Here is a 57671-nt window from a genome sequence, read left to right on the forward strand (position 1 = left end):
ATGGCCCGGGCCAAGCTTGGCTTCCCGATGGCTGCACCTGATATTCGCGACGAAGTGTTGGCTAAGCTGGAGGCTGCACAATGAGTGCTCAAGATTTCCTGGTTGAATTGGGCACCGAAGAACTGCCACCCAAAGCCCTGACCACCCTGGCCGAGTCGTTCCTGGCCGGTATCGAAAAAGGCCTGCAGGCCGCCGGCCTGACCTACAGCGCCAAGCAGGTCTACGCCGCGCCGCGTCGTCTGGCCGTGCTGGTGACTGAACTCGCGACCCAACAGCCGGACCGCAGCGTCAATCTGGACGGCCCGCCACGCCAGGCCGCGTTCGATGCCGAAGGCAACCCGACCCAGGCCGCCCTGGGCTTTGCCAAGAAGTGCGGCGTCGACCTCTCCGAGATCGATCAGAGCGGCCCGAAGCTGCGCTACAGCCAGAGCATCGCCGGCAAGCCGACGGTCAGCCTGCTGCCGACCATCATCGAAGACTCGCTCAACGACCTGCCGATCCCCAAGCGCATGCGCTGGGGTGCGCGCAAGGAAGAGTTCGTGCGTCCGACCCAGTGGCTGGTGATGCTGTTCGGCGATCAGGTGATCGACTGCACCATCCTCGCTCAGCGCTCAGGCCGTGAATCCCGTGGCCACCGTTTCCATCACCCGGAAAACGTGCGTATCACCTCGCCAGCCAACTACGCCAGCGACCTGCGCGCAGCCTATGTGCTGGCAGACTTCAACGAGCGCCGTGCGCTGATCAGCAAGCGTGTCGACGAGCTGGCCACCCAGCACGAAGGCACCGCGATCGTGCCGCCTGCGCTGCTCGACGAAGTGACTGCACTGGTCGAATGGCCGGTGCCGCTGGTGTGCTCCTTCGAAGAACGTTTCCTGGAAGTGCCGCAGGAAGCCCTCATCACCACCATGCAGGACAACCAGAAGTATTTCTGCCTGCTGGATGCCGAAGGCAAGCTGCTGCCGCGCTTCATCACGGTGGCCAACGTCGAGAGCAAGGATCCGTCGCAGATCGTGCTGGGTAACGAGAAAGTCGTGCGCCCGCGCCTGACCGACGCCGAGTTCTTCTTCAAGCAGGACAAGAAGCAGAGCCTGGAGACATTCAACCAGCGCCTGCAGAACGTGGTGTTCCAGGCTCAACTGGGCACCGTGTTCGACAAGGCCGAGCGGGTTTCCAGGCTGGCCGCCTTCATCGCCCCACGCATTGGCGGCGACGCCCAGCGTGCAGGCCGCGCGGGCATCCTGTCCAAGTGCGACCTGGCGACCGAAATGGTCGGCGAATTCCCGGAAATGCAGGGCGTGGCGGGCTACTACTACGCGCTGGCCGATGGCGAGCCGGAAGACGTCGCACTGGCTCTGAACGAGCAGTACATGCCACGTGGCGCTGGCGCTGAACTGCCGAGCACCCTGACTGGCGCTGCGGTGGCCATCGCCGACAAGCTCGACACCCTGGTCGGCATCTTCGGCATCGGCATGCTGCCAACCGGTAGCAAGGACCCCTATGCACTGCGTCGCGCAGCGCTGGGCATCCTGCGCATCCTGATCGAGAAGAAGCTGGATCTGGACCTGATCAAGACCGTGCAGTTCGCCGTCACCCAGTTCGGTGCCAAGGTGAAATCCGCAGGCCTGGCCGAGCAGGTTCTGGAATTCATCTTCGACCGCCTGCGTGCGCGCTACGAAGACGAAGGCGTAGACGTGTCGGTGTACCTGTCGGTACGTGCCCTGCAGCCGGGTTCGGCGCTGGACTTCGACCAACGCGTGCAAGCCGTCCAGGCATTCCGCAAGTTGCCTGAAGCCGCAGCATTGGCCGCCGTGAACAAGCGCGTGTCGAACCTGTTGAGCAAGGCCGAGGGCAACATCGCCCAGACCGTCGAGCCCAAGTACTTCGACAATGCCAACGAGTTCTCGCTGTACTCGGCCATTCAGCAGGCAGACCAGGCCGTGGCGCCGATGTCGGCCAACCGTCAGTACAACGAAGCGCTGGCCCGTCTGGCAGCACTGCGCGAGCCTGTGGATGCCTTCTTCGAAGCCGTGATGGTCAACGCCGAAGACGCCAGCGTGCGTGCCAACCGTTATGCGTTGCTGGCGCGCCTGCGTAACCTGTTCCTGGGTGTCGCTGACATTTCCCTGTTGGGCTAACGCTGGAGCGCATGATTTGAAGCTGCTGATTCTCGATCGGGACGGAGTGATCAACGAAGACTCCGACGCTTACATCAAGTCGATGGCCGAGTGGATTCCGATCCCCGGCTCGATCGAGGCGATCGCGCAGTTGAGCAAGGCCGGCTGGACGGTGGCAGTGGCCACCAACCAGTCGGGCATTGCTCGCGGTTATTACGACCTGGCTACCCTCGACGCCATGCACGCGCGCCTGCGCGAGCTTGTGGCAGAGCAGGGCGGCGAGGTCGGTCTGATTGTTTACTGCCCCCATGGGCCGGATCAGGGGTGCGAATGCCGCAAACCCAGGCCCGGGATGTTGCAGACCATCGCCCGCCATTACGGCGTGGATCTGCGTGGCGTGTGGTTCGTCGGCGACAGCAAGGGTGACCTGGAGGCGGCGGTGGCCGTCGACTCTCAACCTGTTCTGGTCATGACGGGCAAAGGTCAGAAGACGCGGAGCAACCCGTTGCCTGCGCAAACCCTGGTTTTTGACGATCTGGCGGCGGTTGCCGCAGAACTTATTCACAACAGCGCCCCGTTGAACGGCTGACCGGTCGTCCAGCGGCACGCTCAATCCGGGCTCTGCCCGTAATGGTAAAAGCAGCTATGTCGATAGTGCAGGCCATCAGGATCTTCTTCTTTTACCTGCTGCTGGGCACCAGCGCTCTGCTGTGGTGCTCGCTGAGTTTCTTTGTCGCGCCTTTTCTGCCGTTCCGCCTTCGCTACCGGTTCATCAATGTGTACTGGTGCCGCTGCGCGCTGTGGCTGACAAGGGTATTCCTGAACATCAATGTCCGGGTCACGGGCCAGGAGAACGTCCCGCAGACGCCTTGCGTGATCGTCTCCAACCACCAGAGCACCTGGGAAACCTTCTTCCTGTCGGCGCATTTCCAGCCGCTGAGCCAGGTGCTCAAGCGTGAACTGCTGTACGTGCCGTTCTTTGGCTGGGCCATGGCGATGCTGCGTCCGATTGCCATCGACCGCGGCAACCCGAAAGCCGCGCTCAAGATCGTGGCGAAAAAGGGCGATGAGTTGCTCAAGGACGGTGTCTGGGTGCTGATCTTCCCGGAAGGGACTCGCGTGCCTTACGGCCAGATCGGAAAGTTCTCACGCAGTGGCTCGGCCATGGCAGTGAATGCCGAAATGCCTGTGCTGCCCATCGCCCACAACGCCGGCAAGTACTGGGCGAAAGAAGGCTGGGGCAAGACGCCAGGCACCATCGACGTGGTGATTGGTGAACCGATGTACGCCGAGGGCACCGGCCCACGTGCAGTGGCCGCACTCAATGACCGTGTAGCCGCCTGGAACGAAGCCACTCAAAAGGCGCTGGGCTCGCCCGCCACACCTGCGCCCGTGGCGGAAAAATCACCCGTATGAATTGTGGATAACCTGTGCACCAATTGTTGGAGAATTTCTGAAATCGAAGCTAAGTCATTAATTTAGCTACTTATTTCTGGACGCTACTATTCACCCCAAAACGTGCATAAGTTTTTTCTGACGGCGCTTTACCTTCTCTGAAAACATCGGTCTTGAGCCCTCCCGGGCCAGGACCGATCGTGCCTTTACACCCTCTTGGCAGTCCTGGATATCCACAGATTGCAAAGGGCTGCCATTCCCACCAGCACCAACCCGCCACAGCCCGCAGCGACGAATCCCATCGCAGGGGAGAGGTGGTCAATCGCAAGCCCTACAAGCGGCGTGGAAAGCGTCTGACCGAGCCTGTTGGCCGAATCATGCAACCCCATCACCTCGCCCCGCACGTTGGCAGGCGCGAGCTTGGCGACCGCCTCGGAACCTGCTGCCAGCGTCGGCGTGCACAACAGGTTGTTGGGCAGTAACGCCAGCATCAGCCACCACCAGACCCCATCGAAGAACACCACCGGCAACAGCAACAGGCTCATGGTCAGCGCCAGGCGCAGTTGCGACCAGGAACTGTGAACGGCGCCGTGCACGAAGCCCCCACAGATTGACGCCATGGCCATCGCCGCGATCACGTAGCCGGTGAATGCCACTTCACCGTTGGTGCGCAGTACCGCGATCAACGCAAGCTCGGTGCCGAACACCACGAACAGGGCACCGGCGCTCACCAGCAGCACGCCCAGCAACTGGGGTGTCATCCAGGTCCTGATACTTGGCCGGACCGGGTCCGGATCCTTGGTCATTTCATCCGCACTGCGTGTAGGCCAGTTCAGTGCGTAGAGCGCGATGTAGGACAGCGCCCGCCAGACACCAATACCCACAAGGATGGCCGACGCCGAATAGGTGGTTATCAACAGGATCGCCACCGCCGGGCTGATCACGAACGACAGCTCGGTCAGCATCATGTTCAGCGTGTAGGCGGGGCGGCGCTGATCCAGCGGGACCAGACTCGCCACGAACTGCCGCGCCAGTGAGCCGGTCGGCACCGTGGACACACCTGCCAGAAACGCGAACGTGACAAACAGCGGGTAGTTCACCACGGGCAGCAGGCACCAGGCGATTGTGGATAACACGCCACTGACGGCGATCACCGGGCGCAGGCCGTGGCGATCAATCATCCGCCCCAGCATGGGCGAACCCACGGCAAATCCCAGCGCGGTGGCCGTGCCGACCAACCCGGCATCAAAGTAGCTGCGGCCCATGTCGTTGAGCACGTGCAGGCTCAGCGTCAGGGTCATGACCGTCAGCGGAATGCCTGCCACGAACATGAACAGCGTGGCGGGCAGAACGCGAGGGATGGACAGCACTTTCTGGTATTTGCGAAACGACATCCGGGTACAGCTCCTTGGCCCGTGGTGTGGCGTGAATCAATCGCGCAGTTTATCCCTTTGGCTGCAACAGCAGGGCAACCAGCGCGCTCCAGCCGGTCTGGTGTGAAGCACCGAGGCCACGGCCATTCTCGCCATGGAAGTACTCGTGAAACAGCACCAGGTCGCGGCTCTGCGGGTCTATCTGTAACTGTGGATAACTCACCATGGACGGCCGGTTTCCTTCCTCGTCGCGTAGGAAAAGTCTGTTTATGCGAGCGCTGAGTCCGTCAGCCACTTCTTCGAGCGATGCCAGATACCCCGACCCACTGGGGTATTCCACCGAGAAATTCTCGTCGTAGTAGCGATGAAACTCACGCAGCGACTCGATCAGCATGTAGTTGAGCGGCATCCACACCGGACCGCGCCAATTGGAGTTGCCGCCAAACAACCGTGAATTCGACTCGGCAGGCTCATAGTCCGCAGACAGGGTGTTGCCGTTGATCTGCATGCTGAACGGCTGCTCGCCGTAAAACCGCGAGAGGGAGCGAACTCCGTAAGGGGAGAGGAACTCGCTCTCATCGAGCATGCGGGCGATGAGATCCTTGGTACGCTGGCCGCGTAACAGGGCCAGCAGCAGACGGTTGCCTTTGCCCGTCTCGGTCCAGCGCGAGATCAAAGCAGCCAGGTCCGGGCGATGGTGGAGAAAACCCAGGAGGCGTTCACGCAGCCCCTTGAGGCCTTCATGCTCGCGCTGTTCCAGCACGCGCACGGCGAACAACGGGATGAGCCCGACGAAGGATCGGAGCCGCACCGATTCACGCAGCCCGTCGGGGCGGTGCAGAACGTCATAGAAGAAACCGTCGTCATCGTTCCACAGCCCTTCCACGTCGTCCTTGTCGACCTCGTTGATCGCGCCGGCAATGTACAGGAAGTGTTCGAAAAACTTCACGGCGATGTCGACGTACACCTCGTTGTGCTGCGCCAGTTCCAGCGCAATGCGCATCAGGTCCAGCGCGTAACCGGCAACCCAGGCGGTGCCGTCGGCCTGGTCGAGCTGGTAGCCGGGGGCGAGGGCAGCAGAGCGGTCGAACAGGCCGATGTTATCCAGACCCAGAAAGCCTCCCTGGAAGATGTTGTGCCCTTCGGCATCCTTGCGGTTGACCCACCAGGAAAAATTCAGCAGCAGCTTGTGGAAAACTCGCTCGAGGAAATCGACATCGCCCTTGCCTGTCTGCGCCTTTTCCATCTGGTACACGCGCCAGGACGCCCAGGCATGTACCGGCGGATTGGCGTCGTCGAAGCGCCATTCGTATGCTGGAAGCTGGCCGTTGGGGTGCATGAAACGGTCTTTGACCAACAGCAGTAACTGGTCCTTGGCGAAGCCGATATCGATCAGTGCAAAGGCCACCGCCTGAAACGCCAGATCCCATGAGGCGTACCAGGGGTACTCCCATTTGTCCGGCATGGATACGATGTCGAAATTGCACAGGTGCCGCCACTGACTGTTGCGGATGTGCGAACGCTCCCTGGGTAATGGCGGCTGACCCGGGTCACCGTCGAGCCAGGCTTTCACATCGAAGTAATAGAGCTGCTTGGACCACAACAGGCCGGCCAATGCTTGCCTCTGAACGTTGCGGGCGTCGGCGTCCGATAGATTGTGCTGCAGGGCGGCATAGAATTCGTCCGCCTCACCTCGGCGCTGTTCGAACAGCGCCTTGGCATTCACCCGCGGGGAATCCGCCGGGGCGAATCGCAGATACACGCACTGCGACGCGCCGCCTTCGAGTTCCAGGAGAAAATGAGCAGCGACCTTGGTCCCGGAATCCCGGCGGATTGCCAGTTCATCGCCGGCTACCAGCCAGTCGTTGATCCCATCCTTGAAAGGTCCCTCGGCAGGCAAATTGAAAAGCTTGCGGGTGTTGGTGCGGTTGTCGCAAAACAACCACTGACAAGGTTGTTGCGCGTGTCCCCATGCGGTGACGTGCCTGGCACCTTCGACCGGATGCAGCGCCAGGACCTGATCGTCTTGCAGCGAGAGGGAAGGGCGCTTTTGTTCCGCGTTACTGCTCCAGATATCCCGCGCCCATAGCTGTGGCAACACATGCAGGCGAGCAGCCTGATCGGAGCGGTTGTGCACCGTCACCCGCATGATGATGTCATCGGGGGCGTGCTTGGCGTATTCGATGCTCACATCGAAGTAGTGGTTGTCGTTGAACACGCCCGTGTCGAGGACTTCATACTCGGGGTCGTTCAAGCCACGGCGGGCGTTTTCCTGAACCAGGTCGCCGTAGGGAAATGCCGCATGAGGGTACTTGTACAGCATGCGCATGTAGGCGTGGCTCGGTACGCCATCGACATGAAAATACAGCTCCTTCACATCTTCGCCGTGATTGCCTTCGGCGTTGTTCAGGCCAAAGAGCCGCTCCTTCATGATCGGGTCCCGCTCGTTCCATAGCGCAAGGCCCAGGCACCAGTGCTGCGACTTGTCCGAAAAACCGGCCAGCCCGTCCTCACCCCAGCGGTACGTTCGGCTGCGGGCGTGATCGTGGGGAAAGAAATCCCAGGCATCACCGCTGGCGCTGTAATCCTCCCGCACCGTGCCCCATTGCCGGTCGCTCAGATACGGTCCCCATTCCCGCCATTGTTCAGCGGCACTGTCCTTCAGCCGTTGGCCTTCCACAGTCTGTTGCAGTGTTGTGATACGCGTGTCGGCAGACATGGTGAGTTCCAGAATTTTCTTATTGATCGTTCCCCACGGAAAATCTATCGGGGAGCCGTTCTGGTCAATTTATTGGCAAGCAGCTTATTCAGGGGTCCATTGCCTATGGCAATTAGACGAATGATGAGCCGGGTGTATCGTTTCAACGTCGAAACACATTTCGTAACTCCTTCAGTATTGCGCATCGTTCGGCAGGAGAAGCGTCACGTTGTAGCCCTGATCGTGGGCGGAGGCGGTATGAATACATTGGGTGATCTGGCTAGCAGGCGAAACAACAACTTCAATCTGATCAGGATGCTCGCTGCCACCGCCGTGCTGATATCCCACAGTTATCCACTGGCACTGGGAAGCTCGGCGGTCGAGCCCTTGTCCTCATGGCTGGGCATCTCGCTGGGTGAACTGGCGGTCATCACCTTCTTTTGCGTCTCGGGCTTCTTCATCTCGCTGAGCCGTGACCGAGCCCCCACCGGGCTGGATTTTTTCGCGGCCCGCTTCCTGCGGATCTACCCCGGGTTAACCTTGGTACTCGTGCTCTGCGTCTTTGTGCTCGGCCCGATCTTTACGACACTCGGCACCGTGGAATATTTCCGCTCGGGCGCAATTTATAGCTACCTGAGCAATAACCTGATGCTGTTCAGCATGAAGTTCCAGTTGCCGGGTGTGTTCCAGGATAACCCTTGGCCTGGGATCAACGGGTCATTGTGGACGCTCTTCTACGAGGTCACGCTGTATGTGCTGGTCGGTGCACTGGGGGCGTTCGCCTTCTATGCTCGCGGTCCGCGCTTCGCCGGTTTCCTGCTGGTGTACGCAGTCGCTTATGTCGCCTTCAAATACCTGCTCGCCCACACAACCCTGGTGAGCGAGATGCACCGTGCCCAGTTCTTGTTCACCTGGAGCCTGCCTTTCGTGATCGGCATGGCGCTCTACCGATACAGGGCGCACGTCCAGCACCGCCTGCTCTGGCTGCTGCCACTGGCCGCCTTGGCTGCAGGGACATACGGCACGCCGTGGTTCTATGAGTGCTTCGTACTGGCCTGGAGCTGGCTGATTTTCTACCTCGGCTTCGCCACGAACTCTTTCGTGGATCGCTACAACCAACTGGGTGATTACTCCTACGGCGTCTATATCTACGCCTTCCCTGTGCAGGAAATCCTCGCCCATGAACTCAAGGGAGTCGGCCCCATCAGCATGATGCTGCTGGCCTTTCCCATCGTGCTGATCCTGGCGATGTTCTCCTGGCACTTCGTCGAGAAGCCGGCCATGGCCAGACGACATTCATTTGCCGCTTACCTCAACGGACGTTTGAATGGGCTCAAGGCGTACTGGGTTGGCCTGAGAAAGGGCGCTGTCTGAAAAACAAAAACCCCGGTCATTTGCATGGCCGGGGTTTTGTTTCAGCGGGTGAACCTTAAAAGTCCAGGTTCGACACCGCCAGTGCGTTGGCTTCGATGAAGTCGCGGCGAGGTTCTACAGCGTCGCCCATCAGGGTGTTGAAGATCTGATCGGCAGCGATCGCGTCTTCGATGGTGACTTTGAGCATGCGGCGCACGGTCGGGTCCATCGTGGTTTCCCACAGCTGATCCGGGTTCATCTCGCCCAGACCTTTGTATCGCTGGATGGTGTGACGCTTGGTACTTTCAGCCATCAGCCAGGCAAGCGCTTCCTTGAACTCGGTGACGGCTTTCTTGCGCTCGCCACGTTGTACATAGGCGCCTTCCTCCAGCAGGGTGCTGATCTGGGCACCGAGGGCGGTGACGGTCTTGTAGTCGTTGCTGCCAAAGAAGTCGCGGTTGAAGGTGACGTAGTTGGACAGGCCGTGGGAGATCAGCTCGACCTCTGGCAGCCAGACGTTACGTTCACGGTCTTCGCGCAGGCTGGCTTTGTAGACCAGGCCCGACTTCTCGCCGTTGCGCAGACGCTCGTCGAACTTGGCCAGCCACTCTTGCATGGCGGTGTGGTTCGACAACTGCTCCAGCGTAACCGGCGGCAGGTAGACGAAGTGCTCGGTCAGTTCCTGAGGGTACAGGCGCGACAGACGCTTGAGCGTCTTCATGACCATACGGAAATCGTTGACCAGCTTCTCCAGCGCCGCACCGGAAATACCAGGCGCGGATTCGTTCAGGTGCAGGCTTGCATCTTCCAGGGCCGACTGCGTCATGTACTCTTCCATGGCGTCGTCGTCTTTGATGTACTGCTCTTGCTTGCCTTTCTTGACCTTGTACAGCGGCGGCTGTGCGATGTAGATGTAGCCACGCTCGACCAGCTCCGGCAACTGACGGAAGAAGAAGGTCAGCAGCAGGGTGCGGATGTGCGAACCGTCAACGTCAGCATCGGTCATGATGATGATGTTGTGATAGCGCAGCTTGTCGATGTTGTACTCTTCGCGACCGATGCCGCAGCCCAGCGCGGTAATCAGCGTGCCGACTTCCTGCGAGGAAATCATCTTGTCGAAGCGCGCTTTCTCGACGTTGAGGATCTTGCCCTTCAACGGCAGGATGGCCTGGGTCTTGCGGTTACGACCCTGCTTGGCGGAACCGCCAGCGGAGTCACCCTCGACCAGGTACAGTTCGGAGAGGGCAGGGTCCTTCTCCTGGCAGTCAGCCAGTTTGCCTGGCAGGCCGGCGATATCCAGCGCGCCTTTGCGGCGAGTCATCTCACGCGCTTTACGCGCAGCCTCACGAGCGCGGGCAGCGTCGATCATCTTGCCGACAACGGCCTTGGCTTCGTTCGGATTCTCCAGCAGGAAGTCGGAGAAGTACTTGCCCATCTCCTGTTCGACAGCGGTCTTCACTTCGGAAGAAACCAGCTTGTCCTTGGTCTGCGAGCTGAACTTCGGATCCGGCACCTTGACCGAGATGATCGCAGTCAGGCCTTCACGCGCGTCGTCACCGGTGGTGGCAACCTTGTGCTTCTTGGCCAGACCTTCCTGTTCAATGTAGTTGTTCAGGTTGCGAGTCAGCGCAGAGCGGAAGCCCACCAGGTGAGTGCCGCCATCGCGCTGCGGAATGTTGTTGGTGAAGCACAGCAGGTTTTCGTTGAAGCTGTCGTTCCACTGCAGGGCGATTTCCACGCCCACGCCATCTTCACGCTGAACGCTGAAGTGGAACACCTGGTTAACCGGGGTCTTGTTGGTGTTCAGGTATTCGACGAACGCACGCAGACCACCTTCATATTTGAAGAGCTCTTCCTTGCCGCTGCGCTCGTCGCGAAGAACGATGCCCACACCGGAGTTCAGGAACGACAGTTCACGAATGCGCTTGGCCAGGATGTCCCAACTGAAGTGAATGTTCTTGAAGGTTTCAGCGGAGGGTTTGAAGTGGATCTCGGTACCGGTAGTGTCACTGTCGCCGACGATCTTCATGGGCTCCTGAGGAACGCCGTGAACATAGGTCTGTTCCCAGATCTTGCCACTGCGGCGCACTGTCAGGTTCAACTCTTCTGACAGTGCGTTAACCACGGAAACACCTACACCGTGCAGACCGCCGGATACTTTGTAGGAGTTGTCGTCGAACTTACCGCCGGCGTGCAGCACGGTCATGATGACCTCGGCTGCGGAAACGCCTTCTTCTTTATGCACATCGACCGGAATGCCGCGGCCGTTGTCGCGCACGGTGATGGATTCGTCCGGGTGGATGATGACTGTGATGTCGTCGCAATAACCGGCCAGTGCTTCGTCGATAGAGTTATCCACCACCTCAAACACCATGTGGTGAAGACCGCTGCCATCGTCCGTATCGCCGATGTACATACCGGGACGCTTGCGTACGGCATCAAGTCCTTTCAGCACCTTAATGCTGGACGAGTCGTACGTTTGATTTTCGCTCATGCATTCACTCCCGATGGTCGTGGGTCTGGGTGATACTGCCGTGTTCCACGTGGAACACCGCAACTGGCGTTTCCGTCTGCCAGCCTTCCCTCAACAATTCATGATCTACACAGGTGATAAAAACCTGGCAGCGTAATTCTTCCAGCAGGCGACACAGCGCGCTGCGGTGGTTCTCGTCGAGCTCCGATGGAAGGTCATCGACGAGGTAGATACATTGCCCGCGACGGGCCTGGCTGACCAAATGTCCTTGAGCAATACGCAGGGCACATACCACCAACTTCTGTTGGCCGCGTGACAAGATGTCCGCCGCGTTGTGCCCACCGAGTCTGAGTCGCAGATCCGCTCGTTGCGGTCCGGCTTGGGTGTGACCCATCTGCTGGTCACGATAGAGAGAAGAGGCGAGCACGCTGCTCAGGTCTTTTTCCTTGTCCCAGCCACGGTAGTAACTCAGGGTAAGCCCTTCGAGCTCTACCAGCTCACTCAACGTTTGCTCAAAAACAGGTTTCAGCGCTTTGATATAAGCGCGACGAAATTCATCGATTTCATCACTGGCCAGGCACAGCTCTCGATCCCAGGCCGCCTGCGAAGCGGCGTCAAGTGTACCATGCCGAAGCCACGAGTTTCGCTGCCTCAGCGCCTTCTGCAAACGCTGCCAAGTGGCCATGAATCGAGGTTCCACGTGGAACACTCCCCAATCCAGAAACTGCCTGCGGATTTTCGGGGCACCCTCCAGCAGCCGAAAGCTGTCGGGATTTATCAGTTGCAGCGGTAGCGTTTCGGCGAGCTGCGCAGCGCTCTTGGCATTCTGGCCATCGATACGAATCTGGAACTCACCTTGCCTGTCTCGTGAAATACCGAGATTGCTGTGTCCACCTTCGGCCAGTTCGACCTGGCCAAAGACTGTGCAAGCAGGCTGTTCGTACTGGATGACAGGTTGCAACCGAGTGCTACGGAAGGAGCGAGCCAAGCCAAGCAAGTGAATGGCTTCCAGGACACTGGTTTTACCACTGCCGTTGGCGCCATAAAGGATATTGATACGAGGAGAGGGGGAGAAGGTCACCGGGTGCAGATTGCGCACCCCGGTGACCGAGACGCGGCTAAGAGACATCTAGGTTCTGCTGATTACAGACGCATCGGCATGACAACATACGCCGAGTCGTCGTTGCCCGATTCCTGTACCAGCGCACTACTGTTGGAGTCGGACAGGAGCAGACGCACCTGCTCGGTGGTCATGACGCCCAGCACATCGAGCAGATAGCTCACGTTGAAGCCGATCTCCAGTGTGCTGCCGTTGTAATCAACGCCGATTTCTTCTTCCGCCTCTTCCTGCTCAGGGTTGTTGGCCTGGATCTTCAGTTGACCGTTGGCCAGCTGCAAGCGGATGCCGCGGTACTTCTCGTTGGAAAGAATCGCAGTGCGGCTGAACGCTTCGCGCAGCGCCTGACGATCACCCACCACCAGTTTGTCGCCGCCTTTTGGCAGAACACGCTCGTAGTCCGGGAATTTGCCGTCTACCAGTTTGGAGGTGAAGGTGAATTCGCCGGTGGTCGCACGGATGTGGTGTTGACCCAACACGATGCTGACCAGACCGTCCTGCTCGGTCAGAAGGCGAGCCAGCTCAAGGATACCCTTGCGCGGCACGATGACCTGATGACGATCAGCCTGTTCGATTTCAGCGGCCATCGAGCACATCGCCAGACGGTGACCGTCGGTGGCAACGGCGCGCAGCACGCCCGACTGAACTTCGATCAGCATGCCGTTGAGGTAGTAACGGACATCCTGCTGAGCCATGGCAAAGCTGGTGCGCTCGATCAAACGGCGCAGTTTGCTTTGAACCAGGCTGAACGTCAGCGAGCCAGGGCCTTCTTCCACAGTCGGGAAGTCGTTGGCTGGCAGCGTCGAAAGGGTGAAACGGCTGCGGCCGGCCTTGACCACCAGCTTCTGCTCGTCGACCTTGACGTCGATCAATGCATCGTTTGGCAGGCTTTTGCAGATGTCCATCAGCTTGCGCGCCGGCACGGTGATCTCGCCAGGCTCGGCAGGCTCTTCCAGCTGGACGCGCCCGACCAGCTCGACCTCAAGGTCGGTACCGGTCAGGGACAGCTGCTGGCCTTCGACAACCAGCAATACGTTAGACAGAACCGGCAAGGTCTGGCGGCGTTCTACAACGCCTGCGACCAGTTGCAGGGGTTTCAACAGGGCTTCGCGTTGAATGGTGAAATGCATGGTCTAGTCCCTTGCCTTGATAAGCTGCGTCGGCATCACGTAGTCAAAGTACGCAGCAGGTTCTTGTAGTCCTCGCGGATGTCCGCGTCGGATTCTTTAAGTTCGTTGATTTTGCGGCAAGCGTGCAGCACCGTGGTGTGATCTCGCCCGCCAAACACGTCGCCGATTTCAGGCAGACTGTGGTTGGTCAATTCTTTGGACAACGCCATCGCGACCTGACGCGGACGGGCAACCGATCTCGAACGACGTTTCGACAGAAGGTCGGAGATCTTGATCTTGTAGTACTCGGCAACAGTTCGCTGAATGTTATCCACACTGACCAGTTTGTCCTGCAGCGCCAACAGGTCTTTCAAGGATTCGCGGATCAGCTCGATGGTGATGTCGCGGCCCATGAAGTGAGAGTGCGCGATGACCCGCTTGAGGGCACCTTCGAGTTCACGAACGTTGGAGCGAATGCGCTGCGCGATGAAGAACGCCGCATCGTGCGGGAGCTCGACCTTCGCCTGGTCGGCTTTCTTCATGAGAATCGCGACCCGGGTTTCCAGTTCCGGTGGCTCGACCGCCACCGTCAGGCCCCAGCCGAAGCGCGACTTCAGACGTTCCTCGAGACCTTCGATCTCTTTCGGATAACGGTCACTGGTCAGGATGACCTGCTGCCCACCTTCCAGAAGCGCGTTGAAGGTGTGGAAAAACTCTTCCTGCGAACGCTCCTTGCGGGCGAAGAACTGGATGTCGTCGATCAGCAACGCATCGACCGAACGGTAGAAGCGCTTGAATTCGTTGATCGCGTTCAACTGCAGCGCCTTGACCATGTCTGCAACGAAGCGCTCCGAATGCAGGTACACAACCTTCGCATTCGGATTCTTCTTCAGAAGATGGTTACCCACAGCGTGCATCAAGTGGGTTTTACCCAGGCCCACACCGCCATAAAGGAACAGCGGGTTATAGCCATGCTTGGGGTTATCGGCCACTTGCCAGGCAGCGGCGCGCGCCAGCTGGTTGGACTTACCCTCGACGAAGTTCTCGAAGGTGAACGTGCGGTTCAGGTAACTGGTGTGCTTGAGGGCACCCTCGACCTGGACGCTGCGCTGCTCGGCACGGGCTGGAGCCTGTTGGCTGCTGGCGCCGGCCATAGGGTCGAAGCTCGCCCGCGAAGGCTCATCGTCCACATCCAGTGACTGCTGGACGACTGGCGCAGGTGCAGACACCGAGGCAGGTGCCGGGGCCGAGGCACCATTGCTGGCAGTCGCCGCACTCTGGGCAGCCTGTGTTGCAGCGGCCGCGGCAGCTGCTGCCAGGGGAGCATTGGGCGCAGCACGAGGGGCCGAGCTGCGTTTGCTGCCTATTAATAAGGAAAGGGCAGGCGCAGCACCCTGTCCATGCTCACCGAGCAGTTCGAGCAGGCGGCCAAGGTACTTTTCGTTTACCCAGTCGAGCACGAAGCGGTTAGGCGCATAGACACGCAATTCGTCGCCTTCGGCTTCGACCTGCAGCGGACGGATCCAGGTGTTGAATTGCTGGGCAGGCAGCTCATCGCGCAAAAGCTCCACGCACTGCTGCCAAAGTTCCACTGACACGGATATCCCCTACGTTTCAAAAGCCGGTGAGGCGAAAACAAGCGCCCATTGTAACCACCCACAACAGACTTATCCACATGTAGGTGTCGCCCACCCACCTGAAAATCAACATCTTATAGGGTTGAAAACCGACCAATGGCATCTGCATGAGGTCTGTGGATAACCGCCCATGACCCCTTTGTATAACCCAGGCCTGAAATTTGTGGATAACCAGCCTGTGGATAAAGAGACATTCCACGCACAGCTTTTCCGACAGCGCAGCACAGGTCCGACACCGCTTGCTGACAGAGTTGTGATTCTCTGTACACAGCGGTTTATAAGGCCTTGATAAGGTTATCCACAGAAGATGGCTTGCCTAGCTTCTATAAGCTTTACAGAAAAGCTTTAAATACTTTCCTTCTTTATTTTTATGTCTAGGTGATCGGTGTGCCCGTTCGGGCGGGGTGATGCCGTCCAATACCCATATAAGAAGTAAATGAGAGAAACGCTGGTTGGAAATTGACCTGCGGGCTTGCTTTCTCTAGAATCCCCGCTCTCTTAAAACGGGGTCATTCCGGCCCGTTGTGGACGAACCAGGTAACACACCATGAAACGTACTTTCCAACCGAGCACCATCAAGCGCGCCCGCACCCACGGTTTCCGTGCACGTATGGCTACCAAAAACGGCCGTGCAGTCCTGTCGCGTCGTCGCGCCAAAGGCCGTAAGCGTCTGGCAGTTTGATTAATCGGCACAGGTGGTGAGTCGAGACTTCAGTCGGGAAAAACGTCTGCTGACACCCCGACACTTCAAGGCAGTCTTTGACTCCCCAACCGGCAAGGTTCCGGGGAAGAATCTCCTGCTCCTTGTGCGCAACAACGATCTTGATCACGCCCGACTGGGGCTCGTGATCGGGAAGAAGAGCGTCAAGCTCTCCGTCGAGCGCAATCGTCTGAAACGCTTGATGCGCGAATCGTTTCGCAACAATCAGGATGATCTGATTGGTTGGGATATCGTCGTCGTCGCGCGTAAAGGCTTGGGTGATATTGAAAACCCCGAATTGATTCAGCATTTCGGCAAGCTCTGGAAACGTCTGGCGCGTAGCCGGCCCACTCCGGAAGTCAAATCCGAAACTGCGGGGGTAGACAGTCCTGATGCGTAAACTGGCGCTCGTTCCGATCCAGTTTTACCGCTATGCCATTAGTCCTCTGATGGCTAATCACTGTCGTTTCTACCCCAGTTGCTCCTGCTATGCGTACGAAGCCATTGAAAATCATGGCCTGGTACGCGGCGGCTGGCTGACCTTGCGTCGTTTAGGTCGCTGTCACCCGTGGAATCCCGGTGGTTTCGACCCGGTTCCACCAGCACCCACCTCCCGTTCCTCTTCGATGGCCGAGTAATCATGGATATCAAACGCACAATCCTGATCGTCGCCCTGGCAATCGTGACCTACGCCGGTGTCCTGAAATGGAACCAGGACTATGGTCAGGCTGCCTTGCCGACTCAGAATGTTGCTGCCAACACCAATACATCCGCTCTTCCTGACACCCCGCAAGGTACTGGCGCTGCAAACGCAGACGTACCAAGCGCGACAGGTGAAGTTGCAGCACCTGCCGAAACACCGGTGGTTGCCAGCAAAGACCTGATTCAGGTTAAAACAGACGTATTGAGCCTGGAAATCGACCCGGTAGGTGGTGATGTGGTGCAGCTTCGCCTGCCACTTTATCCACGTCGTCAGGACCATCCTGAAATTCCGTTCCAGTTGTTCGATAACGGCGGCGAGCGTACTTTCCTGGCACAAAGCGGCCTGACAGGCATCAACGGTCCGGACGCACGTGCCGCTGGCCGCCCTGTCTACGCTGCCACCCAGAAAAGTTATCAACTGGCAGAAGGTCAGAACGACCTGGTCGTTGACCTGAAATTCAGCGATGCCGGCGTCAACTACATCAAGCGTTTCACGTTCAAGCGCGGCCTGTACGACCTGACTGTCAGCTACCTGATCGACAACCAGAGCGCGCAGCCATGGAACGGTAACCTGTTCGCCCAGCTCAAGCGCGACGCCAGTGCCGACCCGTCTTCGACCACCGCCACCGGTACCGCCACCTATCTGGGTGCCGCGATGTGGACACCTTCGGAGCCTTACAAAAAGGTTTCGATGAAAGACATCGACAAAGGCTCGATCAAAGACACCGTTCAAGGTGGCTGGGTGGCCTGGCTGCAGCACTACTTCGTGACCGCATGGATTCCGAACAAGGCTGACAGCAACACCGTTACCACTCGTAAAGACAGCGCCGGCAACTACATCATCGGTTTCACCGGTCCTGCGGTGACGATCGCGCCGGGTGCCAAGGCTGAAACCACGACCACGCTGTACGCCGGTCCCAAGAGCCAGGCGGTCCTGAAAGAGTTGTCCCCTGGTCTGGAACTGACTGTCGACTACGGCATCCTGTGGTTCATTGCCCAGCCGATCTTCTGGCTGCTGCAACATATCCACAGCATCGTCGGCAACTGGGGCTGGTCGATCATCTTCCTGACCATGCTGATCAAGGGGCTCTTCTTCCCTCTGTCGGCTGCCAGCTACAAATCGATGGCGCGCATGCGTGCCGTGGCTCCGCGCCTTGCAGCACTCAAAGAGCAACATGGCGACGACCGTCAGAAGCTTTCCCAGGCGATGATGGAGCTGTACAAGAAAGAGAAGATCAACCCGCTGGGTGGATGCTTGCCGATTCTTGTGCAGATGCCGGTGTTCCTGTCGTTGTACTGGGTACTCCTGGAAAGCGTCGAGATGCGCCAGGCCCCATGGCTGCTGTGGATAACCGACCTGTCGATCAAGGATCCGTTCTTCATCCTGCCGATCATCATGGGCGCAACCATGTTCATCCAGCAGCGTCTGAACCCTACACCTCCGGATCCGATGCAGGCCAAGGTGATGAAGCTGATGCCAATCATCTTCACCTTCTTCTTCCTGTGGTTCCCGGCGGGTCTGGTGCTGTACTGGGTTGTGAACAACACCCTGTCCATCACCCAGCAGTGGTACATCACGCGCAGCATCGAGGCCAAGGCCAAGAAAGCCGCAGCCTGATCTACCCTGTGAGTAAGTCATACAGAACGCCCCCTAGTGGGGCGTTTTGCTATCTGTCAGTTTGTCGGGAGCCGGACCATGAATGTCCCTCGTGAAACCATTGCAGCCATCGCCACTGCCCAGGGTCGGGGAGGCGTCGGTATTGTGCGTATCTCGGGCCCGTTGGCCAGCGCCTGCGCCCAGGCCATCGTCGGCAAGCAGCTGCAGCCGCGTTATGCCCACTATGGCCCGTTCCACGATCACGATGGCCTGGTGATCGACGAAGGCATCGCGCTGTATTTCCCGGGACCGAATTCGTTCACAGGTGAAGACGTTCTGGAACTGCAGGGCCATGGCGGCCCCGTCGTGCTCGACATGCTCCTGCAACGCTGTGTACAACTGGGTAGCCGCCTTGCGCGCCCCGGGGAATTCAGTGAGCGGGCGTTTCTCAACGACAAGCTCGACCTGGCCCAGGCCGAAGCCATTGCCGACCTCATCGAAGCCAGTTCCGCGCAAGCGGCACGCAATGCGCTGCGCTCTCTGCAGGGCGCGTTCTCGCAACGTGTCCACAGTCTGACGGAAAAGCTGATCAGCCTGCGGATCTACGTCGAAGCGGCCATCGACTTTCCCGAGGAAGAAATCGATTTTCTCGCCGATGGCCACGTGCTGAGCATGCTGGATGCGGTTCGCGAGCAATTATCCACAGTCGTTCGCGAGGCGAATCAAGGTGCATTGCTGCGCGACGGCATGACGGTCGTGATTGCCGGCCGCCCGAATGCGGGCAAATCGAGTTTGCTCAACGCCCTGGCCGGCCGTGAGGCCGCAATCGTCACCGAGATTGCCGGCACCACCCGGGACGTGCTGCGCGAACATATCCACATCGACGGCATGCCGTTGCACGTTGTGGACACCGCGGGGCTGCGTGACACCGATGACCATGTGGAAAAGATCGGCGTGGAACGTGCGCTCAAGGCAATCAACGAGGCCGACCGCGTGCTGCTGGTGGTCGATGCGACGGCACCGGAGGCGGCCGATCCATTCGCGCTCTGGCCGGAGTTCCTGGATCAGCGGCCCGATCCTGCGCACGTCACGCTGATACGCAACAAGGCCGACCTGAGCGGCGATCAAGTGGGGCTGCAAATCAGCGCCGATGGCCACGTCACCATCAACCTGAGCGCCAAGGCTGGTGGCGAAGGCCTGGAACTGCTGCGTGAGCACCTCAAGGCCTGCATGGGTTATCAACAGACCGCCGAAAGCAGCTTCAGCGCTCGCCGACGCCACCTGGAAGCGCTGCAGCGAGCCAGCGCATCCCTCGAGCACGGCCGCTCACAACTGACGCTAGCGGGCGCCGGTGAACTGTTGGCTGAAGATCTGCGCCTGGCGCAGCAGTATCTGGGTGAAATCACCGGGGCATTCAGCTCCGATGATCTGTTGGGCCGGATCTTCTCCAGCTTCTGCATCGGCAAATAAGCCACTTTCTGCGTTTTCCACAGGCAGGTTCACCTCCCGAACCTGCCTGATTGCCTTCTCCCTACCTCTTTCACGCCACCTGCGAATTCATCGCGGGGTGCTTTCGTCTGCGCGTTGCCCCTCAATTCGCTACCCAGCCTCAAAATAAGCCCTGTGCATAACCGCGATTCAGCTCGGTTGATAAGTGGGCTTCGTGGCTGAGGATAATCCCCCCTGTGGACAACCGAGCACTTAATCCACAGGCTTAAAGCGCTTATCCAAGGGCCTCATGCACAGATGACCACAAGGTTTCAAAACTCTGTACACAGCGTAAAACGTGGGCTGTGTTAATCTATCCACAGATAGGTGCCTCTATATACATAAAAATAAAAACAAAGATTTTATAAATTTCTTTCTTTTTAATTTCTTTAACCGCCATTCATCCACAGCTGGTTAAATTTTGCGCAAAAGGTTCCTTTAAGGGGGGCGAAGTCCCTATACTTGCCGCCAATTTCCTATTCCCCCCAAAAAACAGGCACGAGGTGCGTGGTGGATTTCCCTTCCCGTTTTGAAGTGATCGTCATCGGCGGCGGTCATGCCGGTACCGAGGCAGCACTGGCGTCTGCTCGCATGGGTGCAAAAACCCTGCTGCTGACGCATAACGTGGAAACCCTCGGCCAGATGAGTTGCAACCCGGCCATCGGCGGCATCGGCAAAAGCCATCTGGTCAAAGAGATCGATGCGCTCGGCGGCGCCATGGCAACTGCAACTGACCTTGGTGGCATTCAATTTCGCGTACTCAATGGCCGCAAAGGCCCGGCAGTACGAGCGACACGCGCCCAGGCAGACCGCATTCTGTATAAGGCCGCGATTCGCGAGATCATCGAGAACCAGCCGAACCTGTGGATATTCCAGCAGGCCTGCGATGACCTGATCGTCGAGCAGGATCAGGTGCGCGGCGTAGTGACCCAGATGGGCCTGCGTTTCATGGCAGACTCAGTGGTACTTACCACGGGCACCTTTCTGGGTGGACTTATCCACATCGGTTTGCAGAATTACTCGGGTGGTCGTGCAGGCGATCCGCCTTCCATCGCACTGGCTCGCCGCCTTCGCGAACTGCCGCTGCGTGTCGGTCGCCTGAAAACCGGGACTCCGCCGCGAATCGACGGCCGCTCCGTGGATTTCTCGGTGATGACCGAGCAACCAGGCGATACCCCGATCCCGGTCATGTCGTTCATGGGTTCCAAGGAGCAGCACCCGCGTCAGGTCAGCTGCTGGATTACCCACACCAACGCGCGCACCCACGAAATCATCGCGGCGAACCTCGACCGTTCGCCGATGTACTCCGCCGCCGGCGAAATCGAAGGCATCGGCCCGCGTTACTGCCCGTCGATCGAAGACAAGATTCATCGCTTTGCGGACAAGGCCAGTCACCAGGTCTTCATCGAGCCGGAAGGCCTGACGACCCACGAGCTGTACCCGAACGGGATCTCCACCTCGCTGCCGTTCGACGTGCAACTGCAGATCGTGCGTTCGATTCACGGTATGGAAAATGCTCACATCGTGCGTCCTGGCTACGCCATCGAGTACGACTACTTCGATCCGCGCGACCTGAAGTACAGCCTGGAAACCAAAGTCATTGCGGGTCTGTTCTTCGCCGGGCAAATCAACGGCACCACCGGTTACGAAGAAGCCGGTGCGCAAGGTCTGCTCGCCGGTGCCAACGCTGCGCTGCGTGCCCAGGGCAAGGAAAGCTGGTGCCCGCGTCGCGATGAGGCCTACATCGGTGTGCTTGTGGATGACTTGATTACCCTCGGTACCCAAGAGCCGTACCGGATGTTCACATCCCGCGCCGAATATCGCCTGATCCTGCGCGAAGACAACGCCGACCTGCGCCTGACCGAAAAAGGTCGCGAGCTGGGCCTGGTCGATGACGCTCGCTGGGCTGCGTTCTGCGCCAAGCGCGAAGGCATCGAGCGTGAAGAACAGCGTTTGAAATCCACCTGGATTCGCCCAGGCACCGAGCAGGGCGATGCGGTCGCGGCGCATTTCGGCACGCCGCTGACCCACGAATACAACCTGCTGAATTTGCTGAGCCGTCCGGAAATCGACTATGCCGGGCTTGTCGCGCTGACAGGCCAGGGCGAAATCGATCCACAGGTTGCCGAGCAGGTCGAGATCAAGACCAAGTACGCTGGCTACATCGACCGTCAGCAGGATGAAATCGCCCGCCTGCGTGCCAGCGAAAACACCAGGCTGCCGGAAGACATCGACTACACCACCATTTCCGGTCTGTCGAAAGAAATCCAGGGCAAGCTTGGGGCTACGCGTCCTGAAACCCTGGGCCAGGCTTCGCGGATTCCGGGTGTGACTCCGGCCGCCATTTCCCTGTTGATGATTCACTTGAAAAAACGCGGCGCGGGCCGTCAGTTGGAGCAAAGCGCTTGAGTTCTATGGTCACCCCGCAGCACGCAGAAGAATTGACCCTTGGCGCCCGCGAATTGGGCGTGGCGTTGAGTGAGACCCAGCACAGCCAGTTGCTGGGTTACCTCGCATTGCTGATCAAATGGAACAAGGCCTACAACCTGACCGCCGTGCGCGATCCGGACGAAATGGTCTCGCGTCACCTGCTCGACAGCCTGAGCGTCGTGCCGTTCATCGACGGCGAACGGCAACTGGACGTCGGCAGCGGCGGCGGCATGCCTGGCATTCCGCTGGCGATCATGTTTCCGGACATGAAAGTCACGCTGCTGGACAGCAATGGCAAGAAAACCCGATTCCTGACCCAGGTCAAACTCGAGCTCAAGCTCGACAACCTGGAAGTTATCCACAGCCGTGCCGAAGCGTATCAACCTGCGCAGCCGTTCACCGGTATCATTTCCCGGGCATTCAGCAGCCTGGAAGACTTTACCCATTGGACACGCCACATGGGCGATACCAATACACGCTGGCTGGCAATGAAAGGTCTGCATCCTGCCGATGAACTGGTAGCATTGCCCGCAGATTTCAATCTGGAAAGCGCGCAAGCCTTGGCCGTACCCGGTTGCCAAGGTCAACGGCATCTGCTGATACTGCGCCGCACGGCATGACAGGGAACACACGCAAGAATGGCTAAGGTATTCGCGATAGCGAACCAAAAAGGTGGTGTGGGTAAAACCACCACTTGCATCAACCTCGCAGCGTCGCTGGTCGCAACCAAGCGTCGGGTGTTGTTGATCGATCTCGATCCACAGGGCAACGCCACCATGGGTAGCGGTGTGGATAAACATGGCCTGGAGCATTCCGTCTACGATCTGCTGATCGGCGAGTGCGACCTGAATCAGGCCATGCACTTCTCCGAGCACGGCGGTTATCAACTGCTGCCGGCCAACCGCGACCTGACTGCCGCCGAAGTCGTCCTGCTGGAAATGCAGATGAAAGAGGCGCGTCTGCGCACTGCCCTGGCACCGATTCGGGAAAACTACGACTACATCCTCATCGACTGCCCTCCGTCGCTGTCGATGCTGACCCTCAATGCGCTGGTTGCCGCAGATGGCGTGATCATTCCCATGCAGTGCGAGTACTACGCGCTGGAAGGTCTGAGCGACCTTGTGGATAACATCAAGCGCATCGGCGAGTTGCTCAACCCACAACTGAAGATCGAAGGCCTGCTGCGGACCATGTACGACCCGCGCCTGAGCCTGATCAACGATGTGTCGGCGCAGCTCAAGGAACACTTCGGTGATCAGCTGTACGACACGGTGATCCCGCGCAACATTCGTCTCGCTGAAGCCCCAAGCTTCGGCATGCCGGCGCTGGCCTATGACAAGTCATCGCGGGGGGCGCTTGCCTACCTGGCGCTGGCTGGTGAAATGGTCCGCCGCCAGCGTCGCGCCTCGCGCGCTGCTGCCCAGCCCACTTAAGGAACCCCCATGGCCGTCAAGAAACGAGGACTTGGACGTGGGCTGGACGCGCTGCTGAGCAGTCCCACCGTCGCTGCGCTGGAAGAACAGGCCGTTCAGGCCGACCAGCGTGAACTGCAATACATCCCGCTGGACCTGATTCAGCGCGGCAAGTACCAGCCGCGCCGGGACATGGACCCGCAGGCGCTGGAAGAGCTGGCCAATTCGATCAGGGCACAAGGCGTCATGCAGCCGATCGTGGTGCGCCCGATCGCTGACAACCGCTTCGAGATCATCGCCGGTGAACGCCGCTGGCGTGCCAGCCAGCAGGCAGGCACCGAGACCATCCCGGCGATGGTGCGTGACGTGCCGGATGAAGCCGCCATTGCCATGGCGCTGATCGAGAACATCCAGCGCGAAGACCTCAATCCGATTGAAGAGGCGATTGCCCTGCAGCGTCTGCAGCAGGAATTCCAGCTGACTCAACAGCAGGTCGCCGAGGCTGTGGGTAAGTCGCGCGTGAGCGTGGCCAACCTGCTGCGTCTGATTTCACTGCCGGACGTCATCAAGACCATGCTGTCCCATGGCGACCTGGAAATGGGCCATGCCCGTGCGTTGCTCGGATTGCCCGAAGAACAGCAGGTCGAAGGGGCGCGACATGTTGTCGCACGTGGCCTCACAGTGCGCCAGACCGAGGCACTCGTACGCCAATGGTTGAGTGGCAAACAGGAGCCAGCGGCACCTGTAAAAGCCGATCCGGATATCACCCGCCTCGAACAGCGTCTGGCCGAACGGCTGGGCTCTGCGGTGCAGATTCGCCACGGTCAGAAGGGTAAAGGCCAGTTGGTGATCCGTTATAACTCGCTGGACGAGTTGCAGGGTGTTCTCGCCCACATCCGCTGAAACAAATCATAAGTAGCGTGTGATCGGAAATCACTACCCGGCAGTTGAATAGGGGCTGAACCGCCCCTATACTCTGCGCGCATTTTGTCGGCACAAATTATGCCAAGTTATTGATTTTGGCGGCTGGCACTAGAGGAGCCCATGTGATGGAGACACGCACGCCAAACCGCTTGCCATTCCATCGCCTGGCTGTTTTCCCGGTATTGCTGGCGCAATTGATTGTGCTGCTGCTGGCGGCGGTGACGCTTTGGCAGTGGCATGGGGTCGTAGCTGGATATTCAGGACTTTGCGGAGGCCTGATAGCTTGGCTGCCCAATTTGTACTTTGCCCATAAGGCGTTCCGGTATTCCGGTGCCAGGGCCGCACAAGCCATCGTTCGGTCGTTCTACGCCGGCGAGGCAGGCAAACTGATTTTTACGGCAGTGCTTTTTGCACTGACCTTTGCAGGCGTAAAGCCGCTGGCTCCATTGGCGGTTTTCGGCGTGTTCATGCTGACCCAGTTGGTCAGCTGGTTCGCACCCCTGCTTATGAAAACAAGACTTTTGAGACCTTAGGGCGTTTGAGGGCACCATGGCAGAGCAAACAGCTTCGGGCTATATCCAGCACCACTTGCAGAACTTGACCTTCGGTCATTTGCCTGACGGCACTTGGGGCTTCGCGCATTCGGCAGCCGAAGCGAAGGAAATGGGCTTCTGGGCTTTCCACCTGGACACTCTGGGCTGGTCTGTTGCCCTGGGCCTGATCTTCGTCCTGATTTTCCGCATGGCGGCCAAGAAGGCGACCTCCGGTCAGCCGGGCGCCCTGCAGAACTTCGTTGAAGTCCTGATCGAATTCGTCGACGGCAGCGTGAAAGACAGCTTCCACGGTCGCAGCGCGGTCATCGCCCCACTGGCACTGACCATTTTCGTCTGGGTTTTCCTGATGAACGCCGTCGACCTGGTTCCGGTTGACTGGATTCCTCAGCTGGCCGTCATGATCTCGGGCGATCACCACATTCCGTTCCGCGCAGTGTCGACTACCGACCCTAACGCCACGATCGGCATGGCCCTGTCTGTATTCGCACTGATCATTTTCTACAGCATCAAGGTCAAGGGCATCGGCGGTTTCATCGGCGAACTGACCCTGCACCCGTTTGGCAGCAAGAACGTTCTTGTCCAGGCGCTGTTGATTCCTGTGAATTTCCTGCTTGAATTCGTGACTCTGATCGCCAAACCGGTTTCTCTGGCTCTGCGTCTTTTCGGCAACATGTACGCTGGCGAACTGGTGTTCATCCTGATCGCGGTCATGTTCGGCAGCGGCCTGCTGTGGCTCAGTGGCCTGGGCGTGGTTCTCCAATGGGCGTGGGCTGTGTTCCACATCCTGATCATCACCCTGCAAGCGTTCATCTTCATGATGCTGACCATCGTCTACCTGTCGATGGCTCACGAAGATAACCATTAAGACCCGCATCGCGAGTCTGATGATCCCCTCGCTGCGGTGAGGGGGCGCCCGCAAGGGCTTGATGTAAAAAACGATTTTGCTTTACCGCTTTAATCTAAGAAAACCTAACCAATACGACGTAAAAGTCGGGAGGAAAGATGGAAACTGTAGTTGGTCTAACTGCTATCGCTGTTGCACTGCTGATCGGCCTGGGCGCTCTGGGTACCGCAATCGGTTTCGGCCTGCTGGGCGGTAAGTTCCTGGAAGGCGCAGCGCGTCAGCCAGAAATGGTTCCAATGCTGCAAGTTAAAATGTTCATCGTGGCTGGTCTGCTCGACGCCGTAACCATGATCGGCGTTGGTATCGCTCTGTTCTTCACCTTTGCGAACCCCTTCGTTGGTCAACTCGCTGGCTAATCGCTCGAATTTTCGAGTTGATTGGTGTGATGGACAACGAACGAGCGAGGTGTTGGCGTGAACATTAATGCAACCCTGATTGGCCAGTCCGTTGCGTTCTTCATTTTTGTGCTGTTCTGCATGAAGTTCGTGTGGCCTCCGGTCATCGCGGCTTTGCACGAACGTCAGAAGAAGATCGCGGATGGACTGGACGCTGCCACCCGAGCAGCTCGCGACCTGGAGCTGGCCCAAGATAAAGCGGGTCAGCAACTGCGCGAAGCTAAGGCTCAGGCAGCTGAAATCATTGAGCAGGCCAAGAAACGCGGTAACCAGATTGTCGACGAAGCCCGTGAACAGGCTCGTGTCGATGCTGACCGCATCAAGGCTCAGGCTCAGGCCGAGATCGAGCAGGAACTGAACGGTGTCAAAGACGCGCTGCGCGCCCAACTGGGTAGCCTGGCAGTCAACGGTGCCGAGAAGATCCTGGGTGCCACAATCGATCAAAACGCGCACGCGGAGCTGGTTAACAAACTGGCTGCAGAAATTTAAGCGAGGGCGATCATGGCAGAACTGACCACGTTGGCCCGACCTTACGCTAAGGCAGCCTTCGAGCATGCACAGGCGCACCAGCAACTGGCCAATTGGTCAGCCATGCTCGGCCTGGCTGCTGCGGTGTCGCAAGACGACACCATGCAGCGCATGCTCAAGGCCCCGCGACTGACGAGCGCAGACAAGGCCGCCACTTTCATTGAAGTGTGCGGCGACAAGTTCGATGCCCAGGCACAGAATTTCATCCACGTCGTTGCCGAAAACGACCGTCTCCAGCTTCTGCCGGAGATTGCCGAACTGTTCGAGCTGTACAAGGCCGAGCAGGAAAAATCGGTAGATGTGGATGTCACCAGTGCTTTTGCATTGAACCAAGAACAGCAAGACAAACTCGCCAAGGTTCTCAGTGCACGGCTCGGCCGGGAAGTGCGCCTGCACGCTGCGGAGGATGCTGCCCTGATAGGTGGTGTCATCATCCGCGCCGGCGACCTGGTTATCGATGGCTCAGTTCGCGGCAAACTCGCGCAACTAGCCGAAGCATTGAAATCTTGAGTTTGAAGGGGCAGCAGAGCAATGCAGCAACTCAATCCTTCCGAAATAAGTGAAATCATCAAGGGCCGCATCGAGAAACTCGATGTAGCCTCCCAAGCCCGTAACGAAGGCACTGTCGTCAGCGTGTCTGACGGTATCGTGCGGATTCACGGTCTGGCCGACGCTATGTACGGCGAAATGATCGAGTTCCCGGGCGGCGTCTACGGTATGGCACTGAACCTGGAGCAAGACTCCGTAGGTGCGGTGGTACTGGGCGCTTACACATCGCTGGCTGAAGGCATGAGTGCCAAGTGCACCGGCCGCATCCTGGAAGTTCCGGTTGGTAAGGAACTGCTGGGTCGCGTAGTCGACGCACTGGGTAACCCTGTCGACGGCAAAGGCCCGCTGAACAACACCGAGACCGACGCGGTCGAGAAAGTTGCTCCGGGCGTGATCTGGCGTAAGTCGGTAGACCAGCCTGTACAGACTGGCTACAAGGCTGTCGATGCCATGATCCCTGTCGGCCGTGGCCAGCGCGAGCTGATCATCGGTGACCGTCAGATCGGTAAGACCGCTCTGGCGATCGACGCGATCATCAACCAGAAAGACAGCGGCATCTTCTGCGTCTACGTAGCTGTTGGTCAGAAGCAATCGACCATCGCCAACGTGGTTCGCAAGCTGGAAGAAAACGGCGCCCTGGCCAACACGATCATCGTGGCTGCCAGTGCTTCGGAATCCCCTGCGCTGCAATTCCTGGCTCCTTATGCCGGTTGCACCATGGGCGAATTCTTCCGCGACCGCGGTGAAGACGCACTGATCGTCTACGACGATCTGTCCAAGCAGGCTGTGGCTTACCGCCAGATCTCCCTGCTGCTGCGTCGTCCACCAGGACGTGAGGCATACCCAGGTGACGTGTTCTATCTCCACTCCCGTCTGCTGGAGCGCGCATCCCGCGTTTCGGAAGAGTACGTAGAGAAGTTCACCAACGGCGCAGTGACCGGCAAAACCGGTTCCCTGACCGCACTGCCGATCATCGAAACCCAGGCTGGCGACGTTTCCGCGTTCGTTCCGACCAACGTGATTTCCATCACCGACGGTCAGATCTTCCTGGAATCGGCCATGTTCAACTCGGGCATCCGCCCTGCAGTGAACGCCGGTGTTTCGGTATCCCGTGTGGGCGGTGCCGCTCAGACCAAGATCATCAAGAAGCTGTCCGGTGGTATCCGTACCGCTCTGGCTCAGTACCGTGAACTGGCGGCATTCGCCCAGTTCGCTTCTGACCTGGACGAAGCGACCCGCAAGCAACTTGAGCATGGTCAGCGCGTAACCGAGCTGATGAAGCAGAAGCAATACGCGCCAATGTCGATCGCTGACATGTCGCTGTCGCTGTATGCCGCTGAGCGTGGGTTCCTGACCGACGTTGAAATCGCCAAGGTCGGCAGCTTCGAACAAGCGCTGATTGCTTACTTCAACCGCGATCACGCCGATTTGATGGCAAAGATCAACGTGAAGGGTGACTTCAATGACGAAATCGATTCTGGCCTCAAAGCCGGTATCGAGAAGTTCAAGGCCACCCAAACCTGGTAAGCCGCAGCGGGAGTCGCGAGGCTCCCGCTTGCTAACCTGATAGGTGTTACATGGCAGGCGCAAAAGAGATTCGCAGCAAGATTGCGAGCATCAAAAGCACGCAAAAGATCACCAGCGCCATGGAAAAAGTGGCGGTCAGCAAAATGCGCAAGGCTCAAATGCGCATGGCTGCTAGCCGTCCTTACGCGGAGCGCATCCGCCAGGTGATTGGTCATCTTGCCAACGCTAACCCGGAATACCGCCACCCGTTCATGATCGATCGCGAAGTAAAGCGCGTCGGTTATATCGTGGTAAGCAGTGATCGTGGTCTGTGCGGTGGCTTGAATACCAACCTGTTCAAGGCTTTGGTCAAGGACATGGCGAAGAACCGTGAAAACGGCGTAGAGATCGATCTGTGCGTGGTCGGCAGCAAAGGTGCGGCGTTTTTCCGCAACTTCGGCGGTAACGTCGTCGCTGCGATCAGCCACTTGGGCGAAGAGCCTTCGATCAACGATTTGATCGGCAGCGTCAAGGTGATGCTGGATGCCTACCTGGAGGGCCGTATTGACCGCCTGTCCGTGGTATCCAACAAGTTCATCAACACCATGACTCAGCAGCCAACGGTCGAGCAGTTGATTCCGTTGGTCGCCACCCAGGATCAAGAACTCAAGCACCACTGGGATTACCTGTACGAACCCGACGCCAAGGAGCTGCTGGACGGCTTGATGGTCCGTTACGTGGAGTCGCAGGTCTACCAGGCGGTGGTCGAGAACAACGCAGCTGAACAAGCCGCGCGGATGATCGCGATGAAGAACGCAACCGACAACGCCGGTGACCTGATCAGCGATTTGCAGCTGATCTACAACAAGGCGCGTCAGGCAGCGATCACCCAAGAGATCTCGGAAATCGTCGGCGGCGCTGCCGCGGTTTAACGGTTCAAATATTCAGAGGATCCAGCTAATGAGTAGCGGACGTATCGTTCAAATCATCGGCGCCGTGATCGACGTGGAATTTCCACGCGACAGCGTACCGAGCATCTACAACGCGCTGAAAGTACAAGGCGCGGAAACTACCCTGGAAGTCCAGCAGCAGCTGGGCGACGGCGTAGTTCGTACCATTGCGATGGGTTCCACCGAAGGCTTGAAGCGCGGTCTGGACGTCATCGACAGCGGTGCAGCCATCTCCGTACCGGTTGGTAAAGGTACCCTGGGCCGTATCATGGACGTCCTGGGCAACCCGATCGACGAAGCTGGCCCGATCGAAGCTGACGAGCGTTGGGGCATTCACCGTCCAGCGCCTTCGTTCGCTGACCAGGCAGGCGGCAACGACCTGCTGGAAACCGGCATCAAGGTTATCGACCTGGTCTGCCCGTTTGCCAAGGGCGGTAAAGTCGGTCTGTTCGGTGGTGCCGGTGTCGGCAAGACCGTAAACATGATGGAACTGATCCGTAACATCGCCATCGAGCACAGCGGTTATTCCGTGTTCGCAGGTGTGGGTGAGCGTACTCGTGAGGGTAACGACTTCTACCACGAGATGAAGGATTCCAACGTTCTGGACAAAGTGGCACTGGTATACGGCCAGATGAACGAGCCGCCGGGAAACCGTCTGCGCGTTGCTCTGACCGGCCTGACCATGGCCGAGAAGTTCCGTGACGAAGGTAACGACGTTCTGCTGTTCGTCGACAACATCTACCGTTACACACTGGCCGGTACTGAAGTATCCGCACTGCTGGGCCGTATGCCTTCCGCAGTAGGTTACCAGCCGACCCTGGCTGAAGAGATGGGCGTGCTGCAAGAGCGCATCACTTCGACCAAAGAAGGTTCGATCACCTCGATCCAGGCCGTTTACGTACCTGCGGACGACTTGACCGACCCGTCGCCAGCGACCACCTTCGCCCACTTGGACGCCACCGTCGTTCTGTCCCGTGACATCGCTTCCCTGGGTATCTACCCGGCGGTTGACCCACTGGACTCGACTTCGCGCCAGCTGGACCCGAACGTTATCGGCCAGGACCACTACGACACCGCTCGCGGCGTCCAGTACGTTCTGCAGCGTTACAAAGAGCTGAAAGATATCATCGCGATCCTGGGTATGGACGAGCTGTCGGAAACCGACAAGCAGTTGGTATCCCGCGCTCGTAAGATTCAGCGCTTCCTGTCGCAGCCGTTCTTCGTGGCTGAAGTCTTCACCGGTGCTTCGGGTAAATACGTTTCCCTGAAAGACACCATTGCTGGCTTCAAAGGCATCCTCGCCGGTGAGTACGACCATTTGCCAGAACAAGCGTTCTACATGGTCGGCGGCATCGAAGAAGCGATCGAGAAAGCCAAGAAACTGTAATCCAGGCGCCCGGCAACGGGCGCTAATCAGGTTGAGGCAAGCAAATGGCTATGACAGTCCATTGCGATATCGTCAGCGCGGAAGGAGAGATTTTCTCCGGTCTGGTCGAGATGGTGATTGCACACGGTAACCTGGGTGATATCGGTATTGCTCCAGGTCACGCGCCGCTGATCACTGATCTGAAGCCGGGTCCTATCCGTCTGATCAAGCAGGGTGGAGAAGCCGAGGTGTTCTACATCTCCGGTGGTTTCCTTGAGGTTCAACCGAACATGGTCAAAGTGCTTGCCGATACCGTGCAACGCGCTGCCGACCTGGACGAAGCCTCTGCTCAGGAAGCCGTCAAGGCTGCCGAGAAAGCACTGCATGAACGCGGCGCGGAGTTCGATTACGGATCTGCTGCTGCACGTCTGGCGGAGGCCGCAGCCCAGCTGCGCACCGTTCAGCAAATTCGCAAGAAGTTCGGCGGCTAAGGCCAACGATGCTTATGCGCGATTGAGTAAAAGGGTAGCCTCGGCTACCCTTTTTCTTTTTCAAGCCTTTGTACATCGGCCCTTCTTTTGAATCATCTGCACAGCTGTGGCTGCGCTCGTCTGGAATCTCTTCATGTCTCTCGATATCGTCATTCTTGCCGCCGGCCAAGGCACACGCATGCGCTCGGCCTTGCCCAAGGTGCTGCACCCTGTCGCCGGCAACTCCATGCTGGGCCACGTTATCCACAGCGCTCGCCAGCTGTCTCCGCAAAGCATTCAAGTGGTGATCGGCCACGGCGCCGATCAGGTACGTGAGCGCCTGTCGGCCGATGATCTGAATTTCGTTCTGCAAGACAAGCAACTGGGTACCGGCCATGCGGTCGCCCAGGCCGTGCCTGCACTCAACGCCGATACCGTGCTGATCCTTTACGGTGACGTGCCCCTGATCGAAGTCGAAACGCTCAACCGCCTGTTGACCCTGGTAAACGACCAGCAGTTGGGCCTGCTGACGGTCAATCTGAACGATCCGACCGGCTACGGCCGCATCGTGCGGGACGCGCAGAATCGCGTCAGCGCGATCGTCGAGCACAAGGACGCTAGCGAGGCGGAAAAAGCCATCAAGGAAGGCAACACCGGCATTCTGGCGGTGCCCGGCAAGCGTCTGGCGGACTGGCTGGGTCGCCTGTCGAACAACAACGCCCAGGGCGAGTACTACCTGACCGACGTCATCGCCATGGCCGTCAGCGACGGTCTGACTGTCGCCACCGCGCAACCGCTGGACGCCATGGAAGTGCAGGGCGCCAACGATCGCAAGCAGCTCGCCGAGCTTGAGCGGCATTATCAGTTGCGTGCAGCGCACCGCCTGATGGCCCAGGGCGTCACCCTGCGTGATCCTTCGCGTTTCGACGTGCGGGGCGAGGTCACTGTTGGCCGTGATGTGCTCATCGACATCAACGTCATCCTGGAAGGCACGGTCGTCATCGAGGACGACGTTTCCATCGGCCCGAACTGCGTCATCAAGGACAGCACCCTGCGCAAGGGCGCGATCATCAAGGCCAACAGCCATCTGGAAGGCGCCATCGTCGGTGAGGCTGCCGATGCCGGTCCGTTCGCCCGCCTGCGCCCTGGCAGCGTACTGGAGGCTCGCGCCCATGTGGGTAACTTCGTCGAGCTGAAGAATGCACACCTGGGCGAGGGCGCCAAGGCGGGTCACCTGACCTACCTGGGAGACGCGGTCATCGGTGCGCGCAGCAACATTGGCGCCGGCACCATCACCTGCAACTACGACGGTGCCAACAAGCACAAGACCGTGCTGGGTGAAGACGTGTTCATCGGTTCCAACAACTCGCTGGTCGCCCCTGTGGATATCTCCACCGGTGCCACCACCGCAGCCGGTTCGACCATTACTCAGGACGTTGCCGCCGAGCAACTGGGCGTCGCCCGGGCACGCCAGCGCAACATCGACGGCTGGAAGCGCCCGGTCAAGCTCAAGAAGTAAGTTATCCACAACGGGTCCCGGATCGCCCCTTGGGCGGTTTCGGGCCGTGCGTGATGAAATTTGCGCATCCTGCTTGACGAAAATCTTTCGATAGGTTTCTATTCGCATCGTTATCTTTCGAAACGAAACTTAAGCGCGAAATGTCGAAACGAAATACTCCCCAACGTCGCCACAACATCCTCGCCTTGCTCAACGAGCAGGGCGAAGTGAGTGTGGAAGCCTTGGCCCGGCGTTTCGAAACTTCCGAAGTTACGGTTCGTAAGGATCTTGCGGCACTGGAAAGCAACGGCCTGCTGCTGCGTCGCTACGGTGGCGCGGTGCCCATGCCGCAGGAACTGATCGGCGAGCCCGGCCAGCCGGTGTCCAGGTACAAGCAGGCCATCGCTCGCGCTGCAGTGGCGCGAATCCGCGAACACGCCAGGATCATCATCGACAGCGGCAGCACCACCGCCGCGATGATTCCTCAACTGGGCCTGCAACCGGGCCTGGTCGTCATGACCAACTCCCTGAGCGTTGCCAACGCACTCGGTGAACTGGAGCACGAACCGGTGCTGCTGATGACAGGCGGCACCTGGGACCCTCATTCCGAGTCGTTTCAGGGGCAGGTCGCCGAACAGGTCCTGCGTTCCTACGACTTCGATCAGTTGTTCATCGGGGCCGACGGCATCGATCTGACGCGTGGCACCACGACCTTCAACGAGCTGCTGGGCCTGAGCCGTGTCATGGCTGAAGTGGCCCGCGAAGTGATCGTGATGGTGGAAGCCGACAAGGTCGGCCGCAAGATCCCCAATCTGGAACTGCCCTGGAGCAGCGTCCATACCCTCATTACCGATGATCGCCTGCCTCAGGAGGCACGCGAACAAATTCAGGCCCGCGGCGTTACTTTGATCTGCGCCGCTGTTTCCTAGGAGAAGACCATGTGTGGAATTGTCGGCGCCGTCGCTGAACGTAATGTCACTGCCATCCTGCTCGAAGGCCTCAAGCGCCTCGAGTACCGCGGCTACGATAGCGCCGGTGTGGCGCTTTTCAGCAACGCCGGTGTGCTTGAGCGCCGCCGCCGCGTTGGCAAGGTCAACGAGCTGGAGCAATCGCTGGCCGGCGAGCCACTGGCTGGCCGTCTGGGCATCGCCCACACCCGCTGGGCGACCCACGGTGCGCCGGTCGAGCACAACGCTCACCCGCATTTCTCCAGCGGCGAGCTGGCAGTTGTCCACAACGGCATCATCGAAAACCACGAGCCGCTGCGCGAGCGTCTGAAGGGCCTGGGCTACCTGTTCACCTCGGATACCGACACCGAAGTCATCGTCCATCTGCTGCATCACAAAATGCAGGACACGCCGGACCTGACCGCCGCCCTGAAAGCCACTGTGAAGGAACTGCACGGCGCCTACGGCCTGGCGGTCATCAGTGCACGTCAGCCAGACCGCCTGGTTGCCGCCCGCAGCGGCAGTCCGCTGGTAGTGGGCCTGGGCCTGGGTGAAAACTTCCTGGCCTCTGACCAGTTGGCCCTGCGCCAGGTGACCGACCGTTTCATGTATCTGGAAGAAGGCGACATCGCCGAAATCCGCCGCGACAGCGTGCAGATCTGGGACGCCGCCGGCCTGCCGGTCGAGCGTGAAACCGTGCAGTACCGCGAAGGCGCCGAAGCCGCCGACAAGGGCGAGTTCCGCCACTTCATGCTCAAGGAAATCCACGAGCAGCCAAAAGTCGTGCAGCGCACCCTGGAAAACCGTCTCGGCCAGCAGCAGGTACTGGTACAGGCCTTCGGTCCGCAGGCAGCCGAGCTGTTCGCCAAAGTGCGCAACGTGCAGATCGTTGCCTGCGGCACCAGCTACCACGCCGGTATGGTCGCGCGTTACTGGCTCGAAGGCCTGGCGGGCATTCCATGCCAGGTCGAAGTCGCCAGCGAATTCCGCTACCGCAAGGTGGTGGTCCAGCCCGACACCCTGTTCGTCTCGATCTCGCAATCCGGTGAGACCGCCGACACCCTGGCTGCGCTGCGCAACGCCAAGGAACTGGGCTTCCTGGCAAGCCTGGCCATCTGCAACGTCAGCATCAGTTCACTGGTGCGTGAGTCGGACCTGACCCTTCTCACCCAGGCCGGCCCGGAAATCGGCGTCGCGTCGACCAAGGCGTTCACCACCCAACTGGTCGCGCTGATGCTCCTGACCCTGTCCCTGGGCCAGGTCAAAGGCACACTGGCCGAGGGCGTCGAAGCCGAACTGGTCGAAGAACTGCGCCGCCTGCCGACCCGCCTGGGCGAAGCACTGGCAATGGACGGCACTGTGGAAAAAGTCGCCGAACTGTTCTCCGAAAAGAACCACACCCTGTTCCTGGGTCGTGGCGCACAGTTCCCGGTGGCGATGGAAGGCGCCTTGAAGCTCAAGGAGATTTCCTACATCCACGCCGAAGCCTACCCGGCCGGCGAACTCAAACACGGCCCGCTGGCCCTGGTGGACAGCGACATGCCAGTGGTCACCGTCGCGCCCAACAACGAACTGCTGGAAAAGCTCAAATCCAACCTGCAGGAAGTCCGCGCTCGCGGCGGCGAACTGATCGTCTTCGCCGACGAACAAGCCGGCCTCAACAACGGCGAAGGCACCCACGTCATCGCGATGCCGCACATCATCGACGCCTTGGCCCCGATCCTCTACACCATCCCGCTGCAGCTGCTGTCGTACTACGTGGCAGTGCTGAAGGGAACGGACGTCGATCAGCCGCGTAATCTGGCGAAGTCGGTGACTGTGGAGTGAGTTATCCACATGCTTGAGTGGTCGGTTCGCTGACCTCAACAATCTACAAACCCGCCTAAATGGCGGGTTTGTAGTTTCCGGCTGTTGAAAACTACCCCAACCTAAGCCGCATCGACCTCAACCGCCGCCCCCCGCGCACATTTTCCGGCCTGCTGCACCGCCCACTTCATGAACTCCACAATCGCCCATTCCTCCCGCCGTTCCTTGGCGCAGTACACGAAGTAATCGAACTTCAGCTCCGATGTGGCATGGGTGACTTGCACCAGCCGCCGTGATTGCAGGGCTTCGGAGGCGAACACGCTGTTGACGAGGGCGATCCCCTGGCCGGCGCAGGCGGCACTTATCAACAGGGACTCGTCACCGTAGCTGGAGCCCTGGATCATCTTGCGGTTGCCCATGCCGAAAGCGTTCATCCACACCTTCCAGTAGTTGCGTTCGGTGTCTTGCAGCAGTGGATAAGTCAGGCAGTCCTGTGGGCTTTCGATGTTGCGTTGCTTGGCCAGCAGGTCGGGGCTGCATACGGGGATCAGGTAGGACGACCACAGGCGGGTGGCGTGGTTGTCGGGGCTGGCGGCCATTTCGCGCTGGATCGAGATATCCACATGGCCGTGCTTGAGATCTGAGAGGCCGTTGCAGATCTGGATCGAGATTTCGATGGTCGGGCAACGTTCCTTGAAGCTGCCCAGTGCCGGGATCAGCCAGGAGCTTGCAATGGTGGAGGTGGTGCTGATGGCCAGTCGGGTCTGGCGGGGTTGTTTGAGCGCGGCGCCTGACCAGGCCTTTTCGATCACGTCGAAGGTGCCGCTCAGTTCGTCGTACAGGGTCCGGCCGCTGGCGGTGAGTTGAATGCCCTTGGCGTCGCGCTCGAACAGGCGCTTGCCGATCTGGTCTTCGAGGCCCTTGATCTGCTGGCTGATGGCCGCAGGCGACACGCACAGGTGATCCGCCGCACGTTTCATGCTGCCGACCTTGCACACTTCCACGAAGGTGCGAAGGGCTATCAACGGGATCGCTCTACTCATCGTGCGTACTCCGCCCGGTTGCTACAGCCAGCAAACCATTGTCCTCTGTGGATAACTTTCAAATCAGCTGGTGGCTGGGGTGTCCTGGGTTTCCACCACCGGCTTGGGTTTGCTCTTGCTGAGGACGAACCACACCGCGAGGCAGATCAGTCCGCCGCCGTACAGGTGGCCAGCCGACAGGCTTTCATTGAGGAACAACACGCCCCAGAGCACGCCGAAGGGAGGAATCAGGAAGGTCACTGTGAGTGAGCGAACCGGGCCGATGTCGGCAATCAGCCGGAAGTACAGAATGTATGCACAGGCCGTGCAGATAAAACCTACGGCTGCCAGCGACAGCCAGACCGTTGAATCACCCCAACTGGCCGGTGGGCTGACGGTGGTTGAAATGGCGAAGAACGGTGCAAGGAACAGCGTTGCACCCACCTGGCTGCCGAAGGCCACCAGTTTTGCGTCAAGGCCACCCTGGTCGGCGATCCATTGCCGGGTCAGGAAACCGGCTGCGCCGTAGCAACTGGTAGCGACCAGGCACGCCAGCGCGCCCATGACCACTGTGCTGGTGAATGTGACTGGGCCGGTGGTGGTCAGCAGAGTTATCCCCAGCAAGCCGATGAACACGCCGGCCATTTTCTTTGGCGTGAGGGAATCGTTGAAGAACATGGAGCCGATCAACACGCCCATCAACGGGGTGGTGGCGTTGAGGATGGCCGAATAACCGGCCGGCAACATCAATGCGGCCATGCTGTACATCAGGAAGGGGATACCCGAGTTGATGACGCCCAACACCATGGTTGCCTTGAGTTTGCCTTGAAAGTCATGGCGAGTATTGAGTATCGCCAGAATCACCAATAAGCCAATGGCGCCGAGTAATACCCGAAAGAATGCAGTCGGTAATGCGCCTAATACTGGCGCGGCCACCCGCATGAACAGAAAACTTGCTCCCCAGATCGCCGCGAGGAGAAGTAACCGAACATAATCAGATAGCCTCATGACACTTCCTTCCTGGTTTACAACATTGAAAACGCGACCGGAAACTTGCCGATTGACGCTTGTCGAGTCGGGGTGTGATGATTTGAGCAGTGTCTGAAGCGGTGCTCAAGCGAGCTTTTCTAAAGCACATTAGATTTTCTTAACCCAAGGACCTGCATGAAATTCCCGCCCCTGTACGCATTACTCTGCTTTGAAGCGACGGGGCGTCACTCGAGCATGAAAGGCGCGGCGGGCGAGCTTTTCGTCACTCCAGCGGCGATCAGCCAGCAGATCGCCAAGCTGGAAAAAGCGGTCGGCGTCACCCTGTTCATCCGCAATACCAAGCGCCTGGAACTGACCCCCGAAGGCAAGATCTACTTGCGTGCGGTGCGCCCGGCGCTGGGCCAGATCAGCGATGCGACCCAGCGGCTCATGAGCGACAACGGCCCCAATACCATCACGGTCAGTTGCACCAGTGGCTTTGCCATGCAGTGGCTGTTGCCGCGCCTGCCGGACTTTCACGCACAGTGCCCGGGCATCGAAGTGCTCATCAGCACCACCAACCGCCTGGTGGACCTGCTGGGCGATGGCGTCGACTTCGCGGTGCGTCATGGCCTGGGGCGCTATCCGGGGCTGGAGGTGGAAATGCTGATCAACGACCGCCTGCAGCCGGTCTGTAGCCCCAGCCTGCTGCCGGACACACGCTACCTGTCTTCGCCTATCGATCTCACCAATTACAACCTGCTCCACGATGAGCATCGCGAAGACTGGGCATTGTGGCTGCGGGCGGTGGGTATCGAGGACGCTGAAGCGGCGGTGCACCGTGGCTCGGTTTTCGTTGATTCCAACGGGGTGATCGAAGCGGCGCTGGCGGGGATGGGGATCGCGCTGGTGCGTCGCTCGCTGATTCGCGAGGAGCTGGCTTCGGGGCGCTTGGTGGTGCCGTTTCGTGCGACGATCGACACGCCCATCGCGTATTACCTGGTCTATGACGAGACCGCGATCCTGCCCAAGTCCAGCCGCCAGTTCCGCGACTGGCTGGTGTCCCAGGCCATCGCCAGCCAGCGGGAATTCACTACCCGATAGTTCGTAGAACGACCCTGTAGGAGTGAGCTTGCTCGCGATGCGGTGTGCCAGGCACTACGGATGTGTCTGAACGGACGCATCGCGAGCAAGCTCACTCCTACAGGTCATCAATACAGTTAAGTCCTGCTTCAGTGTTGATAAATACAACATTGAACCGTCATTGGCGGCTTAAACACCTGATATTTTTAACGATTAAGCAAAGTTGAGTTAAGTCAGACTTAACTGCCAATTGCGTATTTCTTGTTTGCTCCCTTCCCCGAATTTCTTCAGCTTATCTCCCCATTCAACGGCGTTATTGCGCAGGGGTTGGCGCCGATAAAACAACGCGCAGCGATGCTGCGGGGTTAAGGAGAACTTCATGACTGACTTCCAAATCTTTCGTCCCATGGCCTGGGACAAACTGGTCCATGAATATGATCTGGACGGGTCCAGGCTGCTGCCCTGGAACGGTTATCCAACGCCAATCGGTGGCGGCTGGTGCGTCGTTCGCCCACACACTCAGTCGTTGTCGCACACGCAGATCGATCAGGAATTCTTTATCGGCATCAAGGGCAGCGCGACGCTGGTGGTCGGCGATCAGACCTTCCCCTTCACCATGGGCGATATCGCTGCTATCCCCAAACACACCGACCACTACGTGGTGAACGACACCGACGAAGACTTTCACTTCTACGTGGTCTGGTGGGACCGCGATTCAGCCAACCGTTTCCTCGATGAAGATGCTCAGCAAGCCCTGGCCTTGAACGAGTTCGCCATGCAGAAGGCGCCGATTCACGATGTGTCCGGGCCGAGGGCTTCGTAATGGGCAAGCTCCTGGTCACCATCACGCCGCCGACTCCCAACGGCGATCTGCACATCGGCCACATGGCCGGTCCATTCCTGGCGGCGGACATCTTCACCCGCGCCCAGCGCCAGCGCGGGCATGACTGCACGCTGGTGTCGTACTCCGACGATTACCAGTCCTACATGCTGCGCCGGGGCATCGAACTGGATCGCGCGCCTCAGGAGCTGGCGCTGGAAAACACCGACAAGATCAACGATACCCTGAAGAGAATGGGTATCGAGATCGACTTCTGGATGCGCCCGTACCGCAACAATTACTTCAAGAAAGCCGTTGATGAGATGTACGAGCATGCCGTGAAGGCGGGTGCCATTTACAAGAAAGTCAGCCAGGAACCCTACTGCGAACACTGCGACAAGTGGGGTTACGAGGCCTTTGGGCGGGGCAATTGCGATCACTGCGGTTCGGACTCCGACGCCAGCCAGTGCGAGGAGTGCGCGCACACGCCCAACGCCTCGAAGATGAGCAATTTCCGCTGCAAGCTGTGCTCTGCGGCCATGATCTGGAGGCCGGTGGAGCGTGAGTTCCTGGCGCTGTCCAACTTCCGCAGCCACCTGAAAAACAGCTTCGAGCACACGCCGCTGCGCCCGTTCATTCGCCGCTTCCTCAATGAGGAATTCGAGCTCGGCCCGGTGGACTGGGGCATCACCCGCCCACATGACGGCGGCCTGGACCTCAAGCCCGATGGCAGCCGGCGCATTCACACCTGGGTCATGGGGCTGTCCGGGTATCTGGGTGCGTTTCGCGAGTACCTCAACGAGCACAAGCACGCGCCGTGGGAATACGACGAGTACTGCCGCTCAGGCAAGGGCCGCCTCGTGCATTTCCTGGGTTATGACTGCGCCTTCAGCCACATGATGGTCTATCCGGCGCTGCTGCAGACCATGCACGGCTACCGCATGCGCCAGACGTTCTACACCAACCAGTTCCTGACCCTCAATGGCAAGAACTTATCCACAAGCCGCAACTATGCAATCTGGGCGCGGGACTTGGTTGCCGACGCCTGCACCGACAGCGCCCGGTTCTATCTGGCGCTGATCGCACCGGAGCAGGACACCGACGATTTCGACGTTGAGAAATTCGCCACCTGGCGCGAAGAGATTTTCAACGAGGTGCTGCTCAAGCTGGCCGTCCAGGCCGAACGCGAGCGGGTCGACGGTGACAATCTGAAAGTGACCTCGGCCGATGCCGCCGCGATCAAGATCCTGGTCGCCCGCTGGTTCGAGGTGACGTCCGTGGACCACTTCACCATGAAGGGCCTGGCGGTGCTGCTGTCCGACATCATCAACGCAGCCCGCGACCGGCAATTGCTGGGCAAGCGGATCCTGCCTTACATGGCCTTGATCGGGGCTATCGGCGCACCGGTGTTCCCTGATCTTGCCAGGCAGATCCTGCGCTACTGCCGGTTTACCGAAAACGAAGTGTTTCATCAGTTGGTGTACGTCAGCGCCGTCGAATACGAGATCTGATCGGGAGGCACGTTGATGAAAACCACCTTCGATGTGATCGTGATCGGCGCCGGTGTGATGGGGGCTTCGATCGCTGCGGCCCTGGTCGAGAACGGGCTGGACGTTGCCCTGATCGAAAAGGGCATCGGCGGCGGCCAGGGCGCGACCCGGGACACCGGTGGCATCGTGCGCAGCCTGGAACTGGACCCCGTCCTACGGCCGCTGACCAGCCGCGGCGCCAATTACGCCAGCACCGGCATCGTCAACACATTGTTCGAGGGGGCGCTCAAACGTACGGGCGTTGCCTACATAGGCAGTGCCGAGGTGTGCGGCAAGTACCTTGACGCGGTGGGCAGCGAAGGCTCGCAGAGTGTCGAGCTGCACGCCTCGGTGGGCGCCCTGGACAACGGCCGGTTCTCCGCGTTCTGCCCGGACGAATGCCTGCTGATCGAACGCAACGCCGGCATGGTCGATGCGCGGATAGCGGTGTCCAGCCTGTGCCAGTACGTGCGCAGCAACGCGACCTTTCTCGATCATCTGGCTGTGGATAACTGCGTCGAGCTGGATGGCGCAGTCCAGGTGAACGCCGGCAAGCTGCACCTGCAAGCCACCTGGGTGATCGATGCCTGTGGCGCCAGCAGTCCGGTGTCCAGGCCGTACGGTGCAGTGCATGCGCGCACCATTCCGTTCACCAGGCTCAGCTGTGACCAGGCGCCGAGCATGCCGGTGATCGCCCATCATCTGAACACTTACCTCCTGCCATTGGGCAGCAACCTGATGCAGGTCGGCGGACAGCGTCGCCATCGCGCCGCCCGTGTCGAACAGCTCAACCTGTCCGTGCTGGACAACGAGCAGGATGTCGTCGAGCGCATTGCCAGGCTCGGGTATGACAGCCAGCACAGCCTGCCGATTGCGACGCACATCGCCTGGGACGCGTATACAGAAGACGGTCGCCCGTTGATTGGCCGGGTGTCGAGCAAGAGTCACCTGTACCTGGCGACGGGGTTCTGCGGCATCGGTTTCAAGATGGCGCCACGGGTGGCTGAACTGCTGGCCTCGGAGCTGGGCGGGCTGATGGCGGGGATCGCACTGGATTCCGCGCACCGCTCGACCATGGAGGCGTTCTGTCCCTCGCGGTTCGCCGAGGTGGCCTTGTCATGATGCGCCTGGGTATCTGCGCGGCGCTGGACGTCGGCACCACACTGCACGCCCGCAGCTTTCTGCGCGGGGTTTATCTCTCCAGTCATCTGTTCGGCAACGTTCGCCGTGCGCAGCACTTCTATTTCGACGACGGAGCCAACGCAGCGGGAGGGCGGGCGGCGGCTGAGCGTTTCATCGAAGCAGGCGTCGATGCGGTGATCGGCCACTTCGCTTCCGAGTCCGCCGCGGCGGTGGTGGAAACTTATGCACAGGCACAGATTCCGCTGATCCTTCCGGCATCGACCTGTGCGGCGCTGACCGAAGAGGGCAGCACCACCTTTCGTATCTGCGCATCGGACCGTGTGCTGGCCAGGCGCTTGCTGGGGTTTGCCCAAGCCCAGGGATTACGCAGGCTGGCGTTGTTTGCCGACCCCAGCCTGCACGGTCAGCGGCAACTGCAAGAGCTGAGGGACGGGGCTGATGACTTATCCACAGTGCAGATCGTGGAGGACATCTCCCAAGCCGACGCAGTGGTGTTCTGTGGACGCCTGAAAGCCAGCCGCCAGTTCCTTGTGGAAAACCGCGCCAGCGCCTGTGGATTACCGCTGTTCTTCACCGACGACGCGGCATCACCTGCGCTGGTCGCGGGCCTGGAGCGCACCGGCACCATCTATGCCGTGAGCTTTCCCGTGGCGAGCGACCTGCCCGAGGCGCAGTCGGTGGACCATGCCTATCAACGTATTTATGGGGAACAGGCCCCGGTCTACGCCATCGAGACACTGGCGGCCTTTTCGCTGATTGAAATGGCCGCCGGCCAGCGCCGCAGCCTGCTCAACGCGCTGCGTTTCGACCAGTTCACAACGCCCGCAGGTCTCATCAGTTTCAGCAATGGGGAAAACGATCACGCCCGGGTTTCGCTGTGGGTCTACGAAGGCCAGCGCGTCCACGAGCGACGTCTGTTGAGTTGAATCGGGCCACGAGCGGCTCGCCAAGTCTTTGAACATTCCAGGAAGAACCATCATGAATCAGTTTGAAAACGAGGGACTGCGCCAGGAACTGGACGTCGTATCGGTCGGCTTCGGCCCAGCCGGTATCGCCTTGGCCTGTGCACTGGAAGATGAAGCCGAGGACAACGGCAAGAAGCCGTTCGCCAAGGTGCGGTTTTTCGAGAAGGGGCGCGATTCAACCTGGCACGGCGCGTTTCTGCTTTCCGGCACCGACATCAATCACCACGTGTTCCGCGACCTGGTGACCCCACGCAACCCGCGCAGCCGCTTCTCGTTCGCCATGTACCTGAAAGAGAAGGGGCGCCTGTACAAATTTGGCTTGTTGGGGCGTCCTGCAAGCCGGGTGGAATGGTCCGACTACATTGGATGGGTCGCGGCACAACTCAAGGACTACGTTGCCTACGACGAGGGCGTGCTGGATGTGCTGCCGGTGGCCGAAAAAGGCATCTTGCGGGCAGTCGATGTCGTGACAGCCCAAGGCACCTATCGCACAAGGCGCTTGGTGCTTTCCCACGGCAGCCTGCCGCGAATTCCCGAGGCATTCAGCGCCCATCTCGGCGGCCGGGTGTTCCACACCTCGCAGTACCTGAAGAACATCCATCTGGGCGGCGGGCCGATTGCCCAGCGTTGGCTGGTGCTGGGGTCCGGGCAAAGCGCCGGGGAGGCGGTCGCGCACCTGCTGGGCGCCGCGCCGACCACCCAGGTGCATTCGGTGCATCGCGGGGTCGGTTTCCGGGTCGGGCAATTGGGCCAGTTTCCCAACATGGCTTTCCTGCCGGAGCAGGTCGACTACTTCCATCAACTGGAGCCGGCCCGCCGCAGCAAGGTGTTCGACGAGATTCGTTCGACCAACTACGCAGGCATCGACGCCGATGAGAGTCAGGCGTTGTACTCCTTCATGTACGAAGGCGAGGTCAGCGGGCATCAGCGTCTGAACCTGCACACCTGGTCGAATGTGGTGTCTGTGGAAAAGGTCGGCGACGCCTACTCGGTGGTGCTGCGGGACAGCAATACCGGGCTTGAGAGCACGCTGTACGTCGATGGCATTGTGCTGGGCACCGGCTACGAGCAACTGGCGGTGCCGCCGCTGCTGACATTGCTGCAGCCCTGGCTGGTGCGCGATGAAGACGGCAGCCTGGCCGTGGATCGGCAGTACCGCGTGAGCCTGCAACACAGCGAAGGTGTACAGATTCTGGCCAACGGCACGTCGGAAAAGACCCATGGCATCAGCGATGCGCAGTCCTTCTCCATGGTCGCGTTGCGCGCCCAGCAACTGACCGATGCCTTGCTGGCGACGCAACCCCGGCAACTGGCGCCCGTGGTGGCTCACCCAAGGATGCCGAAACCGGCACGCGCCGAGGCCCGCCCATGAATTTCATCTCCCATATCGTCGGCGATTCGAACTTTGTCCGTCTCAAAGGGCTGGGCTTCGAGAATCTGCACTTGAAGCTTGAGTCCTGCAACCCGGCCGGCTCGATCAAGATGAAAACTGCCATCGGCCTGATCGATTCCTACGCCGAGCGACGACTTATCCACAAGGACACCGTGCTGATCGAGTCATCGTCCGGCAACCTCGGCGTGGCATTGGCCATGATCTGCGCCGAACGTGGCTACAAGTTCTGCTGCGTGGTCGATCCCAACACCAATCTGCACAACATCAAGATGATGGAAGCGTTCGGCGCGCAGATCGTGATCGTCACCGAACGTGATGACAACGACGGCTATCTGGGCACCCGCATCCGTTATATCCGCGACACCGTCACCCGTGACCCGCGCTATCTGTGGCTCAATCAGTACAGCAACCCGGCAAACGCACTGACTCACGAACAGACCACCGCCCGGTCGATTCACATCGCCTTTCCAGCCCTGGACTATCTGGTGGTTGGCGCCGGGACTACAGGCACGCTGATGGGGTGTGTGCAGTATTTCCGCAAGCATTCGCCGCGCACCAAGATCATCGCGGTAGACAGCGCAGGCTCCGTGACCTTTGGCCAGGCGCCGGGCAAACGATTCATTCCGGGGCTGGGATCGAGCCAGATGCCGCCGATCTTTCGCGCCACCCATCTGCACAAACAGCAGGTCGTGGACGAGCGCGCGACGGTTGCCATGTGCCGCTGGCTGGCCAAGTCCAACGGCGTCCTAGCGGGCGGATCGACCGGCACCGTGGTAGCCGGTCTGGCGGCGCCGTCGCTGGGGATTCCCAAGGACGCCGTGGTGGTCGCGATCTCTCCGGACGCCGGCGAGCGCTATCTGGAAACCATCTACAACGATGAATGGGTGATGCAGAAGTTCGGTCGCGCGGAGCTTGCCGCGCTAGGTTCGCAGCCCATCGGCCGTTACCTGAAAAACTATGTGCACACTTTCGAAGGGGAGGCGCTCAATGTCTGATTTCCATGTGATTCCGGGCGCGGTCATCAAGGATATCCTCGACACCCAGGCCCACACCATGGTCGCCCGCGTCGAGCAGGTGTACCTGCAACATCACGACGGTCAGACCCTGAACCCCGACAGCTATTTCCTGCGTTTCCCACAGCAGCCCGCGAACCGCATCATCGCGTTGCCCGCATCGCTGGAAGGTGAAGAGGCGGTTGCCGGGATCAAATGGATTTCCAGCTTTCCGGGCAACGTCGCGCAGCACAAACCCCGCGCTTCTGCGGTGGTGATCCTTAACCATCGCGACACCGGCTACCCCTATGCCTGCCTTGAAGGCGCGCAGATCAGCGCTGTAAGAACCGCGGCGTCGGCGGTGTCAGGGGCTTACTGGCTCAATGGTCAGTCCCGCAGGGCCGCAACGCTAGGATTCATCGGTGCAGGGGTGATTGCCCGCAATATTGCGCGGATGCTGGCGGTGGAGGGTTGGGAAATCGCTCATGCGGTGGTCCACGATTTCGACGAGGCATCAAGCCGCGCGCTCACCGGTTATATCGAGCAGACCGACTTGTGCACAGCCCGTAGCGGATCACTGGACGAGGCGTTGGCCGCCGATCTGGTGATTTTTGCAACAACGGCAGGCGAGCCCTATGTACAGCCGCCAATGAGCTTCCGCCCTGGCCAGGTAGTGCTCAACATCTCCCTGCGGGACATCGCACCGCAATTGTTGCTGGCGTCCAACAACCTGTGTGACGACATCGAGCACTGCATGAAGGCTAACACCTCGCCCCATCTGGCCGAGCAGTTGACCGGCAACCGGGATTTCATGAACGGCACGCTGGCAGGCCTGATTCGTGGGGAGGTCGCGCTGGATCCGGACAAGGCGTCGATCTTCTCGCCGTTCGGCCTGGGGGTGCTGGACCTGGCCTTGAGCAAGTTCATTGTCGACACGGCGCTGGCCGATTCACGAGCCGTCGCCATCGACTCCTTCTTCGGAGAAACCCTCAGATGGAACTGACCACCGCGCTTCGCCTGGATGACGTGTTTGCTGACAAATGGCCTGTGGATAAATCAGAAGAGAAGCCCGCCGTCAGAATCGGCATCGTGGGTTGCGGGTCTCGCGGGCTGACGGTGCTTGAACGGCTGTGCGCGTTGGCGGAAAAAACTCAGCGGCGTATCGAGATCAGCGTGTTCGATCCGCACCGGCCGGGGCCGGGCCTGCATTCGGTGGAACAGCCCGAGTACCTGATGCTCAACACGGTTGCATCGCAGATTTCCATGTTTCCCGATCAGGCAGCCTTGGGCGGTTTCAGTGGGCGTCAGGGACCCAATTTCTATGAGTGGTGCCTGCGCTTCAAGCCTGCGAGGGTGGTCCAGCCCAATGAATTCCTGCCCCGTCAGTGGCTGGGTGAATACCTTGCCTGGACCTATGAAGAGATCATCAGGACGCTGCCCGAGCAAGTGCGGATCAACCATGTCTCCCGGACTGTGGATAACATCGAGCACACCGATTGGGGTGGCTATGTACTGTCCACAACGGGGGGGCATCGACATGCAGTGGACTGGTTATTGCTGACAGTCGGGCATGCTCGGGCGCCGGCTATCGCTGAACACTCCACAGGCCAAACCCGTCGTTTGCAGGCTTATCCACAGCCGCTTTCCCTGCAAGGTATTTCATCCACAGACCGGGTCGGCGTCGAAGGGTTGGGCCTCTCGGCGATGGACGCCATCGCCGGGCTGACAGTCGGACGCGCGGGGCGCTTCGAACATGGCCCTGATGGCTTGCGATACATTGCGTCGGGTGAAGAACCGCAGGTGTTCATGTATTCGCGCAGCGGGCTGCCGTATCGCACGCGCCCCGACATTACCCCGAACAGGGCGGGCGGCACTGCCCTGATTTTCACCTTGTCGGCCGTCGCTGATCTGCGCGCTCAACACCCGCAGGGCCTGGATTTTGAAGCCCAGGTGCTGCCGCTCATCAAGGCGGAAATGTACGCCGAATACTTCGGGATGGTTGCAGAGCAGGCGGGGGAATCCGGGCTCAAGATCAAGTCGCAGATCATGACCGCGTTCCTCTTGGAAGATCTGGCGGCCAAGGTTGAAGAGCTTGCCCAGCGCTTCAGCGCGCCGATGTTGCCAGAGAGCCTTTTCAATTCTCGGGCCCTGCAGCCACCGATTGAGAATTATCCACAGTGGATGCGCAGTTTCATCGAAGCAGACCTGCTGCAAAGCCAAACCGGCCTGGATCGCTGCCCGATCAAGGCCGCTGCGGAAGTATGGAGAAGTTGTCGTGAACAATTGCGCAGGGTTGTGGATAACAAAGGCCTGAGTGCGAATTCCCATCGGGTTTTCTTCGAGGAGTACGCGCCATTGGTCAATCGTCTGGTGGCGGGGCCCCAGAAAGAGCGGCATCAGGAGCTGCTGGCGCTAGAGGAGGCGGGGATACTGAGGTGGGTGCATGGCTCGAAAGTTATGCACAATGCACATTCTGGCCAGACCTCGATTTTGGATGGAGAAGGGCGTCATACCCCTCTCGAAGCCATTGTCGTAGCCCGTGCCACCGAGCCTGACGAGGCCGCGCTGCCAACAATCATCCGTCAGCTCAAGGCCAGTGGAATTATCCACAGCCTGGATGGCGAAGGTCGTGGAGTCACCGTCGATGGTGAAGGCAAGGCCCAGCCCAATCTGTGGATAACCGGCCCGATCGTCGAAGGCGCGACCTACTACAACCACTATGTGCCGTCATCGGGCAGCTATTCCCGAGCTTTCGTGGACGCCGACCGGATTGCGCGGGAGATGTTGGGGCTGTGCGTTTCCGTCCCGTAGCAGTCCGACTTGCCGGCGGGGGCCTTACGATCGCTCCCGCTGGCAAGCCATGCTGCTACGAGAACCGGTCAGTGCGGACGATCAGCGCGCGGCCTGTTTAGGCACCTGCAAATACCGCCCCCTGATCCTCTCCAGTTCGCCACTGCTGCGCATCGTGTCGATAGCGTGATTGATCCGTGGCAACCACTGCGCAAGCTGGGGCTGGAGCTTGAACACCAGCGGCGCTTCGCTGAGTTGAGGGCCCTGGCGGAAGAGGCTGGGGTTGAGGTGGCTGGTGACGAGGAGGGTGTCGAAGATGTCATCGACCATCGCCACCGCATCGACCCGGCCGCTTTGCAGCAGCTTGAGCAGTGCGTCGTCCTGCGAGGTTTCCAGGCGGGTGAGCCGGTGGCCGTTGAAGGCGGGGTCGAGTGCCCAGTAGGTGTAGCCACGGACTGTGCCGATGGTGAGGTGGTCCATCTGCTTGATCGTTTGATCCGCGCCGGGGTGGTTGGCGAGGAAGTAGAGGTGCTCGTTGACGCTGGAGTAGGGTTTGGAGAACAGGTAATGATTCTGTTCTTCAGGGCTGTTCCAGATCAGCGCGTCGGCGTAGTTGATGTCTATCTCGCCCTTCTGCAGCATCGATTGCAGGCGGTTGACCGGGTAGGTGACGAAGGTGACGTCCAGGCCTGCCAGCTCGGTGATCCGTCGCGCGATATCGACTGACACCCCTTGCAGGTGACCGTTTTCATCCTCGAAGGCATAGGGCTTCCACTGCGCGCCACCGGCCACATAAGGGCCAGCCAGCACAGGAAATGCGAGCAGGCAGAGCAGGCAACCGCCGATGAATCCGCGTCGAAACCCCATACACTCCCTCGTTCCGGGCGCTTCAAAAAGACGTCCAGCCTAACAGCCGGAAATGTCTGTGGTATGTCGTAATGCCACTATTTTGCGAATCGTCCGACAAAAATACCAAGAAAAACCCGCACTGATCGAGTCAGGCGGGTTTTTTGTCGTGCGAACCGCTCAAGCGCCGGGGTTTAGCCGGTAAATCTTTGGAAACTCGGTCAGGGTGACGGGCACTGCACACTGGTCGCCGGTGCAGGTCCAGCGCTGACCACTGTCGAGCATGCCCTTGTCCGGCACTTGCGTATCCAGCATGCGCAGCGGAGTGTTGTTCAGCGCGCTTGCGGTGATGCGATCCTCACGCGGGCGACCCGTCGCCCAGGCCACCATGATCCGCTCGCGCCCGTTACTGAACACCAGCTTGTAGACATTATCGGCCTGCAGGCTTTCGTTGGGGACGTAGTTGAAGTCACGCAGGTAAGGGGTGATCGCCTTGAGGGTCGAGTACGCCGGCTTGGCGCTCAGATCGACGTTGAGCAGGCCGAAATGGTGTTCCTGCTCGTCGCGCACCTTGCCGTCGTCGATCAGGTCGTACCACCACATGCCCTTGATATTGGGCAGGGTGCGCGCCAGGAAATAGGCCCGCGCCAGATACGCCGACTGGCGTACCGGGCTGATGCCGCAGGTGCCTTCGTGGCTGGGCCAGCTCATTTCAGTGAGGTACAGGGGAACCGGTTTGCCGGCCTTGCTGCTGATGTCGTGGTCGACGCTGCGCATCCAGCCGATCCAGCTCTCCGGTGTGTTGCGGTCGCGGCCCTCGCAATGCACATAGGGGTGCAGCGAAATTCCGTCGGCGTACTTGAGCACGCCCGCTGCCACTATGCGATCGACAAAACCGCCCTTGATACCGGCGGACGTGACTGCGCCTGCAAGCACCCTGGCCTGCGGATTGTTCTTGCGGATGATGGGCGCCGCGTCGCGGACCAGCGCCACGTAGTCGCTGCTCAGGCGGGGGTCTTTGGGCCCCTCGATGTCCCACTCGTTCCAGACTTCGTAGTACTTCACCGGATTGCCCAACTGGCGGGTGATGTAATCGACATAGTTGAGGTAGGGAGCTTTCACCGCAGCGGTGCGTGGCTTGGCGTTGCCGTTGAACGAGGTGCCATAGCCCAGGATGACCATGGGTGAGAGGTCCAGCGCGTTGGCCGTGCTCAGCCATGCCCGCCACGGGGCAATGATGCGCAACTGGCCGGGGGCAGGTTCTGCGGTGGACCAGAAGCCATCATCGCGCACTGACGTCACCCCCGCCGACTTCGCCAGGTCCAGGCTGCGCAAGGGTTGCGTCGTGTTGTTCATCGAATGGGTGGCGACGCCCACAATGAACGGCTCGGCCAGAACGAGCGGGCTGATGAGCAGACAGCACAGCAACAACAGGCCTTTGCGGCCAATACCAAATCCACTCATGGTCAGCTCAAGCCTGGCAGGCCGTTCCACTGGGCACGCTCATGGGGCTTTGGGGCGGTGATGTGAGCCCGCGACCTCGCCGCCATTGCGTGCCCGATGGCCATGCCGAGGAACAGGTTGGCGAGCGTCACTTCCAGCGTGTCGGTGGTCCAGCTGACGATGCAGATGCAAAAGCCCGTGGCGAGCATGGCGCGCCCGTAGCGCGTGTTGGTCTGGGCCAGTACGAAAAACAGCGGTATGTGCAGCGAATAGAGGAACAGGCCGGCGATGCCGAAGATGGCCCAGAGGTAGACCACGGTGCTGTCGGACACCATGAATATGTCGGCGCCGGGAACCGGGAACGCTGCCACCGCGCTGCCCACCAGCCCGAAGCCTGCGCCCGTGTAGGCGCGGCCTTCGTGGGTCAGGGCCCTGATGACGTTGGGCCAGGTGTTGACCAGGCGATCGTAGAGGGAGGACAGCGAGTCGCCGGTGGAAATCTTGTTGGGGTCGAAGTCGAACATCATGGCCATGAACGGCAATGACATGCCCAGCAGTACGGCAAACACGATGAAGCCGCGGGCGGTCCAGTGCAGGCGGGTGATCATCATCAGCCCTACCGCGCCAGCGAAAGCAAGTACCGGCGCCTTGCTGGTGGTCAGGATGATGCCACCAAGACCCATGGCGCAGACCGCCAGTATCAGGGTTTTGGAGCGCAGCGTGGCCATCAGGTACAGGCTGAAGATCGCGATGATGATCGCCAGGGCACTGGAAATACGGGCGAAGCCGGCAGGGCGGTCGATATCTTCAGCGGCCCACGAGGTGTTGGCGCTCAGTTCGGTACCGCCCACGGTGTAGCTGTAGCCTTTCCAGGGGAGGGCGGTGTATTTGTCCAGCACGATACCCGCCAGCGATGCCATCAGCGCGAGCGCGATCACCCACATGAACAGGCGCTTGTGGCGCATGATCTGGTCGCCACAGGCCAGGCCGAACAACAATGGGCTGATGCCGTAGAGGGCAAAGGCAAAATTGTTCACGGTTGCCCCGCCGAGCATGCCCCAGCCCGCGGAGAGCAGCAGCACCAGAAAGCTCAGCCATACCGCGGGGCTGGCCTTGAAACTGCGCAGCTCCAGCGCGAAGAACACCAGGCACGCGACTTTGGGGCCGTACAGCAGCACCGAGAGGCCAGCCTGGTCGAGATAGAAGCGCAGGGCGCCGGAAAAGGTCTCGACGAAGATCAGGCTGATCGCAACCAGAACGATGGCGGTGGATTTGTCGAAGGACAGGATCGACGGCTTTTCGACGTGAACAGGTGAGGTCGACATCATGGACACAGCCCCTCGGGAGCACTGGAGTAGGAAAGATCGGTGCAGGTGGCGCGAAGAAGGCAAAGCTACCGCTGATCGCGTTCGGAACGGGCCGGCGATGGCGTCTGAAAAAACACTGTTCGTTGCACGACCGTGACGGGAGGGGACCGCCGAAAAAGGTCCATTCAAACGGCGTGACAGGGATATATCAGCCTTCGGGGCGCGGGCTGTCAATGAATTCGTCAAATATTCGGACAGAATTCATGAGCTGATTTTTCTTGGATTTATAAGCTGTTGATTTTATTGATGGCTGGAAATTTGACGCTGGTTATGGAGATAACAAAAGGCCGGTTTGCCAGGTTGGCTATGACTCATTTTTGTTACACAGATCGTAGCAGCACGGCTTGCCGGCGGGGGCGTCCTCAAGATCGCTCCCGCGGGCAAGCCCGGCTGCTACGGGTTCTGGGTGTTCCCGTAAATCAGGTATACCGACGCTTGTCCGGCGCTGGCGGGAAGTACTGATACAGCCAGGTTTCGCTGAGGGTGCGGTCGCCGGTCTTGATGAACATGCGCATTTCCACGGGGTCGACCGAATCGTTGGTCGGGTACCAGTCGAAGGTCACGCGGAAGCCCTTGATGTCCGGCAGTACCAGCACGTTGAAATCCTGAACCTTGCCGTTGGACACAGTCACCACAGGCTCGATGCCGGAGCCTTCGGGCAGGCGATCCAGACCGCCGCCGTTGAAGTCCACGGCGAAGCGCCGCGCCCAGACGTCCGGGTAATGCTCGCCCGGTGCCCAGCCTTCGATGAAGCCGCCCATCCCTGAGCGCGTGGCGTGAACCTGCGCCAGCGGTGTGCTCACCGGTGGCAGCGGACTCCAGTAGAGCTTGTAGCCGAAGTTCATCGACATGCCGGCCTTCACCGGATCCCGCGGGTTCCAGAACGCCACGATGTTATCCAGCGTCTCGCCCGTGGTCGGAAGTTCGAGCAGGTCGATGGAGCCCTCGCCCCAGGCGGTGGTCGGCTCGACCCACAGGCTTGGACGGCGGTGGTACCAGTCGACGGTGTCCTGGTAGGTCTTGAAGTCGTGGTCGGTCTGCACCAGCCCGAAGCCCTTGGGGTCCTTGTCGGCGAAGGCGTTGAACTGCAGCTTGGCCGGGTTGTTCAACGGGCGGCAGATCCACTCGCCGTTGCCGCGCCACATGGCCAGACGGTCGGAGTCATGGATCTCGGGGTGAATGGTGTCGCACATGCGGCGCTCGTGAGTGCCACAGCTGAACATGCTGGTCATGGTCGCGATGCCCAACTGCTCGATATCGGCGCGGGCGTTGATGTGCGCGTCGATGTCCATGACCACGCGGTCGGCCTGGCAATCGATGTCGAACTTGTAGGCACCGGTCGCGCTCGGCGAGTCGAGCAGCGCGTAGACCACGAAGCGGGTGGCGTCCTTGGTCGGTTTCTCGAACCAGAACTTGGTGAAGTCAGGAAACTCTTCGGGCTTGTGGGCATAGGTGTCGATTGCCAGGCCCCGCGCCGACAGGCCGTACTGCTTGTTGCTGTCGATGGCGCGGAAGTAGCTCGCGCCCAGGAACGAGAGGATGTCGTTGATTGCGATCTCAGGCGCCTTGAACAGCTTGAAGCCAGCAAAACCCAAGTCGCCCTTGAGCTGGGTCTGGTCGATGCGGCTGGCTTCGTAGTTGAACAGCTCGGGACGGAAATGCACTTCCCGCGCCTGCTGGGTCGCAGGATCGACGCTGAACATGCGCACCGGCGTCTTGAAGCCTGCGCCGACGTGGAAGAAATGCACGTCCAGCTGGCCTTTGACGTCGTTCCACAGGGAATGACCGGCGTCGTATTTGATTGCGTTGAACTGTTGCGGCGTCATGTTGGCCAGGGTCGGCGGCAGATTCTGCTTGGTGCTGACGTAGGCCTTGCCAGCCATTTGCTTGGCCAGGTCCTGCAAGGTTTTGAAATCGAAATGCTCGGCGTCGCCATCGGCTGCTGCAGCCAGCGCGCGTGCCGCGTAGAGACCTGAAGCCGGTAGCGCGCTATAGGCTGCCAGCGCCATGGAAGCTTTCAGGAGATTCCTGCGATTCATAAGGTGAAGCCTCTGAAGAAATGCCGTGCTTTCCTGCACGATGAAGTGCGCTTTCCCAATCCTTGCCGAACGCAAATTACCAACAAACAGATAACAATCTCGGCATCTTGTTCGCAAAAAAAAGAAAAAATCGTTTCAGGGCACTACTGGCAGATCGCCAAAGTACTTCCGGGCATGTTGCTACGCCTGCTGGATGAACGCCAGACGCACGGCAAAGCCGATGAGCAGGCTGCCAAACAGCCATTGCTGGACCCGTTGCGCTGTGGCGCTGCGAGCCATCCAGCGGCCAATCCAGCCTCCTGCCATGGCGTAGACGCTGTCGAACGACAGGCCCACGACCAACAGGATCGCCCCCAGCTCGGCAAATTCCGCAGCCACCGGGCCGGCTGCCGGGTCGACGAACTGCGGCAGCAGCACAGAGCAGAACAGCAGCGCCTTGGGATTGAGCAGATTGGTCAGCAGGCCTTGCACTACGGCCGTTTGCCAGGAGATATGGCGTGCGTCCGCACCCTGGGACGCACTCGGGTCCATCGCCCCAGGCTTGAACATCTTGATGCCCAGCCACAGCAGATACGCCGCGCCGATGATGCGTACCGCTTCGAACGTCCAGGGTGACACCTTGAACAGCGCCGCCAGGCCCAATGCGGCGAGCGCCACGTGGCATCCCCGCGCCCCGGCCAGGCCCAGCGCGGTGGCAAAGGCCTTGGCGCGGCCATGGCGGGCGCCGGTTTGCAGCAACAGAATCATGTCCGGCCCTGGCACCAGCATGATCATCGACAGGGCCACGATAAACAGCGCGATACCTTCCATCTTCTGCAGCTCCGGGGTTAGGTGATGGAAGAAAATTCTACGGCCGAGGGGCAGGGCAGGTGCTTGCGTGTTTGATCCTGATGGCGCCTAGTATTGGCATCTTCTGCCAAAGCTGACGCTGAAAAGGTTCCAGATATGCCAACCAGTCAAAATTACAAGCTTGACGCCTATGACCGACGGATCCTCAACGCTCTGCAACGGGATGGTCGTTTGACCAACGTGCAACTGGCAGATGAAATTGGTCTGTCAGCGTCGCCCTGCCTGCGACGGGTGAGGCATCTGGAGGAGGCGGGGGTGGTTCGCGGCTACCAGGCCATCCTCGATGCCGACGCACTGGGGCTCGGGATGACGGTGTTCATCGGTGTGAAAGTCGACCGTCATCACGAAGATGAAGCGCAGAAATTTCATCAGATGGTGTCGGCATTGCCTGAGGTGATCGCGGCCCACCTGGTGTCGGGGGAGTCGGATTTTCTCCTGCATGTGGTGGTCCCGGACTTGCGCGGCTACGACCGTTTTCTCACCGAGACCCTGTTGAAAATGCCCAGCGTGCGGGACATCCGCAGCAACTTCGCGATACGCACGCTCAAGTCGCAAGCGCCGCTGCCGCTGGGGCATTTGCCGGTTTAGCGGCTAATACGTCCGTAGCAGCACGGCTTGCCGGCGGGGGCGATCTCGAGGCCGCCCCCGCCGGCAAGCCGTGCTGCTACGGTGAGCAGGAGTCTTTAAGCCTGCGTCGTATGCCCACCTGCGCCCATCGCTGCCTGGCGCAGCGCCTCGGAGCGGGTCGGGTGAGGGTGGCAGGTTAGGGCCACATCTTCGGCCGAGGCGGCAAACTCCATCGCCACGCAATACTCGGCGATCATCTCGCTGACACTCGGCCCTACGAGATGCACGCCAAGAATCTCGTCGGTCTTCTCGTCAGCCAGCACCTTGGCGAAGCCATCCGTTTCGTGATTCACCTTGGCCCGGCTGTTGGCGCTGAACGGGAATTTTCCGACCTTGTAGGCGCGGCCTTCCTCCTTCAACTGCTCCTCGGTCTTACCGACGCTGGCCATTTCCGGCCGGGTGTAGATCACGTTGGGAATCAGGTTGTAGTTCAGCTCGCCTTTCTTGCCGACGATGCGCTCCACGCACACCGCGGCTTCGTCTTCTGCCTTGTGCGCGAGCATTGGCCCGGAGGTCACGTCACCGATGACCCAGATGCCGTCCACGGCCGTGCGATGGCCCTTGTTGGCGAGCACGCCGCGTTTATCGACTTCCAGCCCGACGGTTTCCAGACCCAGACCTTTCGTCACCGGACGACGGCCGATGGACACCAGTACGTAGTCCGCTTCAATCACCTCGGCTTCGCCGCCAGCGGCAGGCTCGACGGTCAGGCTGACACCCGTTTCGCTGGAGACGGCCGACGTCACCTTGGAGCTGAGCTTGAAGTTCATGCCCTGACGGGACAGCGAGCGGTGTAGGGTTTTGCCGGTTTCCAGGTCAGTGCCATGGGCGACGTGATCGAGAAACTCCACCACCGTGACCTTGGCCCCGAGCCTGCGCCACACCGAGCCCAGCTCCAGCCCGATCACGCCTGCGCCGATCACCACCAGGTGCTTGGGTACTTCACTCAGGGACAGCGCGCCGGTGGAATCGAGGATGCGCTTGTTGTCGATGGTCACACCCGGCAGCGGCGTGGGCTCGGAGCCCGTGGCAATGATGATGTCCTTGGCGGTCAGCTCGGTTTCGGCGCCGCTGGCGTCCTTGACGATGACCTTTCCGGGCCCTGCCAGGCGGCCCCAGCCCTTGATCCAGTCGGCCTTGTATTTGCGGAACAGGAACTCGATGCCCTTGGTCAGGCCCGTCACGCTTTCGACCTTCTGCGCCATCATCTGCCCAAGGTTCAAGGTGGGCGTGACCTCGATGCCGAGCTTCTTGAATTCATCGCCCACCGCTGCTTCATACAGCTCCGAGGCGTGCAGCAGGGACTTCGACGGGATGCAGCCAACGTTCAGGCATGTGCCGCCCAGGGTTTCACGGCCTTCGACGCAGGCGACTTTCAGGCCTTTCTGGCCGGCGTGAATGGCTGCGTTGTAGCCGCCCGGGCCGCCGCCAATGATGACAACGTCATAGTTACTCATGTGCGCACTCCTGAAGGAAAAATCGACAATGGAGGGAAGCGTAGACTTCTGCTCGCAAAAGACTTGGAGACCTGTGCTGAATAAAAATTACGCTCATAATATTTCTTCACAATGCGACTTCAGGTCAAGCGTCGATATTCAAAGGGTGAAATTCGCCTGTGGATAAGCTGTTTGCAGGATGTGTGTAAAGCTGTTGAAACAGTACGGGTCACTCCTGTGCATAAGCCTTCTGAGTAGCCGCTTCGACCGGCTTGGTGATCTCGGCCACAGCGCGCCTGATCCTGTTGAAAATCGTCACCAGCAGCAGGATGGCCATCACCGCCATGGCGATGTTGATCGGTG

At 59.7% G+C, this 57671-nt stretch carries 51 protein-coding genes (2 of these 51 cut by a window edge); 36 read left to right on the top strand and 15 right to left on the bottom strand.

What is annotated here, in order from left to right:
- The 4 genes in view from glyQ to NPS29_RS08910 are tightly spaced (at most 56 nt apart) and all read left to right on the top strand, a layout consistent with a single transcriptional unit that may run on beyond the window.
- Positions 1-84, top strand: partial view of a glycine--tRNA ligase subunit alpha gene (gene glyQ / locus NPS29_RS08895; protein ID WP_274132075.1) — the end only. Its footprint begins 864 nt before the window's first position; the window shows 84 of its 948 coding nt (coding positions 865-948); its start codon lies off the left edge, out of view; it ends in the stop codon at positions 82-84.
- Positions 81-2135, top strand: coding sequence for a glycine--tRNA ligase subunit beta (glyS, locus tag NPS29_RS08900; protein ID WP_274132076.1), 2055 nt, complete (start codon positions 81-83; stop codon positions 2133-2135). The genes glyQ and glyS overlap by 4 nt, the downstream gene beginning before the upstream one ends.
- A gap of 16 nt (positions 2136-2151) precedes the next feature.
- Positions 2152-2703 (top strand): D-glycero-beta-D-manno-heptose 1,7-bisphosphate 7-phosphatase, encoded by a 552-nt coding sequence (gene gmhB, locus NPS29_RS08905; protein ID WP_274132077.1) that lies wholly within the window; start codon positions 2152-2154, stop codon positions 2701-2703.
- Between the two features lie 56 nt (positions 2704-2759).
- The gene (locus tag NPS29_RS08910) at positions 2760-3530 is read left to right on the top strand and encodes a lysophospholipid acyltransferase family protein (RefSeq protein ID WP_274132078.1); all 771 of its coding nucleotides are present in this window, start codon (positions 2760-2762) and stop codon (positions 3528-3530) included.
- Positions 3531-3715: 185 nt separating this feature from the next.
- Here the strand turns inward: NPS29_RS08910 and NPS29_RS08915 are convergent, their stop codons facing one another.
- Positions 3716-4903: an MFS transporter gene (locus tag NPS29_RS08915; RefSeq protein ID WP_274132079.1), complete on the bottom strand. Its 1188-nt coding sequence runs from the start codon at positions 4901-4903 to the stop codon at positions 3716-3718.
- A gap of 49 nt (positions 4904-4952) precedes the next feature.
- A complete protein-coding gene (locus NPS29_RS08920; protein WP_274132080.1) occupies positions 4953-7601 on the bottom strand; it encodes an MGH1-like glycoside hydrolase domain-containing protein in 2649 nt (882 codons plus the stop codon).
- 132 nt (positions 7602-7733) lie between these two features.
- On the opposite strand from NPS29_RS08920, the gene NPS29_RS08925 reads away from it, so the two are divergent.
- Positions 7734-8954 carry an acyltransferase family protein gene (locus NPS29_RS08925; RefSeq protein ID WP_274132081.1) on the top strand — a complete coding sequence of 407 codons (1221 nt, stop codon included), beginning with the start codon at positions 7734-7736 and terminating at the stop codon, positions 8952-8954.
- A gap of 55 nt (positions 8955-9009) precedes the next feature.
- Here NPS29_RS08925 and gyrB read toward each other — a convergent pair whose 3' ends face one another.
- From gyrB to dnaA, 4 genes are read right to left on the bottom strand one after another with little or no spacing between them, the layout of a single operon-like run.
- Positions 9010-11427, bottom strand: coding sequence for a DNA topoisomerase (ATP-hydrolyzing) subunit B (gene gyrB, locus NPS29_RS08930; RefSeq protein WP_274132082.1), 2418 nt, complete (start codon positions 11425-11427; stop codon positions 9010-9012).
- 4 nt (positions 11428-11431) lie between these two features.
- Entirely contained in the window at positions 11432-12535 is a 1104-nt protein-coding gene (gene recF, locus NPS29_RS08935; protein WP_274132084.1) for a DNA replication/repair protein RecF, read from the bottom strand.
- A gap of 14 nt (positions 12536-12549) precedes the next feature.
- Entirely contained in the window at positions 12550-13653 is a 1104-nt protein-coding gene (gene dnaN / locus NPS29_RS08940) for a DNA polymerase III subunit beta (protein ID WP_274132086.1), read from the bottom strand.
- 35 nt (positions 13654-13688) lie between these two features.
- A complete protein-coding gene (gene dnaA, locus NPS29_RS08945; protein WP_274132087.1) occupies positions 13689-15230 on the bottom strand; it encodes a chromosomal replication initiator protein DnaA in 1542 nt (513 codons plus the stop codon).
- A gap of 586 nt (positions 15231-15816) precedes the next feature.
- Here dnaA and rpmH point away from each other — a divergent pair.
- The 21 genes from rpmH to glmS all read left to right on the top strand — a co-directional run bounded on the left by rpmH (position 15817) and on the right by glmS (position 36016).
- Positions 15817-15951 carry a 50S ribosomal protein L34 gene (gene rpmH / locus NPS29_RS08950; protein WP_002551315.1) on the top strand — a complete coding sequence of 45 codons (135 nt, stop codon included), beginning with the start codon at positions 15817-15819 and terminating at the stop codon, positions 15949-15951.
- Positions 15952-15967: 16 nt separating this feature from the next.
- A complete protein-coding gene (rnpA, locus tag NPS29_RS08955) occupies positions 15968-16369 on the top strand; it encodes a ribonuclease P protein component (RefSeq protein ID WP_274132088.1) in 402 nt (133 codons plus the stop codon).
- Positions 16362-16607 carry a membrane protein insertion efficiency factor YidD gene (yidD, locus tag NPS29_RS08960; protein WP_081564616.1) on the top strand — a complete coding sequence of 82 codons (246 nt, stop codon included), beginning with the start codon at positions 16362-16364 and terminating at the stop codon, positions 16605-16607. Before rnpA ends, yidD begins: the two co-directional genes overlap by 8 nt.
- Positions 16608-16609: 2 nt before the next feature.
- Positions 16610-18289, top strand: a complete 1680-nt coding sequence (yidC, locus tag NPS29_RS08965) for a membrane protein insertase YidC (RefSeq protein ID WP_274132089.1) — start codon at positions 16610-16612, stop codon at positions 18287-18289.
- Between the two features lie 78 nt (positions 18290-18367).
- Positions 18368-19738: a tRNA uridine-5-carboxymethylaminomethyl(34) synthesis GTPase MnmE gene (gene mnmE / locus NPS29_RS08970; protein WP_274132090.1), complete on the top strand. Its 1371-nt coding sequence runs from the start codon at positions 18368-18370 to the stop codon at positions 19736-19738.
- A 528-nt stretch (positions 19739-20266) separates the two neighbouring features.
- Positions 20267-22165: a tRNA uridine-5-carboxymethylaminomethyl(34) synthesis enzyme MnmG gene (mnmG, locus tag NPS29_RS08975; RefSeq protein WP_274132091.1), complete on the top strand. Its 1899-nt coding sequence runs from the start codon at positions 20267-20269 to the stop codon at positions 22163-22165.
- Positions 22166-22170: 5 nt separating this feature from the next.
- Entirely contained in the window at positions 22171-22806 is a 636-nt protein-coding gene (gene rsmG / locus NPS29_RS08980; RefSeq protein WP_274132169.1) for a 16S rRNA (guanine(527)-N(7))-methyltransferase RsmG, read from the top strand.
- Positions 22807-22824: 18 nt separating this feature from the next.
- On the top strand, positions 22825-23619 hold the full coding sequence (locus NPS29_RS08985) for a ParA family protein (protein WP_274132093.1): 795 nt from the start codon (positions 22825-22827) through the stop codon (positions 23617-23619).
- A 9-nt stretch (positions 23620-23628) separates the two neighbouring features.
- Positions 23629-24501 carry a ParB/RepB/Spo0J family partition protein gene (locus NPS29_RS08990; protein WP_274132095.1) on the top strand — a complete coding sequence of 291 codons (873 nt, stop codon included), beginning with the start codon at positions 23629-23631 and terminating at the stop codon, positions 24499-24501.
- Positions 24502-24647: 146 nt separating this feature from the next.
- Positions 24648-25055, top strand: a complete 408-nt coding sequence (locus NPS29_RS08995; RefSeq protein ID WP_274132096.1) for a F0F1 ATP synthase subunit I — start codon at positions 24648-24650, stop codon at positions 25053-25055.
- 16 nt (positions 25056-25071) lie between these two features.
- The gene (gene atpB / locus NPS29_RS09000; protein WP_081564624.1) at positions 25072-25941 is read left to right on the top strand and encodes a F0F1 ATP synthase subunit A; all 870 of its coding nucleotides are present in this window, start codon (positions 25072-25074) and stop codon (positions 25939-25941) included.
- A 137-nt stretch (positions 25942-26078) separates the two neighbouring features.
- On the top strand, positions 26079-26336 hold the full coding sequence (gene atpE, locus NPS29_RS09005) for a F0F1 ATP synthase subunit C (RefSeq protein ID WP_002555987.1): 258 nt from the start codon (positions 26079-26081) through the stop codon (positions 26334-26336).
- A 57-nt stretch (positions 26337-26393) separates the two neighbouring features.
- Positions 26394-26864, top strand: coding sequence for a F0F1 ATP synthase subunit B (locus NPS29_RS09010; protein WP_166593942.1), 471 nt, complete (start codon positions 26394-26396; stop codon positions 26862-26864).
- 12 nt (positions 26865-26876) lie between these two features.
- A complete protein-coding gene (locus NPS29_RS09015; RefSeq protein WP_274132098.1) occupies positions 26877-27413 on the top strand; it encodes a F0F1 ATP synthase subunit delta in 537 nt (178 codons plus the stop codon).
- Positions 27414-27434: 21 nt separating this feature from the next.
- Positions 27435-28979, top strand: coding sequence for a F0F1 ATP synthase subunit alpha (gene atpA, locus NPS29_RS09020; protein ID WP_108236322.1), 1545 nt, complete (start codon positions 27435-27437; stop codon positions 28977-28979).
- A gap of 50 nt (positions 28980-29029) precedes the next feature.
- A complete protein-coding gene (gene atpG / locus NPS29_RS09025; RefSeq protein ID WP_110951681.1) occupies positions 29030-29890 on the top strand; it encodes a F0F1 ATP synthase subunit gamma in 861 nt (286 codons plus the stop codon).
- Positions 29891-29918: 28 nt separating this feature from the next.
- Positions 29919-31295, top strand: a complete 1377-nt coding sequence (atpD, locus tag NPS29_RS09030; RefSeq protein ID WP_166593945.1) for a F0F1 ATP synthase subunit beta — start codon at positions 29919-29921, stop codon at positions 31293-31295.
- Positions 31296-31339: 44 nt separating this feature from the next.
- Complete coding sequence (locus tag NPS29_RS09035; RefSeq protein WP_274132100.1) at positions 31340-31765, top strand: F0F1 ATP synthase subunit epsilon; 426 nt, start codon at positions 31340-31342, stop codon at positions 31763-31765.
- Positions 31766-31898: 133 nt separating this feature from the next.
- Entirely contained in the window at positions 31899-33263 is a 1365-nt protein-coding gene (glmU, locus tag NPS29_RS09040) for a bifunctional UDP-N-acetylglucosamine diphosphorylase/glucosamine-1-phosphate N-acetyltransferase GlmU (RefSeq protein WP_274132101.1), read from the top strand.
- A gap of 140 nt (positions 33264-33403) precedes the next feature.
- Complete coding sequence (locus tag NPS29_RS09045; RefSeq protein ID WP_274132102.1) at positions 33404-34171, top strand: DeoR/GlpR family DNA-binding transcription regulator; 768 nt, start codon at positions 33404-33406, stop codon at positions 34169-34171.
- 9 nt (positions 34172-34180) lie between these two features.
- A complete protein-coding gene (glmS, locus tag NPS29_RS09050; protein ID WP_274132103.1) occupies positions 34181-36016 on the top strand; it encodes a glutamine--fructose-6-phosphate transaminase (isomerizing) in 1836 nt (611 codons plus the stop codon).
- 101 nt (positions 36017-36117) lie between these two features.
- Here the strand turns inward: glmS and NPS29_RS09055 are convergent, their stop codons facing one another.
- Both NPS29_RS09055 and NPS29_RS09060 read right to left on the bottom strand, forming a co-directional pair.
- Positions 36118-37038, bottom strand: coding sequence for a LysR substrate-binding domain-containing protein (locus NPS29_RS09055; RefSeq protein WP_274132104.1), 921 nt, complete (start codon positions 37036-37038; stop codon positions 36118-36120).
- A 63-nt stretch (positions 37039-37101) separates the two neighbouring features.
- Positions 37102-38025: a DMT family transporter gene (locus tag NPS29_RS09060; protein WP_274132105.1), complete on the bottom strand. Its 924-nt coding sequence runs from the start codon at positions 38023-38025 to the stop codon at positions 37102-37104.
- A 156-nt stretch (positions 38026-38181) separates the two neighbouring features.
- Here NPS29_RS09060 and gcvA point away from each other — a divergent pair, with 156 nt between their 5' ends.
- From gcvA to NPS29_RS09100, 9 genes are all read left to right on the top strand, one after another.
- Positions 38182-39090 (top strand): transcriptional regulator GcvA, encoded by a 909-nt coding sequence (gene gcvA, locus NPS29_RS09065; RefSeq protein ID WP_274132106.1) that lies wholly within the window; start codon positions 38182-38184, stop codon positions 39088-39090.
- A 358-nt stretch (positions 39091-39448) separates the two neighbouring features.
- Positions 39449-39892 carry a cupin domain-containing protein gene (locus NPS29_RS09070; RefSeq protein ID WP_274132107.1) on the top strand — a complete coding sequence of 148 codons (444 nt, stop codon included), beginning with the start codon at positions 39449-39451 and terminating at the stop codon, positions 39890-39892.
- Positions 39892-41400, top strand: coding sequence for a methionine--tRNA ligase (locus tag NPS29_RS09075; RefSeq protein ID WP_274132108.1), 1509 nt, complete (start codon positions 39892-39894; stop codon positions 41398-41400). Before NPS29_RS09070 ends, NPS29_RS09075 begins: the two co-directional genes overlap by 1 nt.
- A 15-nt stretch (positions 41401-41415) precedes the next feature.
- Positions 41416-42540 (top strand): NAD(P)/FAD-dependent oxidoreductase, encoded by a 1125-nt coding sequence (locus NPS29_RS09080; protein WP_274132109.1) that lies wholly within the window; start codon positions 41416-41418, stop codon positions 42538-42540.
- Complete coding sequence (locus NPS29_RS09085) at positions 42537-43487, top strand: ABC transporter substrate-binding protein (protein WP_274132110.1); 951 nt, start codon at positions 42537-42539, stop codon at positions 43485-43487. The genes NPS29_RS09080 and NPS29_RS09085 overlap by 4 nt, the downstream gene beginning before the upstream one ends.
- 52 nt (positions 43488-43539) lie before the next feature.
- Positions 43540-44898, top strand: a complete 1359-nt coding sequence (locus NPS29_RS09090; RefSeq protein WP_274132112.1) for a SidA/IucD/PvdA family monooxygenase — start codon at positions 43540-43542, stop codon at positions 44896-44898.
- Positions 44895-45914: a 2,3-diaminopropionate biosynthesis protein SbnA gene (sbnA, locus tag NPS29_RS28735; RefSeq protein WP_337993883.1), complete on the top strand. Its 1020-nt coding sequence runs from the start codon at positions 44895-44897 to the stop codon at positions 45912-45914. Before NPS29_RS09090 ends, sbnA begins: the two co-directional genes overlap by 4 nt.
- A complete protein-coding gene (sbnB, locus tag NPS29_RS28740; RefSeq protein WP_337993884.1) occupies positions 45907-46914 on the top strand; it encodes a 2,3-diaminopropionate biosynthesis protein SbnB in 1008 nt (335 codons plus the stop codon). Before sbnA ends, sbnB begins: the two co-directional genes overlap by 8 nt.
- Positions 46905-48722, top strand: coding sequence for an FAD/NAD(P)-binding protein (locus NPS29_RS09100; RefSeq protein WP_274132114.1), 1818 nt, complete (start codon positions 46905-46907; stop codon positions 48720-48722). Before sbnB ends, NPS29_RS09100 begins: the two co-directional genes overlap by 10 nt.
- Before the next feature lie 81 nt (positions 48723-48803).
- Here NPS29_RS09100 and NPS29_RS09105 read toward each other — a convergent pair whose 3' ends face one another.
- From NPS29_RS09105 to NPS29_RS09125, 5 genes are all read right to left on the bottom strand, one after another.
- Complete coding sequence (locus tag NPS29_RS09105) at positions 48804-49568, bottom strand: substrate-binding periplasmic protein (protein WP_274132116.1); 765 nt, start codon at positions 49566-49568, stop codon at positions 48804-48806.
- A 159-nt stretch (positions 49569-49727) separates the two neighbouring features.
- Positions 49728-51011: a hypothetical protein gene (locus tag NPS29_RS09110; RefSeq protein ID WP_274132117.1), complete on the bottom strand. Its 1284-nt coding sequence runs from the start codon at positions 51009-51011 to the stop codon at positions 49728-49730.
- Between the two features lie 2 nt (positions 51012-51013).
- Positions 51014-52318, bottom strand: a complete 1305-nt coding sequence (locus NPS29_RS09115) for a hypothetical protein (RefSeq protein ID WP_337993885.1) — start codon at positions 52316-52318, stop codon at positions 51014-51016.
- Between the two features lie 458 nt (positions 52319-52776).
- Positions 52777-54396: a glucan biosynthesis protein D gene (locus NPS29_RS09120; protein ID WP_274132118.1), complete on the bottom strand. Its 1620-nt coding sequence runs from the start codon at positions 54394-54396 to the stop codon at positions 52777-52779.
- 180 nt (positions 54397-54576) lie between these two features.
- Positions 54577-55206: a LysE family translocator gene (locus tag NPS29_RS09125; RefSeq protein ID WP_274132119.1), complete on the bottom strand. Its 630-nt coding sequence runs from the start codon at positions 55204-55206 to the stop codon at positions 54577-54579.
- 135 nt (positions 55207-55341) lie between these two features.
- On the opposite strand from NPS29_RS09125, the gene NPS29_RS09130 reads away from it, so the two are divergent.
- Complete coding sequence (locus NPS29_RS09130; RefSeq protein ID WP_274132121.1) at positions 55342-55833, top strand: Lrp/AsnC family transcriptional regulator; 492 nt, start codon at positions 55342-55344, stop codon at positions 55831-55833.
- Positions 55834-55928: 95 nt separating this feature from the next.
- On the opposite strand, the gene lpdA is transcribed toward NPS29_RS09130, so the two are convergent.
- Together lpdA and NPS29_RS09140 are read right to left on the bottom strand one after the other, a co-directional pair.
- A complete protein-coding gene (gene lpdA / locus NPS29_RS09135) occupies positions 55929-57329 on the bottom strand; it encodes a dihydrolipoyl dehydrogenase (protein ID WP_274132122.1) in 1401 nt (466 codons plus the stop codon).
- 208 nt (positions 57330-57537) lie between these two features.
- Positions 57538-57671: the final stretch of a CDP-alcohol phosphatidyltransferase family protein gene (locus NPS29_RS09140; protein WP_274132124.1), read on the bottom strand. The gene runs 508 nt beyond the window's last position; the window shows 134 of its 642 coding nt (coding positions 509-642); the start codon falls outside the window, past its right edge; its stop codon occupies positions 57538-57540.

Source organism: Pseudomonas putida (assembly GCF_028682175.1).
GTDB classification, from domain to species: domain Bacteria; phylum Pseudomonadota; class Gammaproteobacteria; order Pseudomonadales; family Pseudomonadaceae; genus Aquipseudomonas; species Aquipseudomonas putida_AD.

Bases quoted from the DNA above. Each gene is read 5' to 3' on its own strand.
- NPS29_RS09090 (WP_274132112.1), top strand. From the start codon at position 43,540: ATGAATCAGTTTGAAAACGAGGGACTGCGCCAGGAACTGGACGTCGTA.
- glmU (WP_274132101.1), top strand. From the start codon at position 31,899: ATGTCTCTCGATATCGTCATTCTTGCCGCCGGCCAAGGCACACGCATG.
- mnmE (WP_274132090.1), top strand. From the start codon at position 18,368: ATGAATGTCCCTCGTGAAACCATTGCAGCCATCGCCACTGCCCAGGGT.
- NPS29_RS09035 (WP_274132100.1), top strand. From the start codon at position 31,340: ATGGCTATGACAGTCCATTGCGATATCGTCAGCGCGGAAGGAGAGATT.
- NPS29_RS09115 (WP_337993885.1), bottom strand. From the start codon at position 52,318: ATGATGTCGACCTCACCTGTTCACGTCGAAAAGCCGTCGATCCTGTCC.
- NPS29_RS09055 (WP_274132104.1), bottom strand. From the start codon at position 37,038: ATGAGTAGAGCGATCCCGTTGATAGCCCTTCGCACCTTCGTGGAAGTG.
- sbnB (WP_337993884.1), top strand. From the start codon at position 45,907: ATGTCTGATTTCCATGTGATTCCGGGCGCGGTCATCAAGGATATCCTC.
- NPS29_RS08995 (WP_274132096.1), top strand. From the start codon at position 24,648: ATGGAGACACGCACGCCAAACCGCTTGCCATTCCATCGCCTGGCTGTT.
- glmS (WP_274132103.1), top strand. From the start codon at position 34,181: ATGTGTGGAATTGTCGGCGCCGTCGCTGAACGTAATGTCACTGCCATC.
- NPS29_RS09125 (WP_274132119.1), bottom strand. From the start codon at position 55,206: ATGGAAGGTATCGCGCTGTTTATCGTGGCCCTGTCGATGATCATGCTG.
- rsmG (WP_274132169.1), top strand. From the start codon at position 22,171: ATGGTCACCCCGCAGCACGCAGAAGAATTGACCCTTGGCGCCCGCGAA.
- NPS29_RS09070 (WP_274132107.1), top strand. From the start codon at position 39,449: ATGACTGACTTCCAAATCTTTCGTCCCATGGCCTGGGACAAACTGGTC.
- NPS29_RS09085 (WP_274132110.1), top strand. From the start codon at position 42,537: ATGATGCGCCTGGGTATCTGCGCGGCGCTGGACGTCGGCACCACACTG.
- glyS (WP_274132076.1), top strand. From the start codon at position 81: ATGAGTGCTCAAGATTTCCTGGTTGAATTGGGCACCGAAGAACTGCCA.
- NPS29_RS08985 (WP_274132093.1), top strand. From the start codon at position 22,825: ATGGCTAAGGTATTCGCGATAGCGAACCAAAAAGGTGGTGTGGGTAAA.
- atpE (WP_002555987.1), top strand. From the start codon at position 26,079: ATGGAAACTGTAGTTGGTCTAACTGCTATCGCTGTTGCACTGCTGATC.
- atpD (WP_166593945.1), top strand. From the start codon at position 29,919: ATGAGTAGCGGACGTATCGTTCAAATCATCGGCGCCGTGATCGACGTG.
- atpA (WP_108236322.1), top strand. From the start codon at position 27,435: ATGCAGCAACTCAATCCTTCCGAAATAAGTGAAATCATCAAGGGCCGC.
- recF (WP_274132084.1), bottom strand. From the start codon at position 12,535: ATGTCTCTTAGCCGCGTCTCGGTCACCGGGGTGCGCAATCTGCACCCG.
- atpB (WP_081564624.1), top strand. From the start codon at position 25,072: ATGGCAGAGCAAACAGCTTCGGGCTATATCCAGCACCACTTGCAGAAC.
- NPS29_RS09015 (WP_274132098.1), top strand. From the start codon at position 26,877: ATGGCAGAACTGACCACGTTGGCCCGACCTTACGCTAAGGCAGCCTTC.
- sbnA (WP_337993883.1), top strand. From the start codon at position 44,895: ATGAATTTCATCTCCCATATCGTCGGCGATTCGAACTTTGTCCGTCTC.
- gyrB (WP_274132082.1), bottom strand. From the start codon at position 11,427: ATGAGCGAAAATCAAACGTACGACTCGTCCAGCATTAAGGTGCTGAAA.
- NPS29_RS08915 (WP_274132079.1), bottom strand. From the start codon at position 4,903: ATGTCGTTTCGCAAATACCAGAAAGTGCTGTCCATCCCTCGCGTTCTG.
- NPS29_RS08920 (WP_274132080.1), bottom strand. From the start codon at position 7,601: ATGTCTGCCGACACGCGTATCACAACACTGCAACAGACTGTGGAAGGC.
- yidD (WP_081564616.1), top strand. From the start codon at position 16,362: ATGCGTAAACTGGCGCTCGTTCCGATCCAGTTTTACCGCTATGCCATT.
- lpdA (WP_274132122.1), bottom strand. From the start codon at position 57,329: ATGAGTAACTATGACGTTGTCATCATTGGCGGCGGCCCGGGCGGCTAC.
- NPS29_RS09100 (WP_274132114.1), top strand. From the start codon at position 46,905: ATGGAACTGACCACCGCGCTTCGCCTGGATGACGTGTTTGCTGACAAA.
- dnaN (WP_274132086.1), bottom strand. From the start codon at position 13,653: ATGCATTTCACCATTCAACGCGAAGCCCTGTTGAAACCCCTGCAACTG.
- NPS29_RS08910 (WP_274132078.1), top strand. From the start codon at position 2,760: ATGTCGATAGTGCAGGCCATCAGGATCTTCTTCTTTTACCTGCTGCTG.
- NPS29_RS09060 (WP_274132105.1), bottom strand. From the start codon at position 38,025: ATGAGGCTATCTGATTATGTTCGGTTACTTCTCCTCGCGGCGATCTGG.
- NPS29_RS09080 (WP_274132109.1), top strand. From the start codon at position 41,416: ATGAAAACCACCTTCGATGTGATCGTGATCGGCGCCGGTGTGATGGGG.
- NPS29_RS09110 (WP_274132117.1), bottom strand. From the start codon at position 51,011: ATGAGTGGATTTGGTATTGGCCGCAAAGGCCTGTTGTTGCTGTGCTGT.
- gcvA (WP_274132106.1), top strand. From the start codon at position 38,182: ATGAAATTCCCGCCCCTGTACGCATTACTCTGCTTTGAAGCGACGGGG.
- NPS29_RS09130 (WP_274132121.1), top strand. From the start codon at position 55,342: ATGCCAACCAGTCAAAATTACAAGCTTGACGCCTATGACCGACGGATC.
- NPS29_RS09045 (WP_274132102.1), top strand. From the start codon at position 33,404: ATGTCGAAACGAAATACTCCCCAACGTCGCCACAACATCCTCGCCTTG.
- NPS29_RS09120 (WP_274132118.1), bottom strand. From the start codon at position 54,396: ATGAATCGCAGGAATCTCCTGAAAGCTTCCATGGCGCTGGCAGCCTAT.
- NPS29_RS08990 (WP_274132095.1), top strand. From the start codon at position 23,629: ATGGCCGTCAAGAAACGAGGACTTGGACGTGGGCTGGACGCGCTGCTG.
- yidC (WP_274132089.1), top strand. From the start codon at position 16,610: ATGGATATCAAACGCACAATCCTGATCGTCGCCCTGGCAATCGTGACC.
- rpmH (WP_002551315.1), top strand. From the start codon at position 15,817: ATGAAACGTACTTTCCAACCGAGCACCATCAAGCGCGCCCGCACCCAC.
- NPS29_RS09105 (WP_274132116.1), bottom strand. From the start codon at position 49,568: ATGGGGTTTCGACGCGGATTCATCGGCGGTTGCCTGCTCTGCCTGCTC.
- atpG (WP_110951681.1), top strand. From the start codon at position 29,030: ATGGCAGGCGCAAAAGAGATTCGCAGCAAGATTGCGAGCATCAAAAGC.
- NPS29_RS09075 (WP_274132108.1), top strand. From the start codon at position 39,892: ATGGGCAAGCTCCTGGTCACCATCACGCCGCCGACTCCCAACGGCGAT.